49 protein-coding genes (2 of these 49 running past the window's edge) are annotated in these 57,671 nt (G+C 60.8%); 26 read left to right on the top strand and 23 right to left on the bottom strand.

Translation table 11 applies throughout. The features are described 5' to 3' along the window. The 3 genes from T3A99_RS03605 to T3A99_RS03615 form a co-directional block, all read right to left on the bottom strand. Nucleotides 1–470: the 5' portion of a GFA family protein gene (locus tag T3A99_RS03605; protein ID WP_288911778.1), read on the bottom strand. It extends 19 nt beyond the left edge of the window; the window shows 470 of its 489 coding nt (coding positions 1–470); the start codon lies at nt 468–470; the stop codon falls past the left edge of the window. Nucleotides 471–661: 191 nt separating this feature from the next. Further along, nucleotides 662–1,279, bottom strand: a complete 618-nt coding sequence (locus tag T3A99_RS03610; protein WP_139049959.1) for a DNA-3-methyladenine glycosylase family protein — start codon at nt 1,277–1,279, stop codon at nt 662–664. Between the two features lie 23 nt (nt 1,280–1,302). Then, on the bottom strand, nt 1,303–2,385 hold the full coding sequence (locus T3A99_RS03615) for a bifunctional transcriptional activator/DNA repair enzyme AdaA (RefSeq protein WP_047225752.1): 1,083 nt from the start codon (nt 2,383–2,385) through the stop codon (nt 1,303–1,305). A 144-nt stretch (nt 2,386–2,529) separates the two neighbouring features. On the opposite strand from T3A99_RS03615, the gene T3A99_RS03620 reads away from it, so the two are divergent. After that, on the top strand, nt 2,530–2,994 hold the full coding sequence (locus tag T3A99_RS03620; RefSeq protein ID WP_322833948.1) for a hypothetical protein: 465 nt from the start codon (nt 2,530–2,532) through the stop codon (nt 2,992–2,994). Nucleotides 2,995–3,073: 79 nt separating this feature from the next. On the opposite strand, the gene T3A99_RS03625 is transcribed toward T3A99_RS03620, so the two are convergent. Beyond that, complete coding sequence (locus tag T3A99_RS03625; protein WP_107322352.1) at nt 3,074–4,528, bottom strand: TrkH family potassium uptake protein; 1,455 nt, start codon at nt 4,526–4,528, stop codon at nt 3,074–3,076. Between the two features lie 203 nt (nt 4,529–4,731). Here T3A99_RS03625 and T3A99_RS03630 point away from each other — a divergent pair, with 203 nt between their 5' ends. Further along, nucleotides 4,732–5,319 (top strand): LysE family translocator, encoded by a 588-nt coding sequence (locus T3A99_RS03630; RefSeq protein WP_274090121.1) that lies wholly within the window; start codon nt 4,732–4,734, stop codon nt 5,317–5,319. Nucleotides 5,320–5,347: 28 nt separating this feature from the next. Here the strand turns inward: T3A99_RS03630 and T3A99_RS03635 are convergent, their stop codons facing one another. Then, nucleotides 5,348–6,172 carry a helix-turn-helix transcriptional regulator gene (locus tag T3A99_RS03635; protein ID WP_305465983.1) on the bottom strand — a complete coding sequence of 275 codons (825 nt, stop codon included), beginning with the start codon at nt 6,170–6,172 and terminating at the stop codon, nt 5,348–5,350. A 137-nt stretch (nt 6,173–6,309) separates the two neighbouring features. Here T3A99_RS03635 and T3A99_RS03640 point away from each other — a divergent pair, with 137 nt between their 5' ends. Beyond that, nucleotides 6,310–7,272, top strand: coding sequence for a sensor domain-containing diguanylate cyclase (locus tag T3A99_RS03640; RefSeq protein WP_322834130.1), 963 nt, complete (start codon nt 6,310–6,312; stop codon nt 7,270–7,272). A gap of 254 nt (nt 7,273–7,526) precedes the next feature. Here T3A99_RS03640 and fabI read toward each other — a convergent pair whose 3' ends face one another. The 8 genes from fabI to gloB form a co-directional block, all read right to left on the bottom strand. Next, a complete protein-coding gene (gene fabI / locus T3A99_RS03645) occupies nt 7,527–8,321 on the bottom strand; it encodes an enoyl-ACP reductase FabI (RefSeq protein ID WP_003202751.1) in 795 nt (264 codons plus the stop codon). A 19-nt stretch (nt 8,322–8,340) separates the two neighbouring features. Next, the gene (locus T3A99_RS03650) at nt 8,341–9,951 is read right to left on the bottom strand and encodes an ABC transporter ATP-binding protein (RefSeq protein WP_076384417.1); all 1,611 of its coding nucleotides are present in this window, start codon (nt 9,949–9,951) and stop codon (nt 8,341–8,343) included. A gap of 1 nt (nt 9,952) precedes the next feature. Next, nucleotides 9,953–10,972: an ABC transporter permease gene (locus T3A99_RS03655; protein WP_047225759.1), complete on the bottom strand. Its 1,020-nt coding sequence runs from the start codon at nt 10,970–10,972 to the stop codon at nt 9,953–9,955. 1 nt (nt 10,973) lies between these two features. Further along, on the bottom strand, nt 10,974–12,047 hold the full coding sequence (locus T3A99_RS03660) for a microcin C ABC transporter permease YejB (protein ID WP_047225760.1): 1,074 nt from the start codon (nt 12,045–12,047) through the stop codon (nt 10,974–10,976). A gap of 3 nt (nt 12,048–12,050) precedes the next feature. Continuing rightward, nucleotides 12,051–13,904, bottom strand: coding sequence for an extracellular solute-binding protein (locus T3A99_RS03665; RefSeq protein ID WP_322833949.1), 1,854 nt, complete (start codon nt 13,902–13,904; stop codon nt 12,051–12,053). Beyond that, nucleotides 13,901–15,733 (bottom strand): extracellular solute-binding protein, encoded by a 1,833-nt coding sequence (locus tag T3A99_RS03670; protein WP_076384419.1) that lies wholly within the window; start codon nt 15,731–15,733, stop codon nt 13,901–13,903. Before T3A99_RS03670 ends, T3A99_RS03665 begins: the two co-directional genes overlap by 4 nt. A gap of 162 nt (nt 15,734–15,895) precedes the next feature. Then, complete coding sequence (locus T3A99_RS03675) at nt 15,896–17,326, bottom strand: transglycosylase SLT domain-containing protein (RefSeq protein WP_274090120.1); 1,431 nt, start codon at nt 17,324–17,326, stop codon at nt 15,896–15,898. A gap of 99 nt (nt 17,327–17,425) precedes the next feature. Beyond that, on the bottom strand, nt 17,426–18,193 hold the full coding sequence (gene gloB / locus T3A99_RS03680; protein WP_076384423.1) for a hydroxyacylglutathione hydrolase: 768 nt from the start codon (nt 18,191–18,193) through the stop codon (nt 17,426–17,428). Between the two features lie 65 nt (nt 18,194–18,258). Here gloB and T3A99_RS03685 point away from each other — a divergent pair, with 65 nt between their 5' ends. The 4 genes from T3A99_RS03685 to T3A99_RS03700 all read left to right on the top strand — a co-directional run bounded on the left by T3A99_RS03685 (nt 18,259) and on the right by T3A99_RS03700 (nt 21,447). After that, nucleotides 18,259–19,017 (top strand): class I SAM-dependent methyltransferase, encoded by a 759-nt coding sequence (locus T3A99_RS03685; protein WP_047225765.1) that lies wholly within the window; start codon nt 18,259–18,261, stop codon nt 19,015–19,017. Nucleotides 19,018–19,106: 89 nt separating this feature from the next. Then, a complete protein-coding gene (gene rnhA, locus T3A99_RS03690) occupies nt 19,107–19,559 on the top strand; it encodes a ribonuclease HI (RefSeq protein ID WP_047225766.1) in 453 nt (150 codons plus the stop codon). 239 nt (nt 19,560–19,798) lie between these two features. After that, nucleotides 19,799–20,560 (top strand): DNA polymerase III subunit epsilon, encoded by a 762-nt coding sequence (gene dnaQ, locus T3A99_RS03695; protein WP_047225767.1) that lies wholly within the window; start codon nt 19,799–19,801, stop codon nt 20,558–20,560. A gap of 272 nt (nt 20,561–20,832) precedes the next feature. Continuing rightward, complete coding sequence (locus tag T3A99_RS03700; protein WP_047225768.1) at nt 20,833–21,447, top strand: GNAT family N-acetyltransferase; 615 nt, start codon at nt 20,833–20,835, stop codon at nt 21,445–21,447. Here the strand turns inward: T3A99_RS03700 and T3A99_RS03705 are convergent. Continuing rightward, nucleotides 21,413–22,306, bottom strand: coding sequence for a LysR substrate-binding domain-containing protein (locus T3A99_RS03705; RefSeq protein ID WP_047225769.1), 894 nt, complete (start codon nt 22,304–22,306; stop codon nt 21,413–21,415). The genes T3A99_RS03700 and T3A99_RS03705 overlap by 35 nt on opposite strands. Before the next feature lie 86 nt (nt 22,307–22,392). Continuing rightward, nucleotides 22,393–22,656, bottom strand: a complete 264-nt coding sequence (locus T3A99_RS03710) for a hypothetical protein (RefSeq protein ID WP_047225770.1) — start codon at nt 22,654–22,656, stop codon at nt 22,393–22,395. 184 nt (nt 22,657–22,840) lie between these two features. Between T3A99_RS03710 and T3A99_RS03715 the strand changes: the two genes are divergently transcribed. Next, nucleotides 22,841–23,398: an NADPH-dependent FMN reductase gene (locus T3A99_RS03715; RefSeq protein ID WP_047225771.1), complete on the top strand. Its 558-nt coding sequence runs from the start codon at nt 22,841–22,843 to the stop codon at nt 23,396–23,398. Between the two features lie 105 nt (nt 23,399–23,503). Continuing rightward, nucleotides 23,504–24,787 (top strand): arsenic transporter, encoded by a 1,284-nt coding sequence (locus tag T3A99_RS03720; RefSeq protein ID WP_107322357.1) that lies wholly within the window; start codon nt 23,504–23,506, stop codon nt 24,785–24,787. A 129-nt stretch (nt 24,788–24,916) separates the two neighbouring features. Here the strand turns inward: T3A99_RS03720 and T3A99_RS03725 are convergent, their stop codons facing one another. Continuing rightward, nucleotides 24,917–25,882 carry a DUF1853 family protein gene (locus T3A99_RS03725; RefSeq protein WP_322833950.1) on the bottom strand — a complete coding sequence of 322 codons (966 nt, stop codon included), beginning with the start codon at nt 25,880–25,882 and terminating at the stop codon, nt 24,917–24,919. 103 nt (nt 25,883–25,985) lie between these two features. Between T3A99_RS03725 and T3A99_RS03730 the strand changes: the two genes are divergently transcribed. The 8 genes from T3A99_RS03730 (at nt 25,986) to T3A99_RS03765 (ending at nt 36,403) form a co-directional block, all read left to right on the top strand. Then, on the top strand, nt 25,986–26,876 hold the full coding sequence (locus tag T3A99_RS03730) for an NAD(+) kinase (protein WP_003202709.1): 891 nt from the start codon (nt 25,986–25,988) through the stop codon (nt 26,874–26,876). After that, nucleotides 26,873–27,847: a metallophosphoesterase gene (locus T3A99_RS03735; RefSeq protein WP_171061363.1), complete on the top strand. Its 975-nt coding sequence runs from the start codon at nt 26,873–26,875 to the stop codon at nt 27,845–27,847. The genes T3A99_RS03730 and T3A99_RS03735 overlap by 4 nt, the downstream gene beginning before the upstream one ends. Beyond that, a complete protein-coding gene (locus T3A99_RS03740) occupies nt 27,844–28,716 on the top strand; it encodes a rhomboid family intramembrane serine protease (protein ID WP_047225775.1) in 873 nt (290 codons plus the stop codon). Before T3A99_RS03735 ends, T3A99_RS03740 begins: the two co-directional genes overlap by 4 nt. Before the next feature lie 44 nt (nt 28,717–28,760). Further along, complete coding sequence (locus T3A99_RS03745; protein WP_047225776.1) at nt 28,761–29,021, top strand: YeaC family protein; 261 nt, start codon at nt 28,761–28,763, stop codon at nt 29,019–29,021. Beyond that, nucleotides 29,018–29,848: a DUF2797 domain-containing protein gene (locus T3A99_RS03750; RefSeq protein WP_076384435.1), complete on the top strand. Its 831-nt coding sequence runs from the start codon at nt 29,018–29,020 to the stop codon at nt 29,846–29,848. Before T3A99_RS03745 ends, T3A99_RS03750 begins: the two co-directional genes overlap by 4 nt. Before the next feature lie 13 nt (nt 29,849–29,861). Next, nucleotides 29,862–32,519: an aminopeptidase N gene (pepN, locus tag T3A99_RS03755; protein ID WP_322833951.1), complete on the top strand. Its 2,658-nt coding sequence runs from the start codon at nt 29,862–29,864 to the stop codon at nt 32,517–32,519. 412 nt (nt 32,520–32,931) lie between these two features. Next, complete coding sequence (locus T3A99_RS03760) at nt 32,932–33,984, top strand: WD40/YVTN/BNR-like repeat-containing protein (RefSeq protein ID WP_047225779.1); 1,053 nt, start codon at nt 32,932–32,934, stop codon at nt 33,982–33,984. 43 nt (nt 33,985–34,027) lie between these two features. After that, nucleotides 34,028–36,403: an efflux RND transporter permease subunit gene (locus tag T3A99_RS03765; protein ID WP_047225780.1), complete on the top strand. Its 2,376-nt coding sequence runs from the start codon at nt 34,028–34,030 to the stop codon at nt 36,401–36,403. Nucleotides 36,404–36,464: 61 nt separating this feature from the next. Here T3A99_RS03765 and T3A99_RS03770 read toward each other — a convergent pair whose 3' ends face one another. The 3 genes from T3A99_RS03770 to T3A99_RS03780 form a co-directional block, all read right to left on the bottom strand. Then, entirely contained in the window at nt 36,465–41,162 is a 4,698-nt protein-coding gene (locus tag T3A99_RS03770; protein ID WP_322833952.1) for a dermonecrotic toxin domain-containing protein, read from the bottom strand. Between the two features lie 136 nt (nt 41,163–41,298). Continuing rightward, entirely contained in the window at nt 41,299–42,018 is a 720-nt protein-coding gene (locus T3A99_RS03775) for a FadR/GntR family transcriptional regulator (protein WP_076384441.1), read from the bottom strand. 239 nt (nt 42,019–42,257) lie between these two features. Beyond that, nucleotides 42,258–43,994 carry an IlvD/Edd family dehydratase gene (locus T3A99_RS03780; protein ID WP_047225783.1) on the bottom strand — a complete coding sequence of 579 codons (1,737 nt, stop codon included), beginning with the start codon at nt 43,992–43,994 and terminating at the stop codon, nt 42,258–42,260. A gap of 193 nt (nt 43,995–44,187) precedes the next feature. On the opposite strand from T3A99_RS03780, the gene T3A99_RS03785 reads away from it, so the two are divergent. The 9 genes from T3A99_RS03785 to T3A99_RS03825 all read left to right on the top strand — a co-directional run bounded on the left by T3A99_RS03785 (nt 44,188) and on the right by T3A99_RS03825 (nt 51,140). Further along, entirely contained in the window at nt 44,188–45,510 is a 1,323-nt protein-coding gene (locus T3A99_RS03785) for an MFS transporter (RefSeq protein ID WP_047225784.1), read from the top strand. A gap of 147 nt (nt 45,511–45,657) precedes the next feature. Beyond that, a complete protein-coding gene (gene araD1, locus T3A99_RS03790) occupies nt 45,658–46,650 on the top strand; it encodes an AraD1 family protein (protein WP_076384445.1) in 993 nt (330 codons plus the stop codon). Nucleotides 46,651–46,662: 12 nt separating this feature from the next. Continuing rightward, nucleotides 46,663–48,243 (top strand): aldehyde dehydrogenase (NADP(+)), encoded by a 1,581-nt coding sequence (locus T3A99_RS03795; protein ID WP_322833953.1) that lies wholly within the window; start codon nt 46,663–46,665, stop codon nt 48,241–48,243. A 234-nt stretch (nt 48,244–48,477) separates the two neighbouring features. Continuing rightward, entirely contained in the window at nt 48,478–48,774 is a 297-nt protein-coding gene (locus T3A99_RS03800) for a DUF5629 family protein (protein WP_047225875.1), read from the top strand. Continuing rightward, on the top strand, nt 48,761–49,936 hold the full coding sequence (locus T3A99_RS03805; RefSeq protein ID WP_322833954.1) for a lactonase family protein: 1,176 nt from the start codon (nt 48,761–48,763) through the stop codon (nt 49,934–49,936). The genes T3A99_RS03800 and T3A99_RS03805 overlap by 14 nt, the downstream gene beginning before the upstream one ends. Nucleotides 49,937–50,091: 155 nt before the next feature. Continuing rightward, a complete protein-coding gene (locus T3A99_RS03810; RefSeq protein ID WP_047225788.1) occupies nt 50,092–50,271 on the top strand; it encodes a hypothetical protein in 180 nt (59 codons plus the stop codon). Nucleotides 50,272–50,433: 162 nt separating this feature from the next. Then, on the top strand, nt 50,434–50,559 hold the full coding sequence (locus T3A99_RS03815) for a hypothetical protein (RefSeq protein WP_256676792.1): 126 nt from the start codon (nt 50,434–50,436) through the stop codon (nt 50,557–50,559). 114 nt (nt 50,560–50,673) lie between these two features. Then, nucleotides 50,674–50,886 (top strand): hypothetical protein, encoded by a 213-nt coding sequence (locus T3A99_RS03820; RefSeq protein ID WP_322833955.1) that lies wholly within the window; start codon nt 50,674–50,676, stop codon nt 50,884–50,886. Further along, nucleotides 50,883–51,140, top strand: a complete 258-nt coding sequence (locus T3A99_RS03825; protein WP_076384451.1) for a hypothetical protein — start codon at nt 50,883–50,885, stop codon at nt 51,138–51,140. Before T3A99_RS03820 ends, T3A99_RS03825 begins: the two co-directional genes overlap by 4 nt. Before the next feature lie 19 nt (nt 51,141–51,159). Here the strand turns inward: T3A99_RS03825 and T3A99_RS03830 are convergent, their stop codons facing one another. From T3A99_RS03830 to T3A99_RS03845, 4 genes are all read right to left on the bottom strand, one after another. Beyond that, the gene (locus T3A99_RS03830; RefSeq protein ID WP_076384453.1) at nt 51,160–51,777 is read right to left on the bottom strand and encodes a glutathione S-transferase; all 618 of its coding nucleotides are present in this window, start codon (nt 51,775–51,777) and stop codon (nt 51,160–51,162) included. After that, entirely contained in the window at nt 51,774–55,415 is a 3,642-nt protein-coding gene (locus T3A99_RS03835) for an AAA family ATPase (protein WP_322833956.1), read from the bottom strand. Before T3A99_RS03835 ends, T3A99_RS03830 begins: the two co-directional genes overlap by 4 nt. Next, nucleotides 55,412–56,656, bottom strand: coding sequence for an exonuclease SbcCD subunit D C-terminal domain-containing protein (locus T3A99_RS03840; RefSeq protein ID WP_047225793.1), 1,245 nt, complete (start codon nt 56,654–56,656; stop codon nt 55,412–55,414). Before T3A99_RS03840 ends, T3A99_RS03835 begins: the two co-directional genes overlap by 4 nt. Before the next feature lie 157 nt (nt 56,657–56,813). Then, a protein-coding gene (locus tag T3A99_RS03845) for a BatD family protein (protein WP_047225794.1) crosses the window boundary here: on the bottom strand, nt 56,814–57,671 show its 3' portion. Its footprint extends 780 nt past the window's final position; only the last 858 of its 1,638 coding nucleotides appear in the window; the start codon falls outside the window, past its right edge — the gene reads right to left on this strand; the stop codon is at nt 56,814–56,816.

The raw sequence follows: 57,671 nt of genomic DNA on the forward strand, positions 1-57,671 counted from the left end.
CGCTCATGCCATTGGGCAATGGACTCCTGGGGATAGATCTCGAACTGCTGATCGCCGGCGTGCGCCTCGACTTCCACCCACGGCGCCTTGGAGCCCAGCATCAGATGGGTGTGCTCAGGCGGTACCGGCAACGGCGTATCGATGGCAGAGGCGAACGGGTGGATCAGCTCAGGCCATTCGGGGCTGAACAGCCACAAGCCTGAACCGCAAAGGGAACAGAAATGCCGTTCGGCGCTGCTGCGGTGGGCGCGTTTATCCCCGTCATTCTTGAGCCGCGCATGATAGATCGAGATGTGCTTGCGACCGCGTACCTTCAAGCTCCGTGCATCGCCCCCCAGGTTTATCGCAAAGCCGCCTCCACCCTGAGTCTTGCGACAGATCGAGCAGTAGCAGCGCTGATAAGGGTAGGGGTGGGCGCTGTCGAGGCTGAACGACACCGCGCCGCAATGGCAGGATCCTTCTAGCTGCATGAGAACCTCCGGTTGGCAATTGGGAAGTGGCTCAGGACAGCCTAGACGGTCGGCATTTTTTGACAGCTGAATTCAGGCCGGCCATGCGGCAGCCATCGCGAGCGGGCTCGCTCCCACATTTGATCTTCAGTGAACACAAACACCGAAATCCCTGTGGGAGCGAGCCTGCTCGCGATGAACGATGACGCGCTCTAGCGACCGGGCACCCGCCACAAATACCACGCCGCCACCGTCCGATGCGGGCTCCACGCCTGTCCAATCCCACCCATCTGTTTGCGCGTCGGTTGGACGTCCAAACCCTTGAGCCGCCGATACCCCTCACGCACTCCAAAGTCATCCGCCGGCAGGATGTCGGGTCGCTCCAGGCTGTAGATCAGCAGCATCTCCACGGTCCAGCGTCCGACGCCGCGCAGGGTGATCAAGCGTTCGATCAAGGCCTCATCATCCATGGCCAGCGCCGCGGGGTAGTCCGGCACCACCTCGTCCAGCGTCGCTTGAGCGATGCCCTGTATGGTCGCGATCTTGCTGGCGGAAAATCCGCAGTCGCGCATCTGTTGGAAGTCAGTCGCCAGGATCTGCTCAGGCCTGGGGAATATCGCTCCCGGAAACAGCCGCAGAAAGCGACCGAGAATCGCATCGCCGGCTTTAGCATGCAATTGTTGATAGGCAATCGCCCGGACGAGTGCTTCATACGGGTCGCGGGCCGGTTTGGGTTGCAGCAGACAAGGGCCGATCATCTCGACATGACGGCGCCAGTCTTCGTCGAGGCTTGCCAGAAAGGTGCTGGCATCGTGGTACGGGACAGGCATCAGGTGTTCACTCGGCAGGCTGATCAGAATGCCAGTGGCAGGGACACCTGCACCGCAGCTTTTTCCAGCCGCAACAGAAAAGCCTTGCGTGGCTGCCCGCCACCATAGCCGGTCAACGAGCCATCCGCACCGATCACCCGGTGGCAGGGGATGACGATGGCCAGGCGATTCTGGCCGTTGGCCAGTCCCACCGCACGGCTGGCACCAGGACTGCCGAGGGCAGTGGCGATGTTGCCGTAGCTACGGGTTTCGCCGTAGGGGATTTTTTCCAGTTCAGCCCAGACCCGGACGGCGAAGGCGCTGCCGGGCATGTGCAGCGGCACGCTGAACGAGGTGAGCTTCCCAGCGAAATAGTCGGCCAGTTCGGTTTCGATCTGTTGCAAGTGGGGATTGTGCCCCGGGGCGACGGTATAGCCGTAGCGTTGTTGCAACTCTTCGATTTCCCGGGTCAGGGCCGGGCGGTCGAGGAACTCCAGCAACACCAGGCCGCGCCGTTCGGCCATGGCCAGCATCGGCCCCAGTGGCGTTGTCAGGCGGGTGAACAGCAGGGGTTCGCTGTGGGCGGCGCGGCCCGGTGTGATGTGGAAAGACTTCACGAAGGCGTCACGAAATCCGCTCAGGGACTCGTAGCCTGAGTCAAAGGCCGCATTGTCGATGGAAATCCCTTCTTTGATGCCCCCCAGGGCGATGCCCAGCCGTCGGGTGCGCAGGTAGGCATGGAAAGTCATGCCGAAATGCTGCTTGAACCAGCGCCGCAGCTTCAGCGGTTCAATGCCTTGTTCCAGCAACAAGGCGTCGGTCCAGCGCAGGTCGGGTTCGGCGTCCACGGCCTTGAGCAGCGCCTGGATCCAGGCCGGCGCGATGGCGGCGGCATCCAGCGGCTTGCAACGCAGACAGGCCCGGTAGCCGGCCGACATGGCTTCGTCAGCGTGGGCGAAAAATTCGACGTTTTCCGGCTTCGGCTTGCGCGCCGTGCAGCTGGGGCGACAGAAGATGCCGGTGGTCTTGACCGCCGTGAAGAACACCCCCTCGTAGGCGGTGTCTCGTTCGAGCATGGCGCGGACCATCTCGGCATGGGGTGGGAGCAGCGAGTCGTGTAGGTTCATGGGAGGAGCATAGAGCCAGGCCCGGGATGGCTCCACCGGAAAATCGACAGTGAATTTCCATTCACTTGGTCGGCTGCTTACGAACAAAAGTTGAACCCCTGAGTCTTAAAGGTTCAACCGTTGTTTTTGTCTTTCGGAGACATCATGTCCAAACATAAGAGATCCCTGATCGCCGTCGCTGTGTGTGCCTTGATGCTGAGTGCCTCAGCCTTGTTGCCCGCCGACCTGTCGCCTATTGGCGCGAGCTACGCTGCCGGTGGTGGGAATGGCGGGGGTGGCGGTAAGGGCGGTGGAAACGGCGGCGGCCACGGTGGTGGTTTCGGCGGTGGCCAGGGCAGTGGCAAGTCCAGCGCTTCCAGCGGCCTTGGTAAAGGATTGACCAGCGACCACACCGGCACCCGGACTCGCGATCATGGCCTGAGCGGCAAACACACCGGTACCACCCGCACCGACCGGACCAGCAAGGCTTCGCTCACGTCGAACATCGCCAAGGACCGTGACACGCGCGGCTTGACCAAGGCGTCGGCCATTTCCACCACTACGCCAGGCACCCACAACACCAAGGGACTGACCAACGCGACCAGCTCTTCGATCAAGAACGACCGCTGATCGCTTGAAAAAAAGCCGCGACGTTATGGATTGGCGTCGCGGCTTTTTTCGTTTATCGGCTTCGCATTACCCGAAGTGTTCAATACTTCCAGAACACCGGCGTGAACAACACCAGCACGGTCAGAATCTCCAGACGACCCAGCAGCATGCCAATGGTCAGCAGCCATTTGGCCGCATCCGGCAAGGTGGAGAAGTTGCCGGCCGGTCCGATGATTGAGCCCAGTCCTGGCCCGACGTTGCACACGGCCGTGGCGGCACCGGTGAGGGCCGTCGTCCAGTCCAGGCCGATCAGCGCAAGCCCAAGGGCGATAGCGCCGATGGTAATGGTGAAGAAAAAAGAAAACGTCAGCAGCGAACGGACGATCTCTTCGTCGATGGGGTGCTTGTTGTATTTTTTCTGAATCACCGCCCGCGGATGGATCAGTTGTTTCAAACTGCCCATCAGTAAGGCGCCGGCCACCTGAAAACGAAAAATCTTTAGCCCGCCGGAGGTGGATCCCGAACAACCGCCGACAAACGTCAGGTAGAAAAATAGCAGCAGGGCAAAGCTGCCCCATAGCGAGTAGTCACCCAGCGCCACACCGGTGGTGGTGACCACCGAAGTCACGTTGACGGCTACGATGCGCACCGCGTCCAGCCAGGCGTAGTCGCTGTTCAGGCTCAGCCAGGTGCCCACCACGAGCCAGGTAATGACCAGGAATCCGAGGAATCCACGGACCTGATGATCCCTGAGCAACGCTCGTTTGTTCCCGCGCAACGTGGCGACATACAAGGTGAAGGGCAGTGCACCGGCGATCATGATAATCACCGAGATCCAGTGGATGGCCGGTTGAGACCAGTTGGCCAGGGACGAATCCGAAGTGGAGAACCCTCCGGTGGAAATCATGGTCATCGCATGGTTGATCGCTTCGAAAGGTGTCATGCCCGCCAGCCACAAGGCCAGGGCGGCCAGGGCACTCAAGCCTAAGTAGAGCCACAGGATGTAGGTCGCCGCCACATGGGAGCGCGGTGTGACTTTCTCCGACCAGTCCGATGATTCGGTCTGGAACAGTCGCATGCCGCCGACCCGCAGCAGCGGCAGGATGGCCACTGCCATGCCGATGAAGCCGATCCCTCCGAGCCACTGCAACATCGAGCGCCAGATCAGCAGGCCCGGGGAGGCATTGTCCAAGCCGGTGAGGATGGTCGAGCCGGTGGTGGTGATGCCGGACATCGTCTCGAAGAATGCGTCGGTGTAGCTGATGTGCTGGATAAACACCATCGGCAAGGCGGCGAAGGTGCAGACAACCACCCAACTGGCAGTGGTCAGCAGGTACATGTCCCGCGGACGCAGTTGTATGTGCTCTGGCCGACCACGTGCTACCAGCAAGATGCCGCAGACAAAGGTGATCAGGCTCGACCACAAGAACGCCGAGAGGTCATCGTTTCGCTCGTACACCATCAGCGTGAGAAGCGGGATTGCCATGCTCGCGGCCAGGGTGATCAGGAAAATGCCGAGGATGAATCCGATAAACCGCACAGCCGCAAGGGACATAAAACACGCCTGAAAGAATGAGCCGCCCAGTATCGATTTCGTTGACCGGACGCTGCGTAAAGTTTGCGTAAAAAAAAGCCCGAAAACAGCACCTGTTCGCACGGCGCGCGGTGAGTCGTCGTCATTGGGCAGTTTTGTTCAATACCGCCAGTGGCGTGCAATTTACCTTGAACGCCACCTCACGGACATGAAGAAGGTATGCAATGAGTCTGATTATTTCCATGGCGGCGTTTGCACTGGTCGCGTCCATCACTCCCGGGCCGGTGAATATTGTAGCCCTCAGTTCCGGGGCGCGATTCGGCTTTCGTGCCACCTTGCGTCACGTGGCCGGGGCCACCCTGGGGTTTGTCTTGCTGCTGGTGTTGATGGGGCTGGGGTTGCACGAAGTGCTGCAGCGCTGGCCCGGCCTCACGCGAGTGGTGCAACTGGGGGGCGTGGGTTTTCTGTTGTTCATGGCCTGGAAACTGGCGATGGACAACGGGCAGTTGGGCGTCGGAGACGAGGAGCGGGCGCCGTCGATGTTTTACGGCGCGTTGATGCAGTGGCTCAACCCCAAGGCGTGGCTGGCCTGTGTGGCTGGGATGGGAGCGTTCGTGGCCGATGGTGAGGCGCGGTTGGTGTGGCAGTTTGCGGCTATCTACCTGGTGATCTGTTATCTCTCGGTGGGCTGCTGGGCCTATGCCGGCAGTTTTCTGCGGGTCTGGCTGGGCAACCCGGCGACCATGCGCCTGTTCAATCGGACGATGGCGGCGTTGCTGGTGGTCAGTGCGGTGTATTTGTTGTTGCCTTGAGCCATCCCCGCGAAAGCAGGATCGGGAATCAACCGCGATATTGGCCCGGTGTGGCGGCCAGGTGTTGTTTGAACGCACGCTGGAAATGCGCCTGGTCGGCAAACCCGCTGTCCAGTGCGACATCGGCAATCAGCTTGCCTTCGCGTAACTGCCGACGGGCGAACTGGATCCGACGATTGACCAGGAAAGCATGGGGCGTCATGCCGTAATGGCGCTTGAAGGCCCGGCTCAGGTACGACGGCGAAAGTTGTGCGGCGGCGCAGATGTCTTCAAGTTTCAAGGCCTCGCTGCAATGGTCATGGATAAACTGCGCCGCTCGCATCAATCCCGGGTGGCTGCCACGGTCCGGGCGCCCGGCTGGGTTGAGCCGGTGTTGCAGGTCGATGAAAAACGCTTCGGCGGCGGCGTGTTTGCGGGCGATGTCGATCCGCTCATCCACCAGTTGGCCGTACAAACCCTGTAAGGCGGCAAACAGCTCGATGTCGCGGCTGTGGGTGGTGGCGAAGCCCTGAAAACCCAGGGTCTCGTCAAAGCCGATTCGGCGCTGCAAGTCCGTCAGCCACTGGGTGTCAACGTACAGCATTACATACGACCATGGCTGATCATTGATCGGGTTGCACGCATGGACATCGCCGGGGTTCATCAATACGACCGTACCGCTCTCTACCTGGAAATTCGATTGCTCATGCAGGTAGGTGCTGCGCCCGGCCGTGATCGCCCCGATGGAAAAGTGGTCATGGGAATGACGCGAATAGCAGACCTTGCGTCCATCGGCGATGCCCCGGGCTTCGATGAAGGGCAGCGCTGCATCACGCCAGAAACGTGGGGCGTCGTCGTGGGGGGCGGGCTTCATCGGTCGGCGTCCTCGTCTTGAACCTGTGTCGCAGTGTATTCGGCCCCGTCGAGAAATGCCTGTCTGATTTGGCCGTTCGGTTTGAAGAGGAGAGGGCCTGGGCTAGACTTCAACAAGCCCTCTCTATGGAGTTTCCGATGCTTGCGCCTGGTAAACCGGATAACGAAGCCGTTCGCCTCAAGAATTTGCACTCGCTCAAATTGCTCGACACTGCGCCCGAGGAGCGCTTCGACCGCCTGACTCGCCTTGCCCGGCGTTTGTTCGATGTGCCCATTGCGCTGGTGTCGCTGGTGGATGCCAACCGTCAGTGGTTCAAATCCAATGCAGGCCTGGACGCCAGTGAGTCCGGACGCGACGTTTCATTTTGTGCACACGCCATTTTGCAGGATCAGATTATGGAGGTTTGCGACGCGGAGCAGGACGAGCGGTTTCGCGACAACCCGTTTGTCACCGATAAACCCGGCATTCGTTTCTACGCCGGGCAGCCGTTGGCACTGGATGACGGCAGCAAGCTTGGAACCCTGTGCTTGCTGGACACCAAGCCGCGCAAGCTCAATGACGAAGAGCGCGAACTGCTGCGCGACTTGGCCAGCATGGCCGAGCAGGAAATGATTGCTGTGCAGATGGCGAGCATGGACGAACTGAGCTTGCTGTCCAATCGACGTGGTTTCAAGACGTTGGCCCAGCATGCGCTGAGCGTTTGCGAGCGCCTGTCGCGTCCGGCAACACTGCTGTTCTTCGACCTCAACGACTTCAAGCTCATCAACGACCGCTTCGGACACGTCGAGGGCGATACGGCACTAAAAACGTTTGCCGACGTGCTACGCATCGCCTTTCGCGAAAGTGATGTGATCGGTCGTTTGGGTGGCGATGAGTTCGTGGCGCTGCTCACCGGCTCTGCCCATGTCGAAACCTCGGCGATCATGGCGCGACTCAGGGAAATCCTTGATGAGCGCAATGCGATGTTGCAGCGTGGCTATGACATCCGTTTCAGCGTGGGCCAGATCGACTATGACCCGAAGCGTCATCAGTCCATCGACAGCCTTTTGGCGGATGCTGATGAGGCGATGTACATTCAAAAACAGGCTGGCTCGCGCTGACGGCGTCACATCAAGCCCTTATGTGTGCAGGTCCATCGTCATCGCGAGCAGGCTCGCTCCCACAGGGGATTTGTGGTTTGCCCGAAGTCTATGAGCAACTCGGAAAATGTGGGAGCGAGCCTGCTCGCGATAGCGGTGGCCCATTCAACACGAATGCAAGCTGACCCGCCGCCATGACCAGAGCGGAATAAAAAACGCCGCTTGTCCCTTTTCAGGACAAGCGGCGTTTTTACGCAGCGGATGTGACGTGAAGATTACTCTTCGATGTTACCCATGGCGGTGGTGTTGAAGCCGCCGTCCACGTACATGATTTCACCGCTGATGCCCGAGGCCAGGTCCGAGCACAGGAAGGCGCCGGCGTTGCCGACTTCCTCGATGGTGACGTTGCGACGCAGCGGAGTCTGCGCTTCGTTGGCGGCCAGCATTTTGCGGAAGTTCTTGATGCCGGAAGCGGCGAGGGTACGGATTGGACCGGCCGATACGCAATTGACGCGGGTGCCATCCGGGCCCAGGGAGCCGGCCAGGTAACGCACGCCTGCTTCCAGGGAAGCCTTGGCCATGCCCATCACGTTGTAGTTCGGCATGGTGCGCTCGGCGCCCAGGTACGACAGGGTCAGCAAGCTGCCGTTGCGGCCTTTCATCATTTCACGACCGGCTTTGGCCAGGGCCACGAAGCTGTAGGCGCTGATGTCGTGGGCAATGCGGAAGCCTTCGCGGGTGGTGGCTTCGGTGAAGTCGCCGTCCAGTTGATCGCCCGGGGCGAAGCCCACGGAGTGCACGATGCAGTCCAGGCCGTCCCACTTCTTGCTCAGTTCTTCGAAAACCTTGGCGATTTCTTCATCGCTGGCCACGTCGCACGGGAAGCACAGCTCAGGGCTCGAACCCCAGCCTTGTGCGAACTCTTCGACGCGACCCTTGAGTTTGTCGTTCTGATAAGTGAAGGCAAGCTCAGCGCCCTCGCGATGCATGGCGGCGGCGATGCCGGATGCGATGGACAGCTTGCTGGCGACACCGACGATCAGTACGCGCTTACCGGCGAGAAAACCCATGTGTTGCTCCTCTTTCAGGTTATTCGGCAGTTGTTGGGGCCAGGAAAGCGGCCTCCAGCAACTGCTGTGTATAGGGGTGTTGCGGCGCGGCGAATATGCTGCGGGCATCACCTTGTTCGACCACTTGGCCATGCTTGACCACCATCAACTGGTGGCTTAGCGCTTTGACGACAGCCAGGTCATGGCTGATAAACAGGTACGTCAGGTTGTACTTGGTTTGCAGCGACCGCAACAGCTCCACCACCTGGCGTTGCACGGTACGGTCCAGGGCCGACGTCGGTTCATCCAGCAGAATCAACGCCGGCTTGAGCACCAGGGCCCGGGCAATGGCGATACGCTGCCGCTGCCCTCCGGAAAATTCATGGGGGTAGCGGTTCCGGGTCTCCGGATCCAGGCCTACCTCCTTCAATGCCGCGATTATCGCTTGTTCCTGCTCGGCTGCGGTGCCGATCTTGTGGATCCGCAGGCCTTCGCCGACGATCTGGCTTACACACATCCGTGGGCTCAGGCTGCCGAACGGGTCCTGAAACACCACTTGCATCTCCCGGCGCAGTGGCCGGACCTGTTGCTGCGACAGGCAGTCCAGCTGCTTGCCTTCAAAGCGGATCCCCCCCTGGCTGCCGATCAACCGCAAGATCGCCAGCCCCAGGGTGGACTTGCCGGAGCCGCTTTCGCCAACGATACCCAGGGTCTGGCCCTGGGGCAGGCTGAAGCGGATACCGTCCACGGCCTTGATGTAGTCCACCGTGCGTTTGAACAGGCCTTTCTTGATCGGGAACCAGACTTTCAGGTCCTCGACCTGCAACAGCGGCGGGCCGACCACGTTGGTCGCCGGATTGCCGCTGGGTTCGGCGGCCAGCAGTTCCCGAGTGTACGGATGCTGCGGCGCGCGGAACAGCTCTTCGCACGATGCCTGTTCGACGATGCAACCGCGCTGCATGACACATACGCGATGAGCAATTCTTCGCACCAGGTTCAAATCGTGGCTGATCAACAGCAGCGACATGCCCAGCCGCGCCTGCAAATCCTTGAGTAATTCGAGGATTTTCAGCTGGACGGTGACGTCCAGTGCCGTGGTCGGTTCGTCGGCAATCAGCAGCTCTGGTTCGTTGGCCAGGGCCATGGCGATCATCACTCGCTGGCGCTGGCCACCGGACAGTTCGTGGGGCAGGGCCTTGAGGCGCTTGTGCGGCTCGGGGATGCCCACCAGTTCCAGCAACTCCAAGGTGCGACGGGTAGCGACCTTACCGGACAGCCCCTTGTGAATGCCCAGCACTTCATTGATCTGCTTCTCGATGCAATGCAGCGGATTGAGGGACGTCATCGGCTCCTGAAAGATCATCGCGATCCGGTTACCCCGGATGTGGCGGATAGTCTTTTCTTTCAACCCGAGCAAATCCTGGCCGGCGTACTGGATGGTCCCGCTTGGATGGTGGGCCAGCGGGTAGGGCAGCAACCGCAGGATCGAGTGGGCGGTCACCGACTTGCCTGAGCCGCTTTCGCCGACCAGAGCCATGGTTTCGCCACGCTTGATGTCAAAACTGACGCCTTCGACCACCCGTTGGCGACGTTCGCCGACGATGAACTCCACGGCCAAGTCGCGCACTTCGATCAGATTGTCCTGATTCATTTCACTTCCTCGGATCGAAGGCATCGCGAGCGGACTCGCCGATGAACACCAGCAGGCTCAGCATGATCGCCAGTACGGCAAACGCGCTGATGCCAAGCCACGGCGCCTGCAGGTTGGATTTGCCTTGGGCCACCAGTTCACCCAGGGACGGAGCGCCCGGAGGCAAGCCAAACCCGAGGAAATCCAGGGCCGTGAGGGTGCCGATGGCCCCGGTGAGGATGAACGGCATAAACGTCATGGTCGAGACCATGGCGTTGGGCAGGATGTGGCGGAACATGATCGCGCCGTTCTGCATGCCTAATGCCCGCGCGGCACGCACGTATTCCAGGTTGCGCCCGCGCAGGAACTCGGCGCGGACCACGTCCACCAGGCTCATCCAGGAGAACAGCAGCATGATGCCCAGCAACCACCAGAAGTTCGGCTGCACGAAGCTGGCCAGGATGATCAACAGGTAAAGCACCGGCAGCCCCGACCAGATCTCCAGGAAACGCTGGCCGGCCAGGTCGACCCATCCGCCGTAAAAGCCCTGCAAGGCGCCGGCGATCACGCCGATGATTGAGCTGAGGAGGGTCAGTGTCAGAGCGAACAGCACCGAAACACGGAAACCATAGATCACCCGGGCCAGCACATCGCGGCCCTGGTCGTCGGTGCCCAGCCAGTTGACCGAGGAGGGCGGTGCCGGGGCGGGGACCTTCAGGTCGTAATTGATGCTCTGGTAGCTGAACGGGATCGGTGCCCACAGCACCCACGCGTCCTTGGCGGCCAGCAGTTCGCGGATGTATGGGCTCTTGTAGTTGGCTTCCAGCGGAAATTCGCCGCCGAACGTGGTTTCCGGGTAGCGCTTGAGTGCCGGGAAGTACCAGCCGTCGTCGTAGTGCACCACCAGCGGCTTGTCATTGGCGATCAACTCGGCGCCCAGGCTGAGCCCGAACAGGATCAGGAACAGCCACAGCGACCACCAGCCACGCTTGTTGGCCTTGAACAGTTCGAAACGACGGCGATTGAGGGGGGACAGGTTCATCTCAATGCTCCCGGCTTTCGAAGTCGATGCGTGGATCGACAAAGGTGTAGGTCAGGTCACCGATCAGTTTCACCACCAGCCCCAGCAAGGTGAAGATGAACAGGGTGCCGAAGACCACCGGGTAGTCACGGTTGATTGCCGCCTCGAAACTCATCAAACCGAGGCCATCAAGGGAAAAAATAACCTCTACCAGCAACGAGCCGGTGAAGAAGATTCCGATGAACGCCGAAGGGAAGCCGGCAATCACCAGCAGCATGGCGTTGCGGAACACATGACCATAGAGCACCCGATTGCGGGTCAGGCCCTTGGCCTTGGCGGTGACCACGTACTGCTTGTTGATTTCATCGAGGAAGCTGTTCTTGGTCAGCAGGGTCATGGTGGCAAAGTTGCCGATCACCAGGGCCGTCACGGGCAAGGCCAGGTGCCAGAAATAGTCGAGGATCTTGCCGCCCATGCTCAGTTCGTCGAAATCGTTGGACGTCAGCCCCCGTAGCGGGAACCAGTTGAAATAGCTGCCGCCGGCAAACACCACGATCAGCAGGATGGCGAACAGGAACGCCGGGATGGCATAGCCGACGATGATCGCCGAACTCGTCCAGACGTCGAAATGACTGCCATGCCGCGTCGCCTTGGCGATCCCCAGCGGGATCGACACCAGGTACATGATCAGCGTACTCCACAGCCCTAGCGAGATGGAGACCGGCATTTTTTCCTTGATCAGGTCGATGACCTTGGCGTCTCGGAAAAAACTGTCACCGAAATCCAGGCGAGCGTAATTCTTGATCATGATCCACAGGCGTTCCGGCGCCGACTTGTCGAAGCCGTACATGCGCTCGATTTCCTTGACCAGCGCCGGGTCCAGCCCCTGGGCGCCGCGATAGGCGGAGCCGGCCACCGACACTTCAGCACCGCCACCGGCAATGCGGCTGGTGGCGCCTTCGAAACCTTCGAGTTTGGCGATCATCTGCTCCACCGGCCCGCCGGGCGCGGCCTGGATGATCACGAAGTTGATCAGCAGGATGCCAAACAGGGTCGGGATGATGAGCAATAGACGCCGAAAGATATAAGCCAGCATCGGTTACTCCACACTCGCCGGGGCGACGATTTTTTGCTCGATGACCTGTTTTTCCACCTCGATGGAAGGCTTGACCTCTGGCTTGACCCACCATGTGGTGGTGCCGATGTCGTAGGTCGGGGTGATTTTTGGATGGCCGATGTGGTTCCAGTAGGCTACGCGCCAGGTCTTGATGTGCCAGTTGGGGATCACGTAGTAGCCCCATTGCAACACCCGGTCCAGCGCCCGGGCGTGGGCCACCAGGCTCTTGCGTGAGTCGGCGTTGATCAGTTGCTCCACCAGTTGGTCGACGGCGGGGTCCTTCAGGCCCATGGTGTTGCGGCTGCCGGGATTATCGGCGGCGGCCGACATCCAGAACTCGCGCTGTTCGTTACCCGGCGAGCTGGACTGCGGGAAACTGCCCACGATCAGGTCGAAATCCCGCGAGCGCACGCGATTGATGTATTGGGACACGTCGACCCGGCGGATCACCAGTTCGATGCCCAGGTCACTGAGGTTACGCTTGAACGGCAGCAGCACCCGCTCGAATTCGGTCTGGGCCAGCAGGAACTCCAGCACCACGGGTTTGCCCTGGGCATCGACCATCTTGTCGTCGACGATGCGCCAGCCGGCCTCTTGCAGCAATTGATAGGCCTTGCGCTGCTGGTCACGAATCATGCCGCTGCCGTCGCATACCGAAGGCTGGAAGGCCTGGGTGAACACCTGCTCGGGGATCTTGCCACGCAACGGCTCGAGGATCTTCAGCTCGTCTTCGCCGGGCAGGCCGGTGGCGGCCATCTCCGAGTTTTCGAAATAACTGCGGGTGCGGGCGTAGGCACCGTGGAACAGTTGTTTGTTGGTCCATTCGAAGTCCAGCAGCAGGCTCAAGGCCTTGCGCACCCGCACGTCCTGGAAGACCGGGCGGCGCAGGTTGTAGACAAAGCCCTGCATGCCGGTGGGGTTGCCGTTGGGGATCTGTTCCTTGATCAGCCGGCCTTCGGTCACGGCCGGGATGTTGTAGGCGTTGGCCCAGTTCTTGGCAGCCATTTCCAGCCAGAAATCGAACTGCCCGGCCTTCAGTGCCTCGACCGCCACGGTGTTGTCGCGATAGTAGTCGGTGGTCAGCACGTCGAAGTTGTAGAAGCCGCGGTTGACCGGCAGGTCCTTGCCCCAATAGTCCTTCACGCGTTCATAGCGAATCGAGCGGCCAGCCTTCACTTCGGCGACCTTATACGGGCCGCTGCCGAGGGGGATCTCCAGGTTGCCCTTGTTGAATTCGCGTCCGGCCCACCAATGCTTGGGCAATACCGGCAGTTGGCCGAGGATCAGCGGCAATTCGCGGTTATTGGTGTGCTTGAACTTGAACAGCACCTTGAGCGGTTCTTCGGCGATGACTTCGGCCACGTCGTTGTAATAACCGCGGAACATCGGAGCGCCGTCCTTGGTCAAGGTCTGGAAGCTGAACACCACGTCCTCGGCGCGTACGGGACGGCCGTCGTTGAAGCGGGCTTCGGGCCGCAGGTAGAAGCGCACCCAGGCATTGTCCGGGGCCTTCTCGATTTTTTCGGCGATCAGGCCATATTCGGTGAAGGGTTCGTCCAGGCCTTGTTTGGCCAGGGTGTCGTAGATCAGGCCGATGTCATCGGCGGGGACCCCCTTGCTGATAAAAGGGTTGAGGCTGTCGAAGCCACCAAACCCGCCCTGACGAAAAATCCCGCCCTTGGGGGCGTCAGGGTTCACATAATCGAAATGCTTGAAGTCGGCCGGGTATTTCGGCGGCTCGTTGTACAAGGTCAAGGCGTGCTGCGGTGCGGCACAGGCCAGTCCGGCGAACAACAGGCCGCTGGCCTGCAGGAGCAGGGCGCGTAAAGGCTTCATTGATCTTTCTCCGAAGATTTCAGCCACCATGCGCTCAAACCCAGGGTGTAGGGCGGCGTAGTGACAAAGGCAAACCGGTTACGGTAGGCCAGGCGATGATAATTGAGATACCAGTTAGGGATGCAGTAGTGCTGCCACAGCAGCACACGGTCCAGGGCTTTGCCGGCGGCGACCTGTTCGTCACGGGTGCGGGCAGACAGGAGCTTTTCCAGCAGGTGATCGACCACCGGGTTGTTGATGCCGGCGTAGTTCTTGCTGCCCTTGACCCCCGCCTGGCTGGAATGGAAGTACTGCCATTGCTCAAGACCCGGGCTGAGGGTTTGCCCCAGGGTCAGCAGGATCATGTCGAAGTCGAACTGGTCCAGACGCTGCTTGTATTGAGCGCGATCCACCGTACGCAGGCGGGCCTGGATGCCGATGCTGGCGAGGTTTTCCACGTAGGGCTGCAGGATGCGCTCCAGGTTCGGGTTCACCAGCAGGATCTCGAAGCGCAGGGGCTGGCTGTCGGCGTTGAGCAGGCGCTGGCCGTGGATGGTCCACCCGGCTTCCTTCAGCAATCCCAGGGCTTTGCGCAGGGTTTCCCGGGGGATGCCCCGCCCGTCGGTCTTGGGCAGGCTGAAGGGTTGGGTGAACAATGCGGGCGGTAGTTGTTCCCGGTACGGCTTGAGCAGCAGCCATTCGTGGCCCACCGGAAGACCGCTGGCGGAGAATTCACTGTTGGGGTAGTAGCTGAGGGTGCGCTTGTAGGCACCGCTGAAGAGCGTGCGGTTGGTCCACTCGAAGTCGAACATCAGCCCCAGGGCTTCACGAACCTTGACCTGGGCGAACGTGCTGCGCCGGGTATTCATGAACAGACCCTGGGTCTGGGTCGGGATCTGGTGAGCAATCTGCGCCTTGATCACCTCGCCGCGATTGACCGCCGGGAACCGGTAGCCGTTGGCCCAGTTTTTGGCCTGGTGTTCAATGTAGATGTCGAATTCCCCGGCCTTGAAGGCTTCAAAAGCCACTTCACTGTCGCGGTAGAACTCCACGTCCATCCGGTCATAGTTGTATTTGCCGCGATTGACCGGCAGGTCCTTGCCCCAGTAATTCTTGACCCGCTCAAACACCAACTGGCGACCAGGCTGCACTTTGGTAATCCGGTAAGGGCCGCTGCCCAAGGGCGGTTCGAAGGTGGTGGCCTTGAAGTCGCGGTCTTTCCAGTAATGCTGGGGCAGCACCGGTAACTCACCCAGGCGCAGGATCAGCAGCGGGTTGCCCGTACGCTTGAACACAAAGCGGATTTTCAGCGGGTTGAGGATGTCGACCCGTAGCACTTCCTGAAGGTTGGTGCGGTACTGCGGATGACCTTCCTTGAGCAGCGTTCTGTAGGAGAACGCCACGTCATAGGCGGTAATCGGCACGCCGTCGTGGAAACGGGCTTCGGGTCTGAGGTTGAACACCACCCAACTGCGGTCTTCGCTGTATTCCACTGACCGGGCGATCAGGCCATAGCTCGACGTCGGCTCGTCGCCGGAAGGCGCATACTGACCGGTGCCAACCATCAGCGGTTCGTTCAGCTCGTTGATGCCGTATTGCAAGAAGTTGGGCGTGGAAACTGGGCTGCTGCCCTTGAAAGTATAGGGATTGAGCGTATCGAAGGTGCCAAATGCCATGACCCGCAAGATACCGCCCTTGGGCGCTTGCGGGTTGACCCAGTCGAAGTGGGTGAATCTGGCCGGGTACTTGAGCGTGCCGAACTGCGCATAACCATGGCTTTCGCTAATGGTTGCGCCGGCGGGAGAGCTCAAGGCCAGGCTGATCAGGAGCAGGAGGAGGGGACGTATCAAGTCTGAGATCCGATCCAGGCGGCTTGGGCTTTATGGCCCGTACAGTAACAGCTTGTATCGGCAGGAAAAAGGCGGGAGCCGAAAGCTTCAGGGATTACCCGAAACCGTGGCGAGGGAGCTTGCTCCCGCTGGGCTGCGAAGCAGCCCTCTCTTCAGTCAGGCTTAGTGCGGAGAGTAAACCGTCAGCATCTGCCCAGGCTTCAGTGCCTTGCCTACCCGTGGATTCCAGCGCTTGAGGTGCTGCATTTCCACGTTGAAGCGTTTGGCTACCACGTACAGCGAGTCGCCTTGCTTGACCTTGTACTGGGTTTGTTTCTTTTTATTCTTGCTGCTGGCAGCGACTACCGTGTTGACGCGTTTGCGGGTGTCTTGCATGACCAGGGTCTGGCCGATCTTGAGTTTGTTGCCGCTCAATCTGTTCCAGCGTTGCAAGTCTTTGATCTGAACGTTGTTGGCCTTGGCGATCAGCCCCAGGTTATCGCCACGCTTGACGCGATAGGTGCGCTTGGCGCCCGCCACCGTGCTTTCTTCGGCTGAGTCAAAAACCGGTTGGAGCGATCGTTTGCTGATCAGTTCTTCCGGACGCATGGTGGACAGGCTGGCGGTCAACAACTGGGCCTTGGACGTGGGCACCAGCAGGTGCTGCGGGCCATCGATGGTGGTGCGCTGCTTGAAAGCCGGGTTGAGCTGGAACAGCTCGTCTTCGTCGATGTCAGCCACCGCCGCGACTTTGGACAGGTCCATGCGCTGGTTGATCTCGACGACCTGGAAGTACGGTTCGTTGGCGATCGGGTTGAGGTTGACGCCGTAGGCCTCGGGAGAAAGTACGACCTGGGACAATGCCAGCAACTTCGGCACATAGGCCTGGGTTTCGCTGGGCAGCGGCAGGTTCCAGTAATCGGTGGGCAAGCCAAGTTTTTCGTTGCGCTCGATGGCGCGGCTGACCGTTCCCTCGCCTGCGTTGTAGGCAGCCAGCGCCAACAGCCAGTCGCCGTTGAACATGTCGTGCAGGCGCGTCAGGTAATCCATCGCGGCCGTGGTAGAGGCCGTGATGTCGCGACGCCCATCATAGAAGCGGGTCTGGCGCAGGTTGAAGTAGCGCCCCGTGGACGGGATGAACTGCCACAGGCCCACCGCATGGGCCCGGGAATAAGCCATGGGGTTGTAGGCGCTTTCGATCACCGGCAGCAGCGCCAGCTCCAGGGGCATGTTGCGTTCTTCAAGGCGTTCGACGATGTAATGAATGTACAGGCTGCCGCGTTCGCCGGCGTTTTCCAGAAAGGATGGATTGCTGGCGAACCACAGGCGTTGCTGCTCGATACGCGGGTTGACGCCGGCGGTTTCCTGCAGCTGGAAGCCCTGGCGCATACGCTCCCAGACGTCCTGAGGCACTTGAGGGACGGGTTTTTCAGTGAGCCAGATGGGCTTCTGTTTGGCGCGAGCGGCGATGTTCGGCGTGTGCGCCACATCGCTCTGCGGCACCTGGCTCGTGCTCTGGCAGCCCGCCAGGGTGGCGGACACAGCCACTGCGACAGCTTGAGCCAAGCGGGTCAATATGTCTGACTGGACGGACTTACGTATAGATGACGACATTGGCTGGAAGTAAGTTCCGGGCAAAAATGTCGGCCGATTCTAGGAAGCGCACCCCAACAGGTCAACCTTTCAGAATTTTTGTATCAAACGCCAGCGGCCTTAGAACTTATCTTTCCACGCCCTCAAGGCCGCAAAAACCTCACTCGGCGTCTGGTTACGCTGGCCGTTCCGTTCGTCTGCTTTTTGTTTAACGGATGTTTCAGCGGTACGCAGGAACGGATTGGTGAGCTTTTCAAGTGCCAGGGTCGAGGGCAGGGTCATGACGCCGGCGTTGCGTTGCTGGCTGACTTTTTCCAGGCGCGCGGCAATGTCCGGGTTGCCCGGCTCTACCGCAGCGGCGAATCTAAGATTGCTGAGGGTGTATTCATGGGTACAGTAGACCAGCGTATCCTCAGGCAGAGAGGCCAGGCGGCTGAGGGACTGATGCATTTGTGCAGGCGTGCCTTCGAAGAGTCGCCCACAACCGGCGGCAAACAGGGTGTCGCCACAGAACAGCAAGCCATGATGGTAATACGCGATATGCCCCAGGGTGTGGCCGGGTACGGCGTAGACATCGAAGTCCCAGCCGAGGACGCTGAGCTGGTCGTTGTCCTGCAGCGCCACGTCCCGCGCCGGGATGTTTTCACTGGCCGGGCCGTAGACGGTGGCGTGTGTCGCGTTTTTCAGTGCCTGGACGCCGCCGACATGGTCGTGATGATGGTGGGTGATCAGGATGTCGCTCAGGACCCAGCCTGGATGGGCGTCGAGCCAGGCCTGCACCGGCGTGGCGTCGCCGGGGTCGACGACGGCGCAGCGTTGAGTGGCGTGGTCCTGTAACAACCAGATGTAGTTATCGGTGAACGCGGGCAGGGCACTGATCTGTATCATCGCGGAATTCGCCAAGCAGAAAACAAAGGCGCATCTTAGAACTTCCTGACGCGTTGGAGAATGCAATGACCGATGAAGCGTTCGCTCAGGCTGATCCCGACTGGCTTGCGTTGATCAGCGCCGCTCGTGAGTGGCTGTCCGGCCCTGTCGGGCAATTTTTGCTGGAAGAGGAGCGGCGCATGCTCGAAGACGAGCTGGGCCGTTTCTTTGGTGGCTATCTGGTGCACTACGGGCCTTCGGCGCAGACCCCGCCGTCGGCGCCGCAGGTTCAGCGCAATGTGCGCCTGGGGGCACCATTGCCTGGCGTGGAGATCGTTTGCGAAGAGCAGGCCTGGCCGTTGAGCGAGCATGCCGCCGATGTGGTGGTGATGCAGCACGGGCTGGATTTCTGTCTCTCCCCGCACGGGCTGCTGCGCGAAGCCGCCAGCAGCGTCCGTCCTGGCGGGCATCTGCTGATCATTGGCATCAATCCCTGGAGCAGTTGGGGGTTGCGTCACGTGTTCGCTCACGATGCTTTGCGTCAGGCTCGCTGCATCTCGGCGTCAAGGGTCGGTGACTGGCTCAACCTGCTGGGCTTCGCGCTGGAGAAACGCCGCTTCGGATGCTATCGTCCGCCGCTTGCGTCGCCCAAGTGGCAGGCCCGTCTGGCCGGCTGGGAGCGCAAGGCCGGTGAGTGGCAACTGTCCGGCGGCGGCTTCTATTTATTGGTGGCGCGCAAGATTGCGGTCGGGCTGCGCCCGGTTCGTCAGGCGCGACGCGAGCCGATGGGCAAGCTGATTCCCTTGCCGATGGCCAAGGTCAATCGTCGCCACATCGAGCCTTAACCCTTTTCTGATGGTCTGGCGGCATTTCGGTTGCGGGCATTGTCGTTCCCGTCCGGCAGGCCTTTGCATTTTTTTCTGGATGGATTGGCATGAGCGATAGCGTAGAACTCTTCACTGACGGCGCCTGCAAGGGCAATCCCGGCCCGGGTGGCTGGGGGGCGCTGCTGGTATGCAAGGGTGTCGAGAAGGAACTCTGGGGCGGTGAAACCAATACCACCAACAACCGTATGGAGCTGATGGGCGCTATTCGGGGTCTGGAAGAGCTTAAGCGGCCTTGCGACGTATTGCTGGTGACCGACTCGCAATATGTGATGAAAGGCATCAATGAGTGGATGGCCAACTGGAAGAAGCGTGGCTGGAAAACCGCTGCGAAAGAGCCGGTGAAGAACGCCGATCTGTGGAAACTGCTCGACGAGCAGGTCAACCGTCACAACGTTACCTGGAAATGGGTGCGCGGCCATATCGGCCATCACGGTAACGAACGGGCCGACCAGTTGGCCAACCGTGGGGTGGATGAGGTGCGGGGTTTCAAGCAGGCCTGATACGAGTGGTGTCGGGGCCTGAACAGGATGATCTGTGGCGAGTGAGCTTGTGTGGTAGCAAAGCTTGCTCGCGACACAGGCGCCCTGGTTTTCCTGAAAGACCGCATTATCTTCATCGCGAGCAAGCTTTGCTCCCACAGCTTCGCTCCCATAAGCCAGGTTTCAGGTAAGTCCCCTCGTTACCGGAGCGTGTTAACATCGCCGCTTTTGCAAGCATGCCCGTTGAGAGCTGAACACTGATGGCCAACAGATCTGTTGTACTGGATACCGAAACCACCGGCATGCCGGTGACCGATGGTCACCGGATTATCGAAATCGGCTGTGTCGAGCTGATCGGCCGACGCCTGACCGGTCGCCATTTCCATGTTTACCTGCAACCGGACCGCGAAAGTGATGAAGGCGCCATCGGCGTCCACGGCATCACCAACGAGTTCCTGGTGGGCAAGCCGCGCTTCGCTGAAGTGGCCGATGAGTTCTTCGAGTTCATCCAGGGTGCGCAGCTGATCATCCATAACGCGGCGTTCGACGTTGGCTTCATCAACAACGAGTTTGCCCTGATGGGGCAGCACGACCGGGCCGATATCACCCGGCACTGCACCATCCTCGATACCTTGATGATGGCTCGGGAACGGCACCCGGGGCAGCGCAACAGCCTCGATGCCTTGTGCAAGCGCTACGGCGTCGACAACTCCGGTCGTGAACTGCACGGCGCCTTGCTCGACTCGGAGATTCTCGCCGACGTCTACCTGACCATGACGGGTGGCCAGACCAGCCTGTCCCTGGCCGGCAACGCCTCCGATGGCAATGGCACGGGTGAGGGTTCAGGTAACCAGGCAACGGAAATCCGTCGTTTGCCCGCTGACCGCACGCCAGGCCGGATCCTTCGCGCCAGCGAAAACGACCTGGCCGAACATGCCGCGCGTCTGGAAGCTATCGCCAAATCTGCCGGTGCTCCGGCACTGTGGACGCAACTGGTCGAATCCCAGGCCGCGGCGAACTGATCTTGCGCCACGGTCGTACCCTTTGTGGGAGCGAGCCTGCTCGCAATGCAGGCGGCTCGGTCTGTCTGTTGGACCATGGAGATCCCATCGCGAGCAGGCTCGCTCCCACAAGGGCAGTCTTCATTCATTTCTCGCCACAATCGCCAGTACCTTCTAACCTGAGGTAACGGGCAGGCTACGGATACCCGCTTGATGTATGAAGTTTCGAGAGGCAAGGGCAATGGATGGCAGAGCGCCGTTGGTTGTCTCAAGGAATGAGGACTTTTCCCAGTATGCAGCCGGTCATGAATCCCAAGCACCCCGGCCTGTCGGTGCGTGTCGTCGATGACGGCTTTGCCGCCTACATCTGGGGCAGCGACTTCAGTTTCGAGGTCAGCGCCTATGGGACGGCGCAGGTGGGTCGGCCGGTGAGCCAATGGCCAGTGACGCCCATTGCCCCTTATCGTAAATGCTATGGCATCGATCCTGAGGAATTCAGCAGTTTCCGGGACGCTCCGGACAGCGAGATCTTCATGGCTTACCTCGATGACCAACCGGTAGGGCATCTGGTGGTAAGTACCAACTGGAACGGTTTTGCCCACATCGATGAGCTTGCCGTGCATGCCCCGGCCCGTCGCCACGGTGTGGCCAGGGCATTGCTGGACGTCGCTCATTTCTGGAGCCGCAAGAAAAAACTGCCGGGCATCATGCTCGAAACCCAGAACAACAATCTGGGCGCGTGCCGGCTCTATGAGCGTTGCGGTTACGTGCTGGGCGGGATCGATCACCTGCGCTATCGCGGCATTGACCGTCATACCGCCGAGGTGGCGTTGTTCTGGTACCGGTTGTTCGACGATCCACTGGGCATGGCGATCAGTGGCCCAACAGCGCCTCGGCTTGTTCCGTAATCAGTTCCAGCAGCGACTGGAGGGTGGGAGAGGTCGCCGTGCCATTCAGACTCAGCGCATACAGGCAGATGGGAATGGCGGGCGATACCGGGCATACGTCCAGCCCGCCGTCCTTGGCACCTGAAGCGGTGAAGGGGTCGACGATGGCAAGCCCTTCACCAGCCTCGACCATGGCGCGCATCATCTGATGGGTCTGTACGCGGATCTGGATGACCGGCGCGGGGCGTAGCGCCGCCAGCTTATGGTCGAACGCAGGGCTCAGCGGGTCGTGGCCATCCAGGCCCACCAGCGACTGGCCGGCCAGATCCTGAACCGAAATGTATTTTTGCCGCGGTTGCAGCCAGCCGTGGGGCGCCAGCAATTGCAGTTTGCCCTGGGCGATCATCTGGCACTGGATGTCGGAGTGTTCGGGGTCGTGCAGACTAAGGCCCAAGTCACTGTCGCGCAGCAGAAGGCTCTGAACAATGTCTCGGGTCGGTTGGCTGAGCAGGGTGCAAGGGGCGTCCGGATGGCGTCGACGCAGGGCAGCGATACTTTGAGGCAGTAACTGCTGGGCCAGCGGTGGGGTGCAAATGATGCGCAGGGGCGGCGCCTGATAGTGTTTCAGGCTGCTGGCCAGGCGTTGCACCGGTTCGAGGGTGTCATACACGCGGGTGATGCCGTCGCGCAACTCAAGGGCTTCGCGAGTCGCCTGCAATCGCCCGCGCACACTGGCAAACAGCATGAAACCCAACTGCAGCTCGGCATCGCGCAGCGTCGCCTCCACCTCTGCCACCGGTAATTGCAGCCATTCAGCCGCCGTGCCGAGGTGGCCGGTCTGCAACAGCGCCTGGATCACTTCGATGTGGCGTAAACGCATGCAAGCAGTCCATGTTGGGCGGGAGAGCCATTGAGTGGCTGAATCCTAACCCAAGTCCGGGCATGACTTCTGCTCATAACAACAGGTTATGAGGCAATTAGCGTTTCAGCGGGCGTTTGAGCGGGCGGTAGCGTTTCCGGTTCGCGGGTTAATTCAATCTGGGACTGCACCAGCATGAATTTGCCGTCTTCGAGTTGGTTGACGCGATCTCCGATCGCCAGCTTGAAAGTCGTCACAGGCTCCTTGCCGTTACCGTCGGGCGACGGGGTCGATTCTTGGTATTCATGCACTGAATAGACGCGACCTTCGGCGTCCCGCGCATGAAATTGTCCGACAAGTACTGCTGCCATTGCTTAGAACCTCTGGAAATAAATCACTCGATTTGCGGTTCTGTAGACCTTGGTCAAGCGCGGTAAGTTTTCCTACATGAAAAAAATAGTCCAGAAGGAAGGTTTTCGGTTCTCCGCTGGTCCAATTGTTCGCCCGATCATCTATAAATGGGGCTCCCTTGAACCCATCGTCGAGAAGTGTCCAATGAGTAATGTCTACACCGTGGCCGTTTTAGTGGGGAGCCTGCGCAAGGCTTCGATCAATCGCAAGCTGGCTCTGGCCCTGGCGGATCTGGCGCCGAGCAACCTGAAGCTGGAAATCATCGAGATAGGCGACCTGCCGCTCTACAACGAAGATATTGACGTCACACCCCCACCAGCCTACAGCACTTTCCGTGAGCAGGTTGGCGCGGCCGACGCATTGCTGTTTGTCACGCCTGAATACAACCGCTCGGTTCCGGCCCCGATGAAAAATGCCATTGACGTCGGCTCGCGGCCTTACGGCAAGAGCTGCCTGAGCGGTAAACCGGGTGCGGTGATCAGTGCCTCGCCGGGAGCCATGGGTGGTTTCGGTGCCAATCATCATTTGCGCCAGTCCCTGGTTTTCCTCGATGTGCCTTGCATGCAACAGCCGGAGGCTTATCTGGCCGGTGCGGGGAGCGCGTTCGATGAGCAGGGCGAGCTGTCTGAGTCGGTGAGGCCGTTTCTGCAGAAATTCATTGATGCCTATGGCAAGTGGGTTGAACAGCACAAAAAGGCCTGATGCCCGGCATTTTCAGGCATGCATAGCGGGTGAGGGGTTTATCCCCTCGCCACAAGGCGACCCTTCTTTTCCCCTACTAAATCCCTTCTTTCAAGGCTGTTGCGCATGCTCCTCGCGTCGTTGATTTTTCTGCTGACCATTACACTGGTGATCTGGCAACCCAAGGGCCTCGGTGTTGGCTGGAGTGCAACGCTCGGTGCGCTGCTGGCGTTGTTGAGCGGGGTGGTGCAGGTCGGTGACATTGCCCTGGTGTGGCAGATCATCTGGAACGCCACCGGTACGTTTATCGCGCTGATCATCATCAGCCTGTTGCTGGACGAGGCTGGGTTCTTCGCCTGGGCCGCCTTGCATGTGGCCCGCTGGGGCCGAGGCAGCGGGCGCAAGCTGTTTGCGTTCATGGTGCTGCTGGGCGCGCTGGTGTCGGCTTTGTTCGCCAATGACGGCGCGGCGTTGATCCTGACGCCCATCGTGATTTCGATGCTGCTGGCCTTGCGTTTTTCTCCGGCGGCAACCCTGGCATTCGTGATGGGCGCCGGCTTCATTGCCGATAGCGCGAGCCTGCCGCTGGTGGTGTCGAACCTGGTGAACATCGTCTCAGCCGACTTCTTCGGCATTGGCTTCAACCGTTACGCGGCGGTCATGGTGCCGGTGAACCTGGTCAGCGTCGCGGCCAGCCTGGCGATATTGCTGTGGTTCTTTCGCCGCGACATCCCGCGCGACTATGACCCGCATCAACTGGATGCCCCGGCGAGTGCCATCCACGACAGGGCCACCTTCTTCGCGGGCTGGGCGGTGTTGGCGATTCTGCTGCTTGGTTGCTTCGCCCTCGAGCCGTTGGGCATTCCCATCAGCGCGATTTCGGCGGTCTGCGCCGCGTTATTGCTGGCCGTCGCGGCCCGCGGTCACAAAATCTCCACTCGCAGGGTCATGAAGGAGGCACCGTGGCAAATCGTGATCTTCTCCCTGGGCATGTATCTGGTGGTCTATGGCTTGCGCAATGCGGGGCTGACTGGCTACCTGGCGCAATGGCTCGACGGTTTCGCCGCCTATGGTGTGTGGGGGGCGGCCATGGGCACCGGGCTGTTGACGGCTTTGCTCTCGTCGATCATGAACAACCTGCCGACGGTGCTGATCGGCGCCTTGTCCATCGATGCCAGTCAGGCCACCGGTGTGGTAAAGGAGGCGATGATCTACGCCAACGTCATCGGCAGCGACCTGGGCCCGAAAATCACTCCGATCGGCAGCCTGGCGACTTTGCTTTGGCTGCACGTGCTGGCGCGCAAGGACATCCGGATTGGCTGGGGGTACTACTTCAAGGTCGGGATTGTGCTGACCGTGCCGGTGTTGTTGGTGACGTTGGCGGCGTTGGCGTTGCGGTTGTCCATTTAGACCGCGTTGGCTTTATCGCGAGCAGGCTCGCTCCCACATCGATGCAGTGTTGCCATTGAGATTGCAAACGCCGCGGTCACTGTGGGAGCGAGCCTGCTCGCGATGAGGTCCGGACAGACGCCGTCCATCTCACCCATTCCCCGGCACATCCGGCCAACGATCCGCCACCAGGAACGCTCGCTCGGTTTCTTCCCACTCACCCTCGGCATTTTCACTCAGGCGCACCATCAATTGTGCGGGGGCCATGGGGTCGAGGGCCATTCGCCAGGCATCCAGTTGCCCGGCGCTCCAGGTCTGGTCCGCCGGATAATGGGCCGGGGCCAGCCAGCCAGCCCGGGGCAGGGGTTGCCAGCGCCCCGGCGGACGCTGGGCAACGAACGCCGGCCAGTCCCGCTGATGCAGCCACCTTCCGCGCAAATGCCTGGGATGGGCGCCGGTTGGGGGTTCGGCATGGCCGGGCCACGGGTAAAGCAGATAGCCGCCTAGCCAGAGTTCCGAGCGAAACAGCTCGATGCCCGAGGGTTCAATGCCCAGCGTTGCCAGGGCCTCTCGGCTTTCCGGGCGAGCGGAGATTGGTAGCTGGTGTTCGCGCAAGTGCGCCAGTTTAAGGTCGAGCCGGTCATGGCAGCCCGGGCCGAGCCATTGTGCGGTGTCCTGCCCGTGGCCGTTTTGCGGCCCGAGGTACAACTTGATCGCCAGTTCCAGGTGGTGGATGCCGTCGCCATCGCGCAGCAGCAGGTCCAGTTCACCCAGGGTCTGGCCCTGGTGGCGGATCGGCAGGTTGGCGGCGACCAGCTCAATGCCCGGCGCGTGCTGCACCGCAAACTGCCACAACCGTTCGTAATACAGACCCAGGCGCCGGGTTCTGCCCTGGGACAGGCAATGCAGTAACGGATAGCTGTCGCGGTCCAGTTGTCGCAGCCACTGTTCCAGTTGATGAGGCTGTTGCACCCAGTCGCTGCCGGTCAGGGGATGGCGTTGGGGCCAGGGCGTGTCGATCAGCATCGGCGGGGCAAGGATCGCCCACGCCAGGTCGCGCACTTCGGGATGGCGCAGGCGGCGGGGCAAGTCGAGCAGTTCGGGGAACAGGATCATTTTGCGAGCATAGCCTGCGTCGAAGGCTTAAAGAATTTTGTCTATGGGCGGCTTTCGCCCATAATCGTGTTTTTCGCCCGACGCAGACCCTCGCAGGAGCCCCATGGAGCAATTTCGCAATATCGGCATCATCGGTCGCCTGGGCAGTTCGCAGGTGCTGGACACTGTTCGCCGACTCAAACGTTTCCTCCTGGAGCGGCACCTGCATGTGATCCTCGAAGATACCATCGCCGAAGTCTTGCCCGGTCACGGCCTGCAGACCTCGTCGCGCAAGATGCTCGGCGAAGTCTGTGACATGGTGATCGTGGTCGGCGGCGATGGCAGTCTGCTGGGGGCCGCCCGAGCCCTGGCGCGGCACAACATTCCGGTACTGGGCATCAACCGGGGCAGCCTGGGGTTTCTGACCGATATCCGCCCCGACGAGCTGGAAACCAAAGTGGCCGAGGTATTGGACGGTCACTATCTGGTGGAGAATCGCTTCCTGCTGCAAGCCGAGGTGCGCCGTCACGCCGAAGCCATCGGCCAGGGCGATGCCCTCAACGATGTGGTGCTGCACCCCGGCAAATCCACGCGGATGATCGAATTCGAGCTGTATATCGACGGTCAGTTCGTCTGCAGCCAGAAGGCCGACGGCCTGATCGTCGCCACGCCCACCGGCTCCACGGCCTATGCGCTTTCCGCCGGTGGCCCGATCATGCATCCCAAGCTCGACGCTATTGTGATTGTGCCCATGTACCCCCATACCTTGTCTGGGCGACCCATTGTGGTCGATGGCAATAGTGAGCTGAAAATCGTCGTGTCCAAGGATATGCAGATCTACCCGCAAGTGTCCTGTGACGGCCAGAACCATTTCACCTGCGCGCCGGGTGACACCATCACCGTCAGCAAAAAAGCGCAGAAGCTGCGCCTGATCCACCCGCTGGATCACAATTACTACGAAGTCTGCCGGACCAAGCTCGGCTGGGGCAGTCGATTGGGGGGTGGAGGCGACTGATGCTCGATCCTGCGCGCAGTTACGACCTGATCGGCGACGTGCACGGATGCGCCCTGACCCTGGAACGCCTGCTGGACCGCCTCGGTTATCACAAGCAGGGCGGCGTCTGGCGGCACCCGTCGCGCATGGCCGTGTTCCTGGGGGACATCATCGACCGTGGTCCGCGGATCCGCGAAGCCCTGCACATCGTCCACGACATGGTGGTGGCCGGTCAGGCGCTGTGCATCATGGGCAACCACGAGTTCAACGCCCTGGGCTGGAGCACGCCGGCGTTGCCGGGTAGCGGCCAGCGCTACGTGCGCGAACACACCCCGCGCCACGCCCGTCTGCTCAACGAAACCCTGACCCAGTTCGAGCAGCATCCGGGCGACTGGCATGACTTTCTCAAGTGGTTTTACGAGTTGCCGCTGTTTGTCGATGCCCAGCGCTTCCGGGTGGTCCACGCCTGCTGGGACAACGGTCTGATCGAGCCGCTGCGAGGCTTGTTCCCGGACGGCTGTATCGACGAGCATTTCCTCCAGGCCTCGGCGGAGCCGGGCAGTTTCGCCTGCACGGTGTTTGATCGCCTGCTGCGCGGTACCGACATGCGCTTGCCCCATGGCCTGACCCTCACCGGCGGCGACGGCCTGACCCGTTCGTTCTTTCGCACCAAGTTCTGGGAAGACGATCCTCAGACCTATGGAGACATCGTGTTCCAACCCGACGCCTTGCCCGAACCGGTGGCTCGCACGCCGCTGTCGCCCGACGAAAAGAATAATCTGCTGCGCTATGGCGTGCATGAACCCATGCTCTTCGTCGGTCATTACTGGCGCAGCGGCAAACCCGCGCCGATCCGCTCGAACCTGGCCTGCCTGGATTACAGCGCGGTGCTTTACGGAAAACTGGTGGCCTATCGTCTCGACGCAGAAACCCGACTGGACCCGCATAAATTTGTCTGGGTCGATGTCGAACGGCCGGAGGAACTGCGATGAGCGTCGTGGCGGTCTTGCGCTTGCCCTTGGCCGAGGATCTGAGCGGCTTCGTCAAATTGCTGCAACGCATGCAGGTGCCCCATCGGGTCAGCGAGGAGGCGGGCGAGCAGGTGCTCTGGGTGCCCGATGAAATCAGCGAAGACGTGCGCTCGTTGTATGCACGCTTCCCGAGCGGCGATCCTGAGCACCAGTTGGAGTTGCCGGGCACCGGCAGCACGTCGCGACGGCCTGGTTTCGTCCAGCAACTGACCCGCAGCCCGGTTACAGCACTGGTGTTGCTGCTGAGCCTGATCGTCGGCGCCGTGACGTTGCTGGGGGAAAATCTCGAGACCTTGCGCTGGCTGACATTCCTGGAGTTTCGCGTCGTCGGCGACTATATCCATTTCACGCCCCTGGCCGACAGCCTGGCGGCAGGGCAGTGGTGGCGCCTGGTGACGCCGATGCTGATCCATTTCGGTTTCCTGCACATCGCCATGAATGGCATGTGGTACTGGGAACTGGGACGGCGGATTGAAGCGCGCCAGGGCGGCATCAACCTGCTGGGGCTGACACTGCTGTTCAGCCTCGTGTCCAACTTCGCCCAATATTTCTTCAGCGGCCCGACCTTGTTCGGCGGCTTGTCCGGCGTGCTCTATGGTCTGTTGGGGCACTGCTGGATCTTTCAACTGCTGGCGCCGAACCCGGCCTATCACTTGCCCCGTGGGGTGCTGGTGATGATGCTGGTGTGGCTGGTGCTGTGCCTGTCCGGGCTGATCTCGCTGATCGGTTTCGGCGAAATCGCCAACGCGGCCCACGTCGGCGGGCTGCTCATCGGTTGCTTCACGGGTTTGTTGGGCGGGCTGTTCGCTCGTCGTAAAATGGCCCTCTGACGGCGCCTGTAATATTTGAATATGCGCGATTGCGCGGAGAACCCATGTCCTCGTTCAACGAAATGATCAAAAACATCACCCCCGAGATCTATCAGAGCCTGAAGCTGGCGGTGGAAATCGGTAAATGGGCCGATGGCAACAAGCTCACCGCCGAACAGCGCGAATTGTCGCTGCAGGCGATGATCGCCTGGGAGATGCAGAATCTGCCCGAAGAGGAACGCACCGGCTACATGGGCCCGCAGGAGTGCCAGTCGAAGGCCACAGAAGTGCCGAACATCCTGTTCAAGTCGGATGCCATCCATTGATCGAGATTGGCCGCGGTGCAATCAGCAAGATGTCGGCACGCCTTGACGGGCCGACCGTTCAATACGCCTTTCGCCTGGGCGATACCGAGGTGCCAGTCAACCCGTTGATTGGCAGCACGGTGCGCCTGGAGTTTCTCGGTGCGATCCACTGCAGCCATTGCGGACGCAGGACCAAGACCAGCTTCAGCCAGGGTTATTGCTACCCCTGCATGACTAAACTGGCCCAGTGCGACCTGTGCATCATGAGCCCTGAGCGCTGCCACTTCGATGCGGGCACCTGCCGCGAGCCGGCCTGGGGCGAACAGTTCTGCATGACCGATCATGTGGTGTACCTGGCCAATTCCTCGGGCGTGAAAGTCGGCATCACCCGCGCCACGCAGCTGCCGACCCGCTGGCTGGACCAGGGCGCCAGCCAGGCGCTGCCGATCCTGCGGGTCGCCACTCGCCAGCAATCGGGCTTTGTCGAAGACCTGTTCCGCAGCCAGGTGGCGGACAAGACCAACTGGCGCGCATTGCTCAAGGGCGACGCCGTGGCGGTGGACCTGCCGCAGATCCGCGATTCGCTGTTCGAGAGCTGCGCCGAAGGTCTGCAAGGCTTGCAGGAACGATTCGGCCTGCAAGCGATCCAGACCATAGCGGACGTCGAGCCGATCGAGATCCGTTATCCGGTGGAGCAATACCCGGCCAAGATCGTCAGTTTCAACCTGGACAAGAACCCGATTGCCGAAGGCACGCTGCTGGGGATCAAGGGCCAATACCTGATTTTCGACACTGGCGTGATCAATATTCGTAAATACACGGCTTACCAGCTCGCCGTGCATCAGTAGAAGGATTTGCCCCATGCGCACCGAACAACCGAAGATGATTTACCTGAAGGACTATCAGGCGCCCGAGTACCTGATCGACGAGACGCACCTGACCTTCGAGTTGTTCGAGGACCACAGCCTGGTCCATGCGCAACTGGTGATGCGCCGTAACCCCGAGCGCGGTGCCGGCCTGCCGCCCCTGGTGCTCGATGGCCAGCAGCTGGAACTGCTCTCGATCAAGCTCGATGACACCGACCTCAATCCGCTGGACTATCAGCTGGACGCCAGCCACCTGACCCTGCAACCCAAGGCCCCGGCCTTCACGGTGGACACCACTGTCAGGATCCACCCGGAAACCAACACCGCCCTGGAAGGCTTGTACAAGTCCGGCAGCATGTTCTGCACCCAGTGCGAGGCCGAAGGTTTCCGCAAGATCACCTATTACCTCGACCGCCCGGATGTGATGAGTACGTTCACCACCACGGTGGTGGCCGAGCAGCACAGCTATCCGGTGTTGCTGTCCAACGGCAACCCGATCGCCAGCGGTCCCGGCGAAGATGGCCGGCACTGGGCGACCTGGGAAGACCCGTTCAAGAAACCCGCCTACCTGTTTGCCCTGGTGGCCGGCGACCTGTGGTGCGTCGAAGACACCTTCACCACCATGACCGAGCGCACCGTGGCGCTGCGCATCTATGTCGAGCCGGAAAACATCGACAAGTGCCAGCACGCCATGACCAGCCTCAAGAAGTCGATGCGCTGGGATGAAGAGGTCTATGGCCGTGAGTATGACCTGGACATCTTCATGATCGTCGCGGTCAACGACTTCAACATGGGCGCCATGGAAAACAAGGGCCTGAACATCTTCAACTCCAGCGCAGTGCTGGCCCGCGCTGAAACCGCCACCGATGCCGCGCACCAGCGGGTCGAAGCGATCGTTGCCCACGAGTATTTCCATAACTGGTCGGGTAACCGCGTGACGTGCCGTGACTGGTTCCAGTTGTCCCTCAAGGAAGGCTTCACTGTGTTCCGCGACGCCGGTTTTTCGGCCGACATGAACTCGGCCACGGTCAAGCGTATCCAGGACGTGGCGTACCTGCGCACTCACCAGTTTGCCGAAGACGCTGGTCCCATGGCCCACCCGGTGCGCCCGGACAGCTTCATCGAGATTTCCAACTTCTACACCCTGACCGTGTACGAAAAGGGGTCGGAAGTGGTCGGCATGATCCACACCCTGCTGGGGGGCGAGGGCTTTCGCAAGGGTAGCGACCTGTACTTCGAGCGCCACGACGGCCAGGCCGTGACCTGCGATGACTTCATCAAGGCCATGGAGGATGCCAACGGCGTCGACCTGAGTCAGTTCAAGCGCTGGTACAGCCAGGCGGGTACGCCACGGCTGGCGGTCAGCGAGTCCTACGACGCTGCTGCCCGAACCTACAGCCTGACCTTCAGCCAGAGCTGCCCACCGACCCCGGACAAAATGGAAAAACTGCCATTTGTGATTCCCGTGGAGCTGGGTTTGCTGGACAGCAAGGGCAATGAAATCCCTCTGCGCCTGGCCGGCGAAGCGGCGGCAACTGGCACGTCCCGGGTGATCTCGGTGACCGAAGCCGAGCAGACCTTCACCTTTGTCGACATCGCCGAAAAGCCGTTGCCTTCGTTGTTGCGCGGCTTCTCGGCCCCGGTGAAGCTGAGCTTCCCGTACGATCGGGACCACTTGATGTTCCTGATGCAGCACGACAGCGACGGCTTCAACCGCTGGGATGCCGGCCAGCAGTTGTCGGTGCAGGTGCTGCAGGAACTGATCGCCCAGCATCAGAAAGGCGAAAATCTGGTGCTGGACCCGCGTCTGGTCAGCGCGTTGCGTAGCGTGCTGTCGGACGAATCCCTGGATCAGGCCATGGTCGCGGAAATGCTCTCGCTGCCAAGCGAGGCCTACCTGACGGAAATCAGCGAAGTGGCCGACGTGGAGGCGATCCATGCCGCGCGGGAATTCGCCCGTCAGCAACTGGCGGACAATCTGTTCGAAGCCCTGTGGCTGCGCTATGAGGCCAACCGTGACCTGTCCAAGCGCACGCCGTACGTGGCCGAGGCCGAGCATTTCGCCCGTCGCGCCTTGCAGAACATCGCGCTGTCGTACCTGATGCTGACCGACAAGCCGGAAGTGCTCAGTGCCACCCTGGAGCAGTTCGACACCGCCGACAATATGACCGAGCGTCTCACGGCCCTGGCGGTGCTGGTCAATTCCCCGTTCGAAGCCGAGAAGGCCAAGGCGCTGGAAGTGTTCGCGGAGAACTTCAAAGGCAACCCGCTGGTCATGGACCAATGGTTCAGCGTCCAGGCCGGCAGCCCGTTGCCGGGCGGCCTGGCGCGGGTCAAGGCCTTGATGGAACATCCGGCGTTCAATATCAAGAACCCGAACAAGGTACGCGCTTTGGTGGGGGCGTTTGCCGGGCAGAACCTGATCAACTTCCACGCGGCTGACGGTTCAGGTTATCGCTTCCTGGCGGATCTGGTGATCCAGCTCAATGGCTTCAACCCGCAGATCGCCGCACGGCAACTGGCGCCACTGACCCGCTGGCGCAAATACGACAGTGCCCGCCAGGCGCTGATGAAAGCCGAGCTGGAGCGCATCCTGGCGTCCGGCGGGCTGTCGGCCGATGTGTTCGAAGTGGTGAGCAAGAGCCTGGCGTGACCTTGGCACCGCGGTCTGCCTGGCAGGCCGCGGTGTTCCCATCGCGAGCAGGCTCGCTCCCACAGGTGATCTTCAGTGAGCATATATCTTGTGTTCAACATTGATCCCTTGTGGGCGCGAGCCTGCTCGCGATGGCGTCAGACCTGTCTACACAACAACCGCCTCGATAGCCTGCCATAACCTCCCCGAATACCCCTTCATTCACCCCCGACCGCACTGCGCCACGGTTAACAAAAGATAACGCGGCGTCGATTGTCAGACCTTTCCAAAGCCCGATAGGATAGGTCAGCTTCCGAAGTGGCTCTAGATTGCAGGTTTCAGGACTATGCTCCAGAACAGTCAATCACGATGAGCCCGCTTACGGCGCCCTGAAGGGTTGAATGACCTAACAATAATAATGGGGGAAAGGTCTATGAATGAGCCTGTCATGGCTGTGGGCCGCTGCCGGCCGCCGGTACTGCGCAGAGTCGCGCTGCTGGTCTCGGCGCTCTCGCTGCTGGGCTCTGCCGTGTTGTCTGCACCGGTGATGGCCGTAGCGGCTTCGACATCCGATGTCATCTATTCCGTCGAGTCGGCCAAGGCCAGCAAAACCCTGATGCTCGATGTGGTCCATGCCGGCAAACGCCTGGTGGCGGTCGGTGATCGCGGGCACATTGTCTATTCGGACGATCAGGGCGGTTCCTGGACTCAGGCCAAGGTGCCGACCCGCCAGTTGCTCACCGCAGTATTTTTCGTCGATGACAAACACGGCTGGGCCGTGGGGCACGACGCGCAGATACTGGCCAGCGAAGACGGTGGCAGCACCTGGACCAAGCAATTCGAAGACCTGACCCGTGAATCGCCGCTGCTGGACGTCTGGTTCAAGGACGCGAGCAACGGTTTTGCCGTGGGCGCCTACGGGGCGCTGTTCGAAACCACCGACGGCGGCAAGCACTGGGAAGAGGTCGGGGATCGTCTCGACAACGAAGACCAGTTCCACCTCAACGCGATAGCTGCGGTGAAAGACGCCGGGCTGTTCATCGTCGGTGAGGCCGGCAGCATGTTCCGCTCCAGCGATTGGGGCCAGACCTGGGAAAAGATCGAAGGCCCATACGAAGGTTCGCTGTTCGGCGTCATCGGCACCGCTCAGCCTTCAACGCTGTTGGCCTACGGCCTGCGCGGCAACCTCTATCGCTCCACCGATTTTGGTAGCACCTGGGAGCAGGTCGAACTCAAGGCCACCCGCGGTGCCCTGGAATTCGGCCTGTCCGGGGCCACGCTCTTGCCAGATGGCTCCATCGTAATTGTCGGCAACGGCGGCAGTGTGGTGCGCAGCAGTGATGACGGCGTGACCTTCAGCGTGTTCAACCGCCCGGATCGGATTTCCGTGGCGGCTGTCACGGCGGCGGGCAACGGCAATCTGATCCTGGCAGGACAGGGTGGCGTTCATGCCACCACCCCCACCGGCGCTGAATTGAGCAAATGAGCCGCAAACATCCGGCGGGCACAATAACAAGAAGGCGGACCCCATGAGCAGTCATCACCAAGACAAGGCGACGTTCCTCGAACGCCTGATTTTCAACAACCGCCCGGCAGTGATCGTCATTTGCCTGTTGGTCAGTATTTTCCTGTTCTGGCAGGCCACGCTGATCCGGCCGTCCACCAGTTTCGAAAAGATGATCCCCCTCGAGCACCCCTTCATCGAGAAGATGCTCGAACACCGCAATGACTTGGCGAACCTGGGCAACACGGTGCGGATTTCCGTGGAGGCCACCAACGGTGACATTTTCTCCAAGGATTACATGGAGACCTTGCGCCAGATTCATGACGAGGTGTTCTACATTTCCGGCGTCGACCGCTCCGGCCTCAAGTCGTTGTGGAGCCCGAGCGTGCGCTGGACCGAAGTGACGGAGGAGGGCTTTGCCGGTGGTGAGGTGATTCCCCAGAGCTATGACGGCTCGGCAGACAGCCTCGACCTGTTACGCAACAACGTGCTCAAGTCCGGCCAGGTCGGACGCCTGGTAGCCAACGATTTCAAATCGAGCATCATCGATATCCCGCTGTTGGAGTCCTATCCGGACCCGCAGGACCAGGGCAAGCTGCTGGCCCTGGATTATCAGAAGTTCTCCCACGAACTCGAAGACAAGATCCGCAACAAGTTTGAAGCCCAGAACCCCAACGTAAAGATCCATATCGTGGGCTTCGCCAAGAAGGTCGGTGACTTGATCGACGGCCTGACCATGGTGGTGATGTTCTTCGGCGTGGCCTTCATTATTACCCTGGTGCTGCTGTACTGGTTCACGAACTGCATGCGCAGCACCATTGCAGTGCTGAGCACGACCCTGGTGGCCGTGGTCTGGCAGTTGGGGCTGATGCACGCCGTCGGTTTCGGGCTCGATCCTTATTCGATGCTGGTGCCGTTTCTGATCTTCGCCATTGGTATCTCCCACGGCGTGCAGAAAATCAACGGTATCGCTTTGCAATCCAGTGAAGCGGACAACGCCCTGACCGCGGCGCGGCGCACATTCCGCCAGTTGTTCCTGCCGGGGATGATCGCAATCCTGGCGGATGCCGTCGGCTTCATCACCTTGCTGATCATCGATATCGGCGTGATCCGGGAACTGGCCTTCGGTGCGTCCATCGGCGTGGCGGTGATTGTGTTCACCAACCTGATCCTGTTGCCGGTGGCGATTTCCTATGTTGGCATCAGCAAGCGTGCCATCGAGCGCAGCAAAAAGGATGCGACGCGGGAGCATCCGTTCTGGCGCCTGCTGTCGAAGTTTGCCAGCGCCAAAGTCGCGCCGGTGTCGATCATCCTGGCCTTGATCGCCTTTGGTGGCGGCCTCTGGTACAGCCAGAACCTGAAGATCGGTGACCTGGACCAGGGCGCGCCGGAGTTGCGTCCAGACTCGCGCTACAACCAGGACAACAACTTCATCATCAGCAACTATTCCACCAGCTCCGATGTCCTGGTGGTGATGGTCAAGACCAAGGCTGAAGGCTGCTCACGCTATGAAGCCATGGCTCCCATCGACGAGCTGATGTGGAAAATGCAGAACACCGAGGGGGTGCAGTCGGCGATCTCCCTGGTCACCGTGTCCAAGCAAATGATCAAGGGCATGAACGAGGGCAACCTGAAATGGGAAACCCTGTCGCGTAACCCAGACGTGTTGAACAACTCCATTGCCCGGGCCGATGGCCTGTACAACAACAACTGTTCCGTGGCCCCGGTGTTGGTTTTCCTCAACGACCACAAGGCCGAGACCCTGGACCGCGCCGTGAAGGTGGTGCAGGAGTTTGCCAAGGAAAATAATCGCGACGGCCTGGAGTTCATCCTCGCCGCCGGCAACGCTGGCATTGAGGCTGCAACCAACGAAGTGATCAAGGAATCGGAACTGACCATCCTGGTCCTGGTGTACATCTGTGTGGCAACCATGTGCATGATCACTTTCCGTTCCTGGGCGGCGACGCTGTGCATCGTGCTGCCGCTGGTGCTGACCTCGGTGTTGGGGAACGCCCTGATGGCCTTCATGGGTATCGGTGTGAAGGTCGCGACGCTGCCAGTGGTGGCGCTTGGCGTGGGGATAGGCGTGGACTACGGCATCTATATCTACAGTCGCCTGGAAAGCTTCCTGCGGGCCGGCTTGCCGTTGCAAGAGGCGTACTACCAGACGCTGAAGTCCACCGGTAAGGCCGTGTTGTTCACAGGCCTGTGCCTGGCTATCGGTGTGTGCACCTGGATCTTCTCGGCCATCAAGTTCCAGGCCGACATGGGGCTGATGCTGACGTTCATGTTGTTGTGGAACATGTTCGGGGCACTGTGGCTGCTGCCGGCGCTGGCGCGGTTCCTGATCAAACCTGAGAAAATGGCAGGGCAGAAGAGTAAGTCGTTGTTTGCCCATTAATACATGTGGCGAGGGAGCTTGCTCCCTCGCCACATGTATTACGCCAGCCTTTGAACAGAGATCAAGGCGCCAACGGCAAGAACTTGCTCTGCGCCAACGGCCTGCCGATCTGTCCTCGATGCACATTCACCACCGCATAAGGGCTTTTCGCCTTGGCCAGCATCGAGTGATAGTGCTCCCGGCGTTGCTCCTTGGTTTTCAGATGCGCGACGCTGAAATCCGCTTTCGGCGTATCGGCCGCTTCGTAGTGAAAATGCGCATACCACAGCGGCCAACCGTCGCGGTCATTGATGGCGTATTCCTGAAGGAAATCCTTGCGCTCGCTTTTCAAGGCTTTGCGTTCGCCGAGCCGGGCAACCTGTATCAGATTCTTTTCGAACAGGTAGCGCAGGTTGCTGTCGGTGGGCGGCAATTTGAAACTCAGTTCGGTGCGCAGGGCGCTGCCCCGAGTGGCCAGGCGGGAAGCTGCGTTTGACAGTTCATCGATCAATGTTTGATCTGCTGGTGTGCGCGGTTTTGTCGAGGCGGTGAAGGCCCTTTCCAGTTCTTCGCAGCGTTTGCGGTAGCGACTCGCCTCATTGTTCATGATCTCCTCGATTTCCTGAGGAAAGCGGCACTGGGTTTTATACCGCTCTGCGCTCAGTAAACTGTTTTCCAATTGATCCAGCAGCTTGCGCGCTTCGCTCTTGATCGTTTTGATCGCTCTGGTGCGCGGTGGTGGCGGAACCGGTCGTTGTACTTCGACGATGTCCCAGACGTCATCGTGCTGTGAATACGTGGCGAGTAACTCGTCATCGACTTCGGAGCGTAACTCGACGACTTCAATCGGCAGGGAGGTGCCGGCGGGTTTCAGATCACCAATCAACACGCCGCCCTTACGGGTTTTGATCACCTTTTTTTGCGGACGCCCGCTCGCCGTTTTGGTGCGTTTTTGCGGACGCTTGCGCGGTTGCGGCGCCGGTTTTAGCTCGGCGGACAATGTCTTGGAGGCGTCGTCATAGAGCTGTTCGATCAGCTTGAACAGCCTGTCGAAATAGGATGGGTCAATGTCGCTGGCATTGAGTGCCTTGATGCCCTGCATGGCATCAAGGGAAGCGCCATAGTTTTCGGTCAGACTTTCCAGCACTTCAAGCCGCTCCGAAGGGGGCAGGTCATATGTTCCCAGGTCGGAGTGGGAGCGCACCTGTTCCAGCAAGAACTTGATGAGGTTATGCAGACTGGCGGGAAGGTCGGAGTCGGGGTTTTTGACCAGCAGGGCCCCGAGTATGGGTAACTGCACGGCCTTGGTGGCCAGCGCCGTTCTTTCTTCCTCGGGACGGTCCTTGGTCAGCCGCTCGAATATCTGCGCGCCTTCGGCATCCAGGTTCAATAGCGCGTCCAGGTGTCGATCTTTGAGTTCCAGCCAATAGATGGAACGATCGTTGATGACGCTCATTGCGTTGAGGTACGCAAAGTAGCCTGCGGGGTTGTCGGCGACAGCCTCCTTCAACGCCGGTCCGTTTTTTATGAATTGGATATTGGCGGCATCCAGGGCCAATAAATCCAACTCGACGACAAGAAAGGCTTTACGGGCATTGTTGACCACGTTTTCCATCAGGGCGCGAAGCATTTCCGGGGGCAATGTCATGTCAAGGCCGGCATATTCGGTTGCTTTGTTCAGCAGCCGCAGATAGTCGTCAGTCTGGTCCTGGAGCAATTCATAAAACTGCGTACGTTTTGCCGCACGTTGCTCCTCGGTAAAGGCGCCTTCCTGAGTTCTGCTCATGACTTCCTGGGCAACTTGCACGGCCTTTAGCTTATCGGCTTCCTGTGCATGATAATTCGCCAGCTCCCGGCTCAGTTCCATCCCCCGCTGGGCCCTGAGCTTGCGCAGTTCGGCCACCCGCTTTGGGGGCATACCCCCGCGCAGACGCAGGCGTAGATCCATGGACCAGTTGCCTTGGGTATCCGATTTCAACACCGGACCATTTTTTGCCGAGTCTCGTGGAGCCTGCGGGTCGACGATCACCGTATTGCCGTCCGGCTCCGGACTGATCCGATAGAGTAGGTCTTCCACCAGTGCGTGCCATTTGTTCTGGATGACGTACAAGCCTGTGTAGGGGCCATATTTGATCGGTTCAGGCATTGAAGTGGGACGTGGCACCTGTAGCCGCTGTAGCCGGTTACGTTGTTCCGCTGTCAGGCGCTGGCGGGCACTGGCGAAACTGAGGTCCAGGTGCCTGCTGGCGCCCTGCAAGTGTTCGCCGGGCAAGCCCACCGGCCCTTCGAGAATGCGAGGCGACGCAGGCGCAGGCCATTGCTCAGGGATGACGCGCGGTGCTGGGGGACGCATCGCCTGTTCCTTCAGCGCATCGGGCAACGGTGCATGGGACAAGGCGCTGATGGCGGGAAACTGGTGCACCAGCATGCCGAGGTTGAGCAGCAGATCGACAGCGGCGAGCTCCCGGGTCACCGGGTCTTCGCTGCTCAGTGCCGGGATATCCTGGCTGGCGCTAGCCATCAGGCTCCACAGCCAGAAGGTGGCCATGACCGGGCCACGCAGCAAGGGCATCAGCAACGTATTGAACAGCAGGCTGCCGCCCTTGAGGAGCATGGCCCAGCGGCTCTCGCTGTTGGAGACTGAATCACGGTCGGCCTGGGAGATCAGGGCGCGGGCATTGCTGCCGTAAAGATACAGCATCAGCTCGCCGTTGCGCAGGAACTGCCGCAGTTCGTCGTTCGCACCGTCGATGGCCAGCGTCGCAGGGGCGGGCTTTTGTGGAAGATTGAATTCGTCGCCTTGGAAAAACCGCACGATGTGCGGCTCCTGGAAGCCGCCATTGGCATAGATCGGCCGTGCGGCATCAGTCATCCAGGTCAGGATGCTTTTTTGCAGGTCCCCTGGGGTGACGACGGCCTTCAGCAGTGCCTCGCGCGTCGGGAACTCTTGCAACGAGGGCGCGTAAAGTGGGCGATACAGCAGGTGCGGTCCGGTTTGGACATCCTCCGGCTCGATAATGAACATATTGTTCACGATGTCGGGGTGGGCCTCGGGTTTGCGCAGGAAGGCCAGGTGGCGGATGACCACCGACTGGCCGCTGACCTGTTGGCTATCTGCGTCGGGATTGAGGAGCGCTTCAACCAGGCCCAGTCCTTGGCGGGTCACACCGTTTTCGTTGTTGAGCATTTGCTGGAAGGCTTCAAGCGGCAACTGTGCCGCGATCTGTTCGGCAAACATCCGCTGGCGTTCCTGGGCTTGAGGTACATCGTCCAACAGCCGTTGTTGCAGGTAGCGGGGATAGGCCGAACCAATGTCGACCTGTTCGATCAGCCCGTTCTTGCGGGTAATGAAGTCCGGCGTCAGCCACCGGGGCAGCGTCAGGCCCAAGCGATGGCTGAGGATCAGGTTTGCACTCGGTCGGGCGATGAGGTTGTTGATGGCCAGCTCGGTCAGGCTCATCGTCCGTTTTTCGATGATCCCTGTGGTCCCGGGATAACCGGCCGCCACGCTGAAGGTCAGTTCTATATCATCAGGCTGGTATTGGCTGGGTTGAGCCTTGTCCGGGTGGCTGTCGTTGGTTTGCCGCATCTGTTTGAGCAGGGCGTCGGCGGTAAAGGCCTTGATGTCTTCAATGTCGCTGAGAAAGGTGCGGCCCTGGTGGCGTTTTTTCGCGCTGGCCAATGTCAGGCTGTAGTGCTGGAATTTGGTTTGATCGACGATGGAAGCTTTTTTCAACCAGTCGGGCAACAGCGGCTCGATCCGTGCCGACGTTTCCGGCGTCAGACGCGGCGCGTCAAGCAGATAACGGGCAGGGTCGCTCAGCTCCTGGTAGAGCGTCGACAGGTCTTGCAGGCCAATCCGCGAAGGCAACTGCACTGCGTTCAGGTCGGCCAGTTGCTGCTCCAGCACCATAGCCGCCTGGGTGTCGAAGACATTGCCACTGATCTCGTTGCGTTGACAGGTGAGCGTGTCGACCACGTACCGGCTGGCGATCAGTGCGCCCCAATGGTGATTGAAGGCTTCCAGGGATGCAAACGACTGCACGGCGCCGCCAGGGCTGCATAGCAGGAGGAGGGTGACGCCCTTTTTGGAGTGGTCCAGGAGAATTTCGCTGCCGGTCAGCACGGTGTTGGAGCCGTCTCGGATGAGCTTGGTTTCCAGGCTGTAAGCGTAGACGGGGGATGGGTTGTTGCGGCGAAAGCGCTGCTCGCGCTCCGGCCAGCGGACGATCTGGTCCAGGGCTTCGCGCGCCTGGTCAGTGAGGCCGGGTTGTCGCAGCCTGCGGATAGACAGCGTGTTCTTCAGTGCATCGCTGAGCCAGCGCCAGCGGCTGAGGTTATTGCTTGTGTCGATTCCGGCGTTCCAATAGCGGGTCAGCGCATCCTCCAGCCCGATCGGTACGGTCCAAGGCAGTTCAAGCAGCAGTTTTTCGATGACCTTGATGTCCAGCTTCCCGTCGTCTGGTGAGAGCTCGCGGGGCGGGGTGTCGGTAAGAAAACAGCGACGCCCACCGCGCTCCGTGAAATCCACGGGCGTGCCGAGGGCCAGGTATTCGAGGACGCGGGGCATGAACGGTTGGAGCGTAAAGCCGCGAGAGGCTGGGTCCGGTGTGGCCAATCGGGTCTTGGACAGGTCGAAGGTCAGCGAGGGGTATTTTTCCTTGATGGCTTGCTCGAGCATGCGTTGCGCGATTTCTTCGAAGGTCGGGCGGCTGGCAAATAGCAGGCTGACCCTTTGCGCCAACGCGGGGAGCGTATTGGCCGGAGCGGGTGCGGTCATATGAAATCCTTTTCATAAATTCATGGCCGCCGGGAGTGACGACGAGGGAAGTATCGACATCCCGCTCCTGCGAGGGCGGTAAATAAATACCACCCTGGCGAATGCGGGTTATGCCTGGCCTCGTCGGGAGGGAAGATCAGGAAGGATCGGCGCCCAGCACCACATTCAGTGCGCTGCGGGCATCGTCAAGCTGCACCAGCGTGGCATGGCGGGCGCCGAGGGCGTCGCGGTTCTCGATGGCGGTGAGGATCGCCTTGTGGCGCGGCATCGCCAGTTCATGCAGGTTGGGCCGTTGGTTGGAGTGCTTGAGGGCTTCGGCGATGGCCACCGACAACATGTTGCACAGGTTGGCGAGCAGGTCGTTGTGGGTGGCATCGGCGATGCGGCTGTGGAAGTCCAGGTCCGGTTGCAGCACCGCCTCGGGGGTCGGTGCCGCCTCCATGCGCTGGTAGGCCTCGCGGATGGCGGCGATGTCGGCATCGTTGGCGAACTGTGCGGCGAGGGCCGCGGCGGCCGGCTCGATGATGCTGCGCACGCTGGTCAGCAGATTGAAGAACTCATTCTGCGGGCTGCTTTGCATCAACCAGTGCAGCACATCGGGGTCGAGCATGTGCCATTCCCGGCGCGCCTTGACCACCGTGCCAACCCGTGGCCGCGAATACACCAGACCCTTGGCTACCAGCACGCGCGTGGCCTCGCGCAACACCGGACGGCTGACGGCATACTCCTCGCACAACAAAGCTTCGGCGGGCAGTTTATCGTCGGGTTTGAACCGTCCGGAAACGATCTGCATGCCCAGTTCCTGGACGATGCGCGCGTGCATGCTTTTGCGGTCGGAGGGTTTACGGTAGTCCATGGGGGGTGGCGCGATCCTGTGCGAAGGGGATGCAGCGCATGATAGCAGGCGCGGCGAGGGCGGGTCGCTAGTGCGATTTTGATGTACACCCGAACCCATTGTGGGAGCGAGCCTTTGTGGGAGCTGAGCTTGCTCGCGATGAGGCCCTGCCAGTCAATATCTCTGTTGTCTGTTACACCGCTATCGCGAGCAAGCTCAGCTCCCACAAAAAGCTTGCTCGCGCAAGGGGATGAGTGGGGTCAGTGGGAGTGACGCGGCACCTCGGCGCCGCGGCAACCGACCAGGAAGTCGAAGTCACAACCCTGGTCCGCTTGCAGCACGTGGTCGATGTACAGCTGACGGTAGCCGCCCACTAACAGGTTCTGCGCTGGTGGCAGGTCGGCCAGGCGGGCGGCCAGTTCGGCGTCGCAAATGTCCAGGTGCAGACGCCCGCTGGCGCAGTCCAGTTCGATCCAGTCACCTTCCTTCACGGCCGCCAGTGGTCCGCCGGCTGCGGCTTCCGGGGCCACATGCAGCACCACGGTGCCGTAGGCGGTGCCGCTCATGCGCGCATCGGAGATACGCACCATGTCGGTCACGCCCTGGGCCAGCAACTTGGCCGGCAAGCCCATGTTGCCCACTTCGGCCATGCCCGGATAACCCTTGGGCCCGCAGTTCTTCATCACCAGAATCGAGCTGGCATCAACATCCAGTTCTGGGTCATTGATCCGCGCCTTGTACTCGTCGAAGTTCTCGAACACCACCGCGCGACCGCGATGCTGCATCAGCTCGGGCGTGGCGGCGGAGGGTTTGAGTACCGCGCCGAGGGGCGCGAGGTTACCGCGCAGCACGCAGATACCGCCGTCGGCCCGGATCGGGTTGTCCAAGGTGCGAATGACTTCGTCCTGGCCATAGATCGGTGCGTCCTTGGTGTTCTCGCCAAGGCTCTTGCCGTTGACGGTCAGCGCGTCGGGGTTAGGGATCAGGTTGGCTTCGCCGAGACGGCGCAGCACGGCGGGCAAACCACCGGCGTAATAGAACTCCTCCATCAGGAAGCGCCCGGACGGCTGCAGGTCGACGATGGTCGGCATGCCTCGACCGATGCGGGTCCAGTCGTCCAGGTCCAGTTGCACGCCGATGCGTCCGGCAATGGCCTTGAGGTGGATCACCGCGTTGGTCGAGCCGCCGATGGCTGCGTTGACCCGGATGGCGTTCTCGAAAGCCTCCTTGGTCAGGATCTTCGACAGCTTCAAGTCTTCACGGACCATTTCCACCGCACGCATGCCGGACATGTGGGCCAGCACATAACGGCGCGCGTCCACCGCCGGAATCGCGGCGTTGTGCGGCAGGGACGTGCCGAGGGCTTCGGCCATGCAGGCCATGGTCGAGGCGGTGCCCATGGTGTTGCAGGTCCCCGCCGAGCGGGACATGCCGCCCTCGGCCGCAAGGAAATCATCGATCGTGATGGTGCCGGCCTTGACCTGTTCGCTCAACTGCCAGACCACCGTGCCCGACCCGATGTCCTGGCCCTTGTGCTTGCCGTTGAGCATCGGTCCGCCGGTAACGACGATGGCCGGCACGTCACAACTGGCGGCACCCATCAGCAAGGCTGGCGTGGTCTTGTCGCAACCGGTGAGCAGCACCACGCCGTCAATCGGATTGCCGCGAATCGCTTCCTCCACATCCATGCTCGCCAGGTTGCGCGTCAGCATGGCAGTCGGGCGCAGGTTCGATTCGCCGTTGGAGAACACCGGAAACTCCACAGGGAAGCCCCCGGCCTCGATCACGCCGCGCTTGACGTGTTCGGCGATCTGCCGGAAGTGCGCGTTGCATGGCGTCAGCTCCGACCAGGTGTTGCAGATGCCGATGATTGGCTTGCCATGAAACTGATGGTCGGCGATGCCCTGATTTTTCATCCAACTGCGGTACATGAAGCCGTTTTTGTCGGCGGTGCCAAACCATTGGGCCGAGCGCAGGGAGGGTTTCTTATCAGACATGATCGATTCTCTTATTGTATGACTATATGGTTTTAGCTTGCGCCTAACATAAGCGCAATTTGCTCTGTTTGGAAGTGTTGTTGGGTAAATAGTATTACTATATAGTCCGATTCAACGGAGGGATTGTCCTGGCGCTCATTGGTCAGAGAAATCCCCCAAGGTTCTATAACAACAACAATCGGAGACCGGTCCCATGAGCCAGGAATTGCGGCTAATTCGCCGCATCACGCTGAAACTGATTCCCTTCCTGATCCTGCTATACCTGATCGCCTACGTGGATCGCTCCGCCGTGGGTTTCGCCAAGCTGCACATGGGCGCCGACATCGGCATCGGCGACGCCGCCTACGGCCTGGGCGCGGGGTTGTTTTTCATTGGCTACTTCTTGCTGGAGATCCCCAGCAACCTGATGCTGGAGCGCTTCGGTGCCAGGCGCTGGTTCGCGCGGATCATGATCACCTGGGGCGCCATCACCATCGGCATGGCGTTCGTGCAAGGGCCTTACAGCTTCTATGTGATGCGCTTTCTGCTCGGCGCGGCGGAAGCCGGATTCTTCCCCGGCGTGCTGTACTACATCACCCAATGGTTCCCGGTCCGCCATCGCGGCAAGATCCTGGGCCTGTTCATTCTGTCTCAGCCCATCGCCATGATGATCACCGGTCCTGTCTCCGGCGGCTTGCTGGGCATGGACGGCATCCTGGGCCTGCACGGCTGGCAGTGGTTGTTCATCGTCATCGGCCTGCCGGCGGTCCTGCTGACCTGGCCGGTGCTGCGTTATCTGCCGGATGGTCCGCAACAGGTCAAGTGGATGGACCAGACCGAAAAGGACTGGCTGACCGCTGAACTGAAAAAAGACCTTGAGGAATACGGCCAGACCCGGCACGGCAATCCGCTGCACGCCTTGAAGGACAAGCGTGTCCTGCTGCTGGCGCTGTTCTATCTGCCGGTGACCCTGAGCATCTACGGGCTGGGCCTGTGGCTGCCCACGTTGATCAAGCAATTTGGCGGCACTGACCTGGTGACCGGTTTCGTGTCCTCGGTGCCCTACATCTTCGGCATCATCGGTTTGCTGATCATTCCTCGCAGTTCCGACCGCTTGAACGATCGCTACGGTCATCTGGCCGTGCTCTATGTGCTGGGCGCCATCGGTCTGTTCCTCAGTGCCTGGCTGACGGTGCCGGTGTTGCAGCTGGCGGCGCTGTGTCTGGTGGCGTTCGCGCTGTTTTCCTGCACCGCGGTGTTCTGGACCTTGCCGGGGCGTTTCTTTGCCGGCGCCAGTGCGGCGGCGGGTATCGCGCTGATCAACTCGGTGGGCAACCTGGGTGGCTACATCGGGCCGTTCGTGATCGGTGCGCTGAAGGAATACACCGGCAACTTGGCGTCGGGGCTGTACTTCCTGTCCTGCGTGATGGTGTTCGGTCTGGTGTTGACCGGCGTGGTGTATCGCCTGCTGGAGCGCAAGCATGTGCTGCCGGCGGAGCAGTTCGCAGCCAGTGCGCGGGGGGCGACGCGGACCTGAGGTGATTGAAATCCCCTGTGGGAGCGAGCCTGCTCGCGATTGCGATCTGTCAGTCGCATCAATGTTGCTGACCCAACGCTATCGCGAGCAGGCTCGCTCCCACAGGGATCAGCGTGTTATTCAAGCTTTGTTTGCAGGGAGAAAAATATGCGTTTAGTTCAGTTCGAATTGAATAACGGCGAACGTCGCGTCGGCGTGGTCGATGGCGAGAAAGTGCGCGAAGTGCAGGGCGCCCGGACTGTGCGCGACCTGGCTCTGGCGGCCATTGAGGCGGGTGTGAAGCTTGAGCAGCAGGTCAACAGCCTGGGCCTGGGAACCGCTCATGATTACCCGCAGTTACTCAGCGAACTGCGCATTCTGCCTCCGCTGGACCACCCGGACCCGGCGCACCTGCTGGTCAGCGGCACCGGCCTGACCCACCTGGGCAGTGCCTCGGCCCGGGACAAGATGCATCAGCAGGCCGGCGACGAAACCGCCATGACCGACACCATGCGCATCTTCAAGTGGGGCGTGGAGGGCGGTAAGCCTGAGAGCGGACAGGCCGGTGTGCAACCGGAGTGGTTCTACAAGGGCGACGGCAGCATTGTGGTCCGTCCGGGCCATCCGTTCCCGCTGCCGCCGTTTGCCGAAGATGCCGGCGAAGAGCCGGAAATCAGCGGGTTGTATGTCATCGGCCACGACGCTAAGCCATACAGACTGGGCTTTGCGGTGGGTAACGAGTTTTCCGATCATGTGATGGAACGCAAGAATTACCTGTACCTGGCCCATTCGAAATTGCGCAGCTGCAGCTTTGGCCCGGAACTTCGCCTGGGTGAACTGCCTCAACATCTTTCCGGGACCAGTCGTATCCTGCGCAACGGCCAAGTGCTGTGGCAGAACGAATTTCTCAGTGGCGAGGCAAACATGTGCCACAGCCTCGAAAACCTTGAGTTCCACCATTTCAAGTACAGTCAGTTCCTGCGTCCGGGTGACGTGCACGTGCATTTTTTCGGCACCGCGACCCTGTCGTTCGCCGACGGCATCCGCACGCAACCGGGGGATGTGTTCGAAATCAGCCAGACCGAATTCGGCGCACCGCTGGTCAACGGCATTGCCCCGGTGGACGCGGTGTTCAACCCGGGTACTATCGGCACACTTTAAAGGAGACTTTCGATGAACCAGATCCTTGGCCACAACTACATTGGTGGCGCGCGTAGCGCGGCCGGCCAGACACGCTTGCAGAGCCTTGACGCCAGCAGCGGCGAAGCCTTGCCCCATGAGTTCGTCCAGGCGACGGCCGAAGAAGTTGACGCTGCCGCCAAGGCTGCGGCTGCCGCTTATCCGGCCTACCGCCGCTTGAGCGCAGTGCGCCGGGCCGAGTTCCTCGAAGCCATTGCCGATGAGCTGGATGGCTTGGGCGATGAGTTCGTGGCCGTGGTCTGCCGGGAAACCGCCTTGCCGGCGGCGCGGATCCAGGGTGAGCGCGGTCGCACCAGCGGTCAGATGCGTCTGTTCGCCAAGGTCCTGCGTCGCGGCGATTTCTACGGCGCGCGCATCGACCGTGCCTTACCGGAACGCACACCGTTGCCGCGCCCGGACTTGCGTCAGTACCGCATCGGCCTGGGGCCGGTTGCGGTGTTTGGCGCCAGTAACTTTCCTCTGGCATTTTCTACAGCCGGTGGCGACACCGCGTCGGCCCTGGCCGCGGGTTGCCCGGTGGTGTTCAAGGCCCACAGCGGCCACATGGCAACGGCCGAATGGGTGGCTGATGCGATTATCCGCGCGGCTGAAAAAACCTCGATGCCCGCCGGCGTATTCAACATGATCTACGGCGGTGGTGTTGGCGAATGGCTGGTCAAGCATCCGGCGATCCAGGCGGTAGGCTTCACCGGTTCCCTCAAGGGCGGCCGGGCCCTGTGCGACATGGCCGCCGCGCGGCCCCAGCCGATCCCGGTATTCGCCGAGATGTCGAGCATCAACCCGGTGATCGTGTTGCCGCAAGCGTTGGAAAAGCGTGCCGACAGCGTCGCCCGCGATTTGACCGCCTCGGTGGTACAGGGCTGTGGTCAGTTCTGCACCAATCCCGGCCTGGTGATCGGCATCCGCTCGCCGCAATTCAGCGCCTTCACCCAACAAGTGGCCGCGCTGATCGGCGATCAGGCCCCGCAAACCATGCTCAATGCCGGCACGCTGCAAAGCTACGGCAAGGGCCTGCAGAAGTTGCTGGCTCACCCGGGCATCGAACATCTGGCCGGACGTGCGCAACAGGGCAACCAGGCCCAGCCGCAGTTGTTCAAGGCTGACGCCAGCTTGTTGATCAACGGTGACGAGGCGCTGCAAGAAGAAGTGTTCGGCCCGACCACGGTGTTTGTCGAAGTGGCGGACCCAGCCGAGCTCATTGCCGCGCTGAACGGCCTGCACGGTCAGTTGACTGCAACCATGATCGGGGAGCCAGCGGATTTCGAGCAGTTCAGCGAATTGACTCCGTTGCTGGAGCAAAAAGTCGGTCGCATCCTGCTCAACGGTTATCCAACCGGCGTCGAGGTCTGCGACTCGATGGTCCATGGCGGGCCTTACCCGGCGACGTCCGATGCCCGTGGGACTTCGGTGGGTACGCTGGCGATCGATCGTTTCCTGCGCCCGGTGTGCTTCCAGAACTACCCCGACAGCCTGTTGCCCGAGCCTTTGAAAAACGCCAATCCGTTGGGCATCCAGCGATTGGTCGATGGGGTGCCGGGGCGCGAGGCGCTCTGATCGCAGTCAGGCAGTTGCATTGAAGTTCAATGGGCTGCCGCTATCGCGAGCGGGCTCGCTCCCACAGTGGATGGGTGGTGAATACAAGATGTGTGTTCGCTGCAAATCCAATTGTGGGAGCGAGCCTGCTCGCGATGGCGATCTGGCAGTTGACCGTGCTTTCGAACCTTTTGGCCCAAGGCCCACTCCCACATTGGGTTATCATGACACTTTCCCAATGACCGACTGATCGCCATGACTGCCTTGACCGACACCCTGCTGCACGCCCTCGAAACCTGCGACATGCTGATCATCGACGGGCTGCACGCATTCGATTTTTCCCTCGACGAACAAGACCAGTTGCACGTCGAGTGCATGAACGGTCGCACCCTTGAGCATTGGCGCTTCACGCCTGCGCAGATGGAGGCCGCGACGTTCGACGAGGTCAAGAAACACTGGATCATCACCAGCGATTCGGGCGACCACCACTTGGAGTGCGTGGAAGCGACCAGCGGCCACGACGATGAGGAAGACACACATGAGGATGCGTAGTTTCTGGCCCTTGTTGATGGCCGGTAGCGTGGGTGCCATGGGCGTCCAGGCAGAGACCGATGAGCGCCATCAACTGTTGGTGGGTTCCTATACCGCCGGCCAGAGCCAGGGCATCTACCGCCTGCAATTCGACAGCCGCAACGGCCAGCTCGATGCCCAGCCGTTGCAAGTGATCAAGACCGACAACCCATCGTGGCTGACCCTTTCCAAGGACATGAGCCGGCTGTTCGTGGTGAATGAAAACGGGCCGGGGCAAAAAGACCCGGTGGGCAAGGTCAGCAGCTACGCCATTGATCCGAAGACCCATGAGCTGAGCCTGATCAGTCAGGTGCAGTCATTGGGCAACGAACCGACTCATTCGAGCCTCAGCGGCGATGGTCGACATTTGCTGGTCAGCAACTACTCGGTGGTGGAAGACCCGGGAGGCACCCTGGCGGTGTTGCCGGTGGGAACCGACGGTAAGCTGTCGCCGGTGGTGCAAGTGAGCAGCCATCAGCCGAGTCGGATCAATCCCGAGCGGCAGATGTCCGCCCATGTGCACTCGGCCGTGTCTTCGCCCGATGGCAAGTACGTGTTCGCCAGCGACCTGGGGGCGGACAAGGTGTTCATCTACCGCTACGACCCCAAGGCCAACCCCGAACTGCCACTGACCGCCGCCGATCCGGCCTTCGTGCAGTTGCCGCCCGGCAGCGGCCCGCGTCATCTGCTGTTCAGCGCCGACGGCAAGCATGCGTGGCTGACCATGGAAATGAGCGCCCAGGTGGCGGTGTTCGATTATCAGGACGGGCGTTTGACCCAGCGGCAACTGGTCGACTTGGCAGCGGGCAAACCACAGCCCGGTAGGGCGGCGGCAGCGCTGCATGCCTCCAAGGATGGCAAGTTCCTGTACGTCAGCAATCGTGGCACCACCAACGAAGTGCTGGTGTTCGCCATCGACCCGACTGCCGGCACGCTGACAGAGCTTCAGCGCCGCTCTGTGGAGGGGGATCATCCGCGGGAATTCAGCCTCGATCCGAGCGGGAAATTCCTGCTGATCGCCAATCAGAAGAGCAACCAGATCGTGGTTCTCGAGCGTGACCCCAAGACCGGCCTGCTGGGTAAAACCGTGCAAAAGCTGGCGATGGATGCGCCGAGCGACTTGAAATTCATGCTCCCTCAGTAAAGCGCAGGCCCCGATTTTCGGGGCCTGCGTCGCTGTATCAACAAGACTGATATTCGCTAGTGTTGCAAAGCATTTCAAAGCGAGATGCCTCGGCGCGTAAGTTTGCTTCACGGCCCAACCGGGCAGGCAAGCCAACTCATCCGAGGACTATCGACATGAATCTGAATCTCTTCTCCGTGATCGCTGCTTCCGCTATCTCCGCCACCGTAGCGCTGCCAGCCAGTGCCAACATTGAAATCAGCGACAAGAAAAATCGCACCCAGAGCTATACCGAAAAATACCTGCAACAGAGCGCCAACTTCTACGCCGCCCTGGACCACAAGACCCAACACTGAACCGCGCTGAAGACTGAAGCCTGCGATCTTTTCATCTTTGAAAAAGAGAAAAAATCGCAGGCTTTGCCTGCTCCTACGAAAAACCCGCTGTAATATCACATGGCCATGTGTTTAAATTTGACGCTAGTAAATTGACTCCTTCTCCAACAAGAGATCGACACTATGGCGATGCGTCTGGCAATGATGCTGCTGTTTCTCTATTCCACCCCCATTGTTTCGGCCGCCCAGCCGACCCCCGGCGAGCCGGACGCTGCTCGTGAGCGATTATTGAGCCTGCTTAGGGACTGATCTGTTTGGATTAGTAATCAATAAAACTGATAGACACTATGCGTATTTGTCGCTATTAAAATCGGTTTAGTTGATTGATTCTGTGGGCACTGAAACATGCCCACGGAGAACCCCATGGCCAGCGCAATCCTATCTTCTGCCAGACACGGCGCGTACATCGCCATCGGCCTGTACGTGGCGATGGTGTTGGTGGTCAGCCTCGGTGCCCAATACCAAGGCTCTGCCGAAACCTCTCTCCAGGCCGCCCGGCCTTCTGTTCATTATGGTTCCCCGGTTGCCCGCGCCGCGCTCGAGCATGGCGCCGCAAAAGGGGCGGTCGGCGCATGAACAGAAGCAAGTTTTGGGTGATCGCATTCCTGGCGTTCATCACCAATGGTTTTTCATTGCTGGGTCTGGGGCAAGCCTCGGCGGGATCTCTGGCGCGGACCATCGAGTGCAACCACAACATCGCGCACAACATCCTGACCGCCAAGGCTTTGGGGGCGTTGGTGGGGAATCCGCCGGTCAAGCCTAGGCTTGCCCTCTTCGGGCCTTTTCAGGTCGATTGTGCAGTGGTGCGCATGTGCAGCGTGGCTGCCTGAAGCAAGCCACAAAAGCTGTTCACCGGGTGGGTGATTGCTTGGCCATGATCGCCACGAACAACTCGGAATCCAGCAAGCCTTGCAGCCAACGCTGTAGGCGAGGGTAGGGCGCTGCGGCAAACCATTCCCGGTCGACATGAGCAAACTGCCGTACGAACGGCATCACCGCCACGTCGGCCAGGCTCTGGTGAGCCGCTGCCAGAAATGCTCGGGTTTCAAGCAACGCTTCCAGCCTGCGCAAGAAGACCTCGCCCTCGGCCCGATAATGTTCCAATGGATACTCGGGATGGCGCTCGGGGTATTTGTAGCGGTTCAGATGAAGCTTGAAGACCTGGTCGTTTTCCTCGATCAACGCGGCCGTCAACGCCTGGCCTTCGAGGTCGCCAAGCAATCTCCAATTATCCGGATCATGCTGCGCCAGGGCCCAGTGCATGATCTCCAGGCTTTCATCAATCACCTTGCCATTGACCTGCAGCACCGGGACCGTGCCCTTGCTGGAAAGCGCCAGCATCTCGGGCGGCTTGGCCTTGAGGCTGACTTCGACAATGTTCAAATCGACCGCGCTGTAGCGCAACGCCATGCGCGCTCGCATCGCGTAGGGACAACGCCGGAACGAGTAGAGCGTGGCGCGGCTCATTTCACCTCCACGGTACTCAAGCCATTCCCTTGACGACGAACCTGGATCTGCACCGGGATCCGCTCATGCATTTCCTGCACGTGGGAAATCACCGCAACCTTGCGTCCCTGGGCTTGCAAACCGTCGAGAGCATCCATGGCCAGTTGCAGCGATTCGGGGTCCAGGCTGCCAAAGCCTTCGTCAATGAACAGCGATTCGATTTTCAGCGTGCTGGACGCCATCGAGGCCAGGCCCAGCGCCAAGGCCAGGGAAACCAGGAAGGTTTCACCGCCGGACAACGAATGCACCGAGCGCAGCTCATCGCCCATCTCTGTGTCCATCACCAGAAGCCCCAACATGCTGCCACCGCGTTTGAGCCGGTAGCGGCGCACCAGTTGTCGTAGCTGCACGTTGGCGTGATGCACCAGCAAATCGAGGTTGTACGCCTGCGCCAGCTTGCGGAAGCGGTCGCCGGTGGCCGAACCGATCAGCGCATCGAGCCGTGCCCAGCGCTGGTACTCGGTATGAGCCTGTTCGATCTGCTGGGCCAGGGCCTGGTTGGCGTTCTGCCTGCGCTGGTCCTCGGCCTGTTCGGCGCGTAGTTCGGCGCAGTGCTGCTCGCTGGCGGTAAATTGGCTTTGAAGTTCGGTGAGGGCCTGGGCCAGTTGTTCAGATTCCAGGTTGCCGTTGTGCTGGGCCTGATGGTGTTGCAGGCGCTGCTCGCGCTCAGTGAGCAACACGCGGGCTTGCTCAATGGCTTTTTCGCTGTTGAGCAGTTGTTGACGCAGTTGGCCGACACTTTGCTCGTCCAGGTCAAGCAAGGCGGCCAGAGAGGCATCATTCAGTTCCGGGTGGCTGGCGCGCCATTGTGCGATGCTGGCGGCCAGGGCCGTGTGTTCAGTGTCCAGCGCTTGGGTCTGTTCCTGGCGGGCCTTGAGTTCGGCGGCCAGTTCCACCCGGTTGTGGCGTAGCGCTTGCAGTTGTTGATTGGCCGCTGTTTCGGCGCTGTGGGCCTGTTCCAGGGCTTGGTCGAGTTGCTGCTGCCACTGTTCGGCGCTGGTGTGTTCGCCCAGCAATTGCTTGAGCCGCTGCTGGCAGGCCTGCTGTTGTTCCGTCAGGGCGCTCAGTTGCCGTTGCGCCAACTCCAACTGTTGGAGGCGGGTTTGCTGGCGATCCTGCTCTTTCTCCAGGGCCTGCTGACGCTGAAGCTGCTCGCTGAGTTCGTCGCGTTGCTGTTCCAGGTGCGCCAGGCGTTGAGCGATCTGCTGGTCAAGCTGCATGAAGGTCGCGGCCGGCTCGGTGCGCAGGGCCTGTAGTGTGTCTGCCGGCAACAGCGTACTGAAGTGGCTCAGTTCCTCGTCCAGGCGCTGGCGATCCCGGGCCAGCTCCTGTTGTTGGTTGTTCAGGTGCAGTGATGCCTGCTGATGCGCAGTTTCAGCCTCGCGCAATTGCTGCGCCAGGCGCGCGGCGTCCTGTTGCAGCGTCAGCAGGGCGGCCTGGCGTTGTTCGTCCTGGCTGATACGCAGGTTGAGCTGACTGCTTTGCTGGTCCAGCCAGGCGTCGCGTTTGGCCGCATCCTGGGCCAGCAGTTGCGCCGAGAGCGGATGGCCTTCAAGGCTGGGCGCCAGACTTTGATGCTGGCTGGCGAGCTGTTCCTGTTGCTGCTTGAGTTCTTTGAGCTGGGCGATGACGCCGCTGTATTGCGCGCGCAGGTCGATGACTTTTTCATGGAGCGACTCGACGGCTTTGCGTGCATTGGCCTCTTCGGTTTCATCAAAACGCCCCAGGCTTTGCAGCAAGGCTTCGGGCTGATGGTAAGGATGCTCGACGCTGCCACACACCGGGCATGGCTGGTCATCCTTGAGCTGTTCACGCAGTTGTTCGACGCTTTCGCTGCGGGCCAGGCGCTGACGCTCCAGCAGTTGGCGGGTGACGCTCAGGGTCTGTTCGGCAATCGCCAGTTCGGCCTTGGCTTCGCTGCCTTCGCGTACCAATCGGTCGCGTTCCTGCAACGCCTGTTGCTGGCGCTGTTCAAGCTCGGCACCTCGCTTGTCCAGCTCTTGCTGGCTGGCCCAGAGCCGCGTCAGATCCTCGAATGCACGCAGTTGCTTGCGATTGTCTTGCAGCAGATTAGCGAGCAACTGGATCTGCTCGGCCACCGCTTGCGGTTCGGCGTCGGCTTCCTTGTAGAGCACTTCGAGGTTTTGCCGGTGGGTTGCCAGGTGCTCGGCGGCGTGGGCGGCATTTTGCTCCAGGGTGGCGAGTTCAACCTGACCCTGGTTCAGGCGATTGCCAATCAGCATCAGCTGTTGGAGGCGATCACGATAGGCCTGCCAGGCGTCGCTCAACGGCGCCAGGTGAGTGCTTTGTTCAAGCTCCCCGGCGATTCGCTGCAAGCGCTCGGCCACCTGTTTTTGCTGCTCAAGCAGCGTGTCGATGGTGCGCTGGCCTTCGCTACAGGCGTGTTGTGCCTGCTCCTGGCGTTCGGCGCTTTGGCGAGCCTCCTTGTCGAGGCGGGCGAGGGTGCCTTGTTCTTCAAAGGCCTGGCGCAGCAAGGGGGCGCTGTCGGTGCTGTGTTGTCGGGCTGCGGTCAGCGCCAGTTGCGCAACGCCCAGGCCTTTCTCCAGCTCGGCCTGGCGTTCATGCAGATCGATCTGCTGCTGGGTGAGCTGCTGAACCTGTACGGCCAGGGGTTCGAGCTGCCGGGTCAGTTCCGTCTGGCGGATGAACTGATGCCGTTGCGGCGCGAGTTGTTCCAGGCGGGTCAGCTTCAGGCGTTCGTCGGCCAGGGCGTCCCAGTCAGTTTGGGCCTGTTGCAGTTGCTCGGCGGCGCTGGCCCGTTGCTCTTGCAACTGGCGCAGTTCCTTAAGCCAGGTGTGTTGCTGCTCCAGTTGCTTGAGTTGCGCCTGTTGGGTCTTGAGCTGTTGCTGGGCTTCGTTGAAGCGCTGGTCCAGTTCGGCGCGGGCCTCTGGGGTCAGTGGTGTGACGCCGGTGGCCTGGTCCTGCAATTGCTTGTGGGACTCTCTGGCTTGCTTGGCCTTGTCGAAGGCGCGCCGGCCCAATCGGGTATACAGGGCGGTATCAGTGAGCTTTTCCAGCAGCTCGCTGCGGTCGTTGTCGTCGGCCTTGAGGAATGCACTGAACTCGCTCTGGGCCAGCAACACGGCACGGGTGAACTGTTCAAAGTTCAAGCCCAGGGCGGCTTCGAGCTGGGCTTTGTATTCGCCTTTCTGACTCGCCAGCAACTGATCGTTGTCCAGATCCCGCAGGCTCTGGCGGCTGGCTTGCAGCTTGCCACCGGCCTTTTCCCGGGCGCGATTGGCTTCCCAGCGCGCCCGGTAGCGACGGCCGTCGATGCCGCGAAAATCCACTTCGGCGTAACCATCGCCGGTACCACGGCGCAACAGCGTACGCGGATCGCCCGTAGCGATTTCGCCGTCGGCGTCCGGCACCTTGGCGTCGCGCCCGGTGTTGCTGAGGCGCGGCACGGCGCCGAACAGCGCCAGGCACAACGCGTCGAGCAGGGTGCTTTTACCGGCGCCCGTGGGGCCGGTGATGGCGAACAGGCCTGCACTGGCAAGCGGTTCGGCGGTGAAGTCTATTTCGAAGGGCCCTGCCAGCGACGCGAGGTTCTTGAGACGGATCGCGAGAATTTTCATGGCTGCTCACCCTCCATCTGCACGTCTTGCAACAGCACGGCAAAATCCTTGAGAGTCTGTTCGTCCACTTCGTTGCCGTAGGTGTCCTGCCAGGCGCGGCTGAACAATTCCTGCGGGCTCAACTGATCCAGTTCCACCAACGCGGCGCCGTCATCGACGTTTGTGCTGCCGCCGTTGCCGGCGTATTCGGCGGCGATCCGCACCAGGCGCACGGCTTTGCCTTGCAGGGCGGTTTCCACTTGATGGCGCAGGTCAGGCTGCGGCTCATCGAGGCGCACCCGCACCTCCAGCCAGGGCTGGCGCTGGACATCGGCCAACAGGTCGATGTCCGGCAGGTCCTTGAGTTGCACCAGAATATCGGCCAGGGGTGCCGGGCCCAGGCGCTGCAGATTGACGGCCCGGGGAATCAGCCGTGGCTCGACTTTGACCAGGGTTTCGCCTTCCAGGGTGATATCGAGAATCTGATGCTGATAACCGATTTCCGAAAATGACAATGGAATCGGCGAGCCGCTGTAGCGGATGCGCTCTTCGCCGTTGACCTTTTGTGGTTTGTGCAAATGGCCGAGGGCGACGTAGCTGATGCTCGGGCCGAACAGGCTGGCGGGCAGGGCCTCGGCGTTGCCAATGATCAGGCTGCGCTCGGAATCCTCGGACACCGAGCCGCCGGCCATGTGGGCGTGGCTGATGGCGATCAGTGCCTGGCCCTTCTTGCGTTTGTCGTTGGCGGCGGCGATCAGCCATTCATGGACCTGACCGATGCCCCGCAGGTAATCGTCACCCAGTTGTGCGCCGGTCACCTCGGCAGGCCGCAGGAATGGCAGGGCCAGGCACCAGGCCTTGACCTTGCCCTTGGCGTCGGGCAACGGCAGCAGCAAGCGCTCGACGTCCAATTGCCCGTCGTCCAGCCACAACACCCGGCCCAGGGCATGGGTGCGCAACCGACGCATCAGCGGCGCCGGTAGTTCGATACGCGAACCGGAGTCGTGGTTGCCGGCGATCATCACAATGGTCAGATTGGCGTTTTGTTCATGGGCACTGACGATGAAGTCGTACAGCCGCTCCTGGGCTTTGACCGGCGGGTTCACCGTGTCGAAGATATCCCCGGCAATCAGCAGCACGTCGGGCTTTTCACTGGTCAACTGACGCAGCAGCCAGTCAAGGAAACAGGCGTGTTCGAAGTCGCGTTCCTGACCGTGCAGGTTTTGCCCAAGGTGCCAGTCGGAGGTGTGGAACAGACGCAAGATGAACTCCAGAAAACAGATGATGGCCGCGGGAAGAGAGGCGGCTAAAAGATGGAGAGTTTACTGGGAAACAGAGGAGAGAAACCGGGCAATTTCTCCAAATGAGTTGGCGCCACTCCTGTGGCGAGCCACAGAAGCGCTATGTCCCGCAAAGGGATCACTTGGGGTAGAGCGGTGGCAAGCCACTGTCGCCGGCCGGGTCCTGGAAGCCTTCCGCAGCGGGAATGGTACGAATGGCTCGCCACAGATCTTCGCCCTGCCAATACTGACCCGTTTCGCTGTAGAGCGCGCCGTTGAGGCCATCCAGGGCGTCGGACAGTGGCACGAAGCGCGCGGCCATGTCGGCCAGGGTTTCCGGTTGCTGGCGAGCCCAGGCGTCCAGCGCCTGGCGTGTAGCGTGGGAGTCGTTGGCCAGGCAGGCACGCTTGAGGTCGTCCAGCAAGGTCCGCGGGCTCGGCCCGGCCTGGGTCGCGCGCAGGATGGCCGGCTGCGAACGGGCGCGCCACCACAGGCCCAAGCCCAGCAGCGTGGTGCAGGCCAGGATGAAAGTGCTCAATTGCCAATACCGCAAGGTGTCGCTGTCGACGATCGTCACAATCTGAGGTGTGCTTGTTGGCGTGTCCACCATCAGGCTCGGATTGTTCGCCACTTGCAGGGTCCGCGCTGGAAGGCTGGTGCGGTCCAGGTGGTCTTCCCGGGTGTTCCACCAAACCACTTCCACCGGCGGCAATTCAATGGTGCCGCTGCGGTTGGGCACCAGGGCCTCGCGGTCTTCACGGCTGCCCACCAAACCGCGCTCGCTGCTGCGACTGCTGAGTACCGGTTGGTCGGGGTAGCGCCGCAGGCCGCTGATTTCAGTGGCTGGCAGGGGCGGTAGCTGGGCGCTGGCCAGACCCTCGGCTTCCAGGGTCAGGCTGCGGGTCAGGGAGTCACCCACCTGGCTGTGGGTTGGTTCCGGGCTCCAGCTCTCGCTCAAGGAAAGGCTGCGCGCCGGCAGCCAGGGCACATCTGCCGG

It is taken from the genome of Pseudomonas sp. N-137 (genome assembly GCF_034555295.1).
GTDB lineage: Bacteria > Pseudomonadota > Gammaproteobacteria > Pseudomonadales > Pseudomonadaceae > Aquipseudomonas > Aquipseudomonas rhizophila.

Coding starts and splice junctions, on each gene's coding strand:
- T3A99_RS03775 (WP_076384441.1), bottom strand. CDS start 42,018: ATGGACTACCGTAAACCCTCCGACCGCAAAAGCATGCACGCGCGCATC.
- T3A99_RS03620 (WP_322833948.1), top strand. CDS start 2,530: ATGTCCAAACATAAGAGATCCCTGATCGCCGTCGCTGTGTGTGCCTTG.
- T3A99_RS03715 (WP_047225771.1), top strand. CDS start 22,841: ATGAGTAATGTCTACACCGTGGCCGTTTTAGTGGGGAGCCTGCGCAAG.
- T3A99_RS03650 (WP_076384417.1), bottom strand. CDS start 9,951: ATGAATCAGGACAATCTGATCGAAGTGCGCGACTTGGCCGTGGAGTTC.
- T3A99_RS03830 (WP_076384453.1), bottom strand. CDS start 51,777: ATGAGCCGCGCCACGCTCTACTCGTTCCGGCGTTGTCCCTACGCGATG.
- T3A99_RS03825 (WP_076384451.1), top strand. CDS start 50,883: ATGAACAGAAGCAAGTTTTGGGTGATCGCATTCCTGGCGTTCATCACC.
- gloB (WP_076384423.1), bottom strand. CDS start 18,193: ATGATACAGATCAGTGCCCTGCCCGCGTTCACCGATAACTACATCTGG.
- T3A99_RS03710 (WP_047225770.1), bottom strand. CDS start 22,656: ATGGCAGCAGTACTTGTCGGACAATTTCATGCGCGGGACGCCGAAGGT.
- araD1 (WP_076384445.1), top strand. CDS start 45,658: ATGCGTTTAGTTCAGTTCGAATTGAATAACGGCGAACGTCGCGTCGGC.
- T3A99_RS03615 (WP_047225752.1), bottom strand. CDS start 2,385: ATGAACCTACACGACTCGCTGCTCCCACCCCATGCCGAGATGGTCCGC.
- T3A99_RS03610 (WP_139049959.1), bottom strand. CDS start 1,279: ATGCCTGTCCCGTACCACGATGCCAGCACCTTTCTGGCAAGCCTCGAC.
- T3A99_RS03765 (WP_047225780.1), top strand. CDS start 34,028: ATGAGCAGTCATCACCAAGACAAGGCGACGTTCCTCGAACGCCTGATT.
- T3A99_RS03655 (WP_047225759.1), bottom strand. CDS start 10,972: ATGAACCTGTCCCCCCTCAATCGCCGTCGTTTCGAACTGTTCAAGGCC.
- T3A99_RS03815 (WP_256676792.1), top strand. CDS start 50,434: ATGGCGATGCGTCTGGCAATGATGCTGCTGTTTCTCTATTCCACCCCC.
- T3A99_RS03835 (WP_322833956.1), bottom strand. CDS start 55,415: ATGAAAATTCTCGCGATCCGTCTCAAGAACCTCGCGTCGCTGGCAGGG.
- T3A99_RS03740 (WP_047225775.1), top strand. CDS start 27,844: ATGAGCGTCGTGGCGGTCTTGCGCTTGCCCTTGGCCGAGGATCTGAGC.
- rnhA (WP_047225766.1), top strand. CDS start 19,107: ATGAGCGATAGCGTAGAACTCTTCACTGACGGCGCCTGCAAGGGCAAT.
- T3A99_RS03675 (WP_274090120.1), bottom strand. CDS start 17,326: ATGTCGTCATCTATACGTAAGTCCGTCCAGTCAGACATATTGACCCGC.
- T3A99_RS03725 (WP_322833950.1), bottom strand. CDS start 25,882: ATGATCCTGTTCCCCGAACTGCTCGACTTGCCCCGCCGCCTGCGCCAT.
- T3A99_RS03760 (WP_047225779.1), top strand. CDS start 32,932: ATGAATGAGCCTGTCATGGCTGTGGGCCGCTGCCGGCCGCCGGTACTG.
- T3A99_RS03665 (WP_322833949.1), bottom strand. CDS start 13,904: ATGAAGCCTTTACGCGCCCTGCTCCTGCAGGCCAGCGGCCTGTTGTTC.
- T3A99_RS03635 (WP_305465983.1), bottom strand. CDS start 6,172: ATGAAGCCCGCCCCCCACGACGACGCCCCACGTTTCTGGCGTGATGCA.
- T3A99_RS03705 (WP_047225769.1), bottom strand. CDS start 22,306: ATGCGTTTACGCCACATCGAAGTGATCCAGGCGCTGTTGCAGACCGGC.
- T3A99_RS03805 (WP_322833954.1), top strand. CDS start 48,761: ATGAGGATGCGTAGTTTCTGGCCCTTGTTGATGGCCGGTAGCGTGGGT.
- T3A99_RS03810 (WP_047225788.1), top strand. CDS start 50,092: ATGAATCTGAATCTCTTCTCCGTGATCGCTGCTTCCGCTATCTCCGCC.
- T3A99_RS03720 (WP_107322357.1), top strand. CDS start 23,504: ATGCTCCTCGCGTCGTTGATTTTTCTGCTGACCATTACACTGGTGATC.
- dnaQ (WP_047225767.1), top strand. CDS start 19,799: ATGGCCAACAGATCTGTTGTACTGGATACCGAAACCACCGGCATGCCG.
- T3A99_RS03770 (WP_322833952.1), bottom strand. CDS start 41,162: ATGACCGCACCCGCTCCGGCCAATACGCTCCCCGCGTTGGCGCAAAGG.
- T3A99_RS03745 (WP_047225776.1), top strand. CDS start 28,761: ATGTCCTCGTTCAACGAAATGATCAAAAACATCACCCCCGAGATCTAT.
- T3A99_RS03640 (WP_322834130.1), top strand. CDS start 6,310: ATGCTTGCGCCTGGTAAACCGGATAACGAAGCCGTTCGCCTCAAGAAT.
- T3A99_RS03685 (WP_047225765.1), top strand. CDS start 18,259: ATGACCGATGAAGCGTTCGCTCAGGCTGATCCCGACTGGCTTGCGTTG.
- T3A99_RS03700 (WP_047225768.1), top strand. CDS start 20,833: ATGCAGCCGGTCATGAATCCCAAGCACCCCGGCCTGTCGGTGCGTGTC.
- pepN (WP_322833951.1), top strand. CDS start 29,862: ATGCGCACCGAACAACCGAAGATGATTTACCTGAAGGACTATCAGGCG.
- T3A99_RS03660 (WP_047225760.1), bottom strand. CDS start 12,047: ATGCTGGCTTATATCTTTCGGCGTCTATTGCTCATCATCCCGACCCTG.
- T3A99_RS03800 (WP_047225875.1), top strand. CDS start 48,478: ATGACTGCCTTGACCGACACCCTGCTGCACGCCCTCGAAACCTGCGAC.
- T3A99_RS03630 (WP_274090121.1), top strand. CDS start 4,732: ATGAGTCTGATTATTTCCATGGCGGCGTTTGCACTGGTCGCGTCCATC.
- T3A99_RS03785 (WP_047225784.1), top strand. CDS start 44,188: ATGAGCCAGGAATTGCGGCTAATTCGCCGCATCACGCTGAAACTGATT.
- T3A99_RS03730 (WP_003202709.1), top strand. CDS start 25,986: ATGGAGCAATTTCGCAATATCGGCATCATCGGTCGCCTGGGCAGTTCG.
- fabI (WP_003202751.1), bottom strand. CDS start 8,321: ATGGGTTTTCTCGCCGGTAAGCGCGTACTGATCGTCGGTGTCGCCAGC.
- T3A99_RS03780 (WP_047225783.1), bottom strand. CDS start 43,994: ATGTCTGATAAGAAACCCTCCCTGCGCTCGGCCCAATGGTTTGGCACC.
- T3A99_RS03795 (WP_322833953.1), top strand. CDS start 46,663: ATGAACCAGATCCTTGGCCACAACTACATTGGTGGCGCGCGTAGCGCG.
- T3A99_RS03820 (WP_322833955.1), top strand. CDS start 50,674: ATGGCCAGCGCAATCCTATCTTCTGCCAGACACGGCGCGTACATCGCC.
- T3A99_RS03625 (WP_107322352.1), bottom strand. CDS start 4,528: ATGTCCCTTGCGGCTGTGCGGTTTATCGGATTCATCCTCGGCATTTTC.